A 57671-nucleotide genomic window follows, 5' to 3' on the forward strand; every position below is an offset into this window, starting at 1 on the left:
TACTCTCTTCCCCCTATAATTTGGTGATTACTGGTTAAGCTTTACGCGCATGGTTGTTTATCTATATAAGTATTTTAATTTTATTTTTTGCATGCACAGTCATAAAAGTTAATTTTACAGTTTATTTTATCAAGGTTTTTTTGCAATTCAGCTATTTGATTTATAACGTCTTCTTTATGTTTTATAAATATTTCTCTGCGAACATCAAGGGTATTATCACCTTTGAGGCATAGTTGAATATATTCTTTTATTTTTTTTATTGGCATGCCTGTATTTTTTAAACAACAAATAAGTTCAAGCCATTCTAAATCTTTTTCTTTAAAATCTCTATTTCCTGTATCACTACGGTCAACAAAAGGTAATAAACCCTCCTTTTCATAATACCTAAGAGTATGTGCAGTCAAATGAGTTTTTTCAGCAACTTCGGCAATACTGTATCCCATAATGTATATCCTCCCTCATTTTTATCATATATTTCTACGTTAGAGTATACTCTAAGAACTTTAATTTGTAAACTTGAATAAGGTGCAAACAAGAATTTAAATTTTTATTTTAGAAAAAATGGCGTAATACTAAGGTCGTAAACGATGAATTTACTATTGCAATCAAGAACTTACTTTTTCATTTTACAGCAGAATTTTTAAAAATATGTTGACTTAGAGCTAACTCTAAGATGTAGAATATATTTATAAAGCAATTTAATATAGAAAAATATCTATTTTAAGGAGGAGTTACTTTGTTATATAGAACACTTGGAAAGACAAATGAAAAGGTTTCAGCCTTAGGCTTTGGATGTATGAGATTACCTATTATTGATGGGGATACTACTAAGATTGATGAGGAAAAAGCAACGAAGATGATTCGTCATGCAATCGATGAAGGGGTTAATTATATAGATACTGCATACCCTTATCATGGAACAGGAATGGGGAATGGAGGCGAAAGTGAGCCATTTGTAGGTAGAGCTTTAAAGGATGGATATAGAGAAAAGGTTAATTTAGCTACAAAACTTCCAAGTTGGGCAATTAAGACTAGGGAAGATATGGACAAATACTTAAATGAACAATTGGAGCGTCTTCAAACTGATAGAATAGATTTCTATTTAGTACATGCATTAAATAAAGGAACTTGGGAAAATCTTAAGAAATTAGGAATAGATGAGTTTTTAAATTCAGCAATTAAAGATGGTAGAATAAGATATGCAGGATTTTCTTTCCATGATAAATTAGAAGTTTTTAAAGAAATAGTAGATTATTATGATTGGTCATTTTGCCAAATTCAATATAACTATTTAGATGAAAATTTCCAAGCTGGAACAGAAGGATTAAAGTATGCGGCAGATAGAGGTTTGGGAGTTGTTATAATGGAGCCACTTAGAGGTGGAAAAATAGTTAGAAATCTTCCAGAAGTAGTTGTAAACACTTTTGATGAAGCAGAAATTAAAAGAACTCCAGCTGAGTGGGCGTTAAGATGGGTATGGAATCATCCAGAAGTATCTGTAGTATTAAGTGGTATGAATGTAATGGAGAATGTTACAGAAAACTTAAGGGTTGCAAGTGAAGCTTTACCAAATTCATTAACTGAAAAAGAATTAGAAATAATGGATAATGTTAAAAATGCATTTAAAGAAAGAATAAAAGTGAATTGTACAGCTTGTGAGTATTGTATGCCATGTCCAGCGGGCGTAAATATTCCTAAGAATTTTGCGTGTTATAATGAATATAACATATTTGTTACTCCAGCAACGGAAAAAGAACTTAAGGAAAGATATAATGGAGTAGCACCATCAGAAAGAGCAGATAAGTGCGTTGAGTGTGGTAAATGTGAAAGCCATTGCCCACAAGCAATTAAAATCCGTCAAGAATTAAAAAATGTTACTGAATTATTTGCATAGAAATAATTTTCATATTCTAATATGGTAAGATTCTTTTGAATTTTACCATATTAGAATATTACAATGAAATTCTTACTTTAATATAATCTGCTTATATGCTATAAGGAGGAGTAAACATATGCATATACCTGATAATTATTTAAGCCCTTCGACTTGTGCTGCCTTTGGAGCTGCTATGCTGCCAGTATGGAAAAGAGCTAGTGCAAAGGTAAAGGCTGAAGTAACAAGGCAGAAAATGCCTCTACTTGGCGTAGCAGCAGCTTTTTCATTTTTAATTATGATGTTTAATGTACCTCTTCCTGGAGGAACTACAGGACACGCTATTGGAGGAGCTCTGGTAGCTATCTTACTTGGACCTTACAGTGCTGTTTTTGCGACTACTGTGGCATTAGCAATACAAGCATTATTTTTTGGGGATGGAGGAATTTTAGCTCTAGGAGTAAACTGTTTTAATATGGCTTTTATTATGCCATTTACAGCGTTTTATTTATTTAAACTTGTGACAAAACTTTTTAGAAATCCAAAAGGGGAGTATATTGGAGCTTTTTTAGCGGGATATATTTCTGTTAATATGGCTGCTTTATTTGCAGCAATTGAATTTGGCATTCAGCCCATTCTATTTAAGGATGTTTCCGGCTTACCGCTATATAGTCCTTATGGATTAGCCATATCAATCCCTGCTATGATGATACCTCATCTACTAGTGGTTGGTTTACTAGAAGGAATAATAACTGTAGGAGCATATAGTTATATAAAACAAGCATCTTCTGAGATAATATATAGAGGAAAGATAAACAAAATAAAATCACTATATTTTGTAATGGGAATACTTATTTTAGCAACTCCATTAGGACTTTTAGCTAAAGGGACTGCATGGGGAGAATGGGGAGCTGAAGAATTTAAAAGCCTTATAGGCTTTATACCTAAGGGAATGGAAGATGGAGTGAAATTTAATTCTCCAATGCCAGGTTATAGTTTTGAATTTTTGCAAGGTTATCTTGGGTATATTTTATCAGCATTAGCTGGAGTAAGTATAATATTTATTATTTTTAAAATATTAGGGAAAATAAATTTAAAGAAAAAATTAAAAGGAGATTAAATGGTTCCAGAGTGGCTTTTAGTAAAAGATAATTATGTCCCAAAGGAAGAAAAAAATTTATATATAGAGAAAAGTATTTTTTCTTTAATTAAGATAGTTTCAATTATTAGACAAGATAAAAATCAAGGTAAATTAGTGTATTCAATAAATCCAACTTTAAAAGTTATATGTACGCTAGTAATGGTGATATTAACATCTGTTTCAAGAAATATCATTTATTTATTGATAATGGATATATATAGTTTAATTAACCTTTTTCTTATGGAAAAGAGGTCAAGAAAAAGAATATTGCTTAGAAGTATTATATTCCCATTTATAACACTGATAGTATTGATACCTTCTATGTTTTATGGAAATATTCATAACAGTTTATTGATTTTTCAAAAACTGCTTATAACCATTTTACTCATGAACCTGCTTCCACATAATACTAAATGGAATGAAATTAGCAAGTCACTAAAGCTTCTATTCATACCAGATATATTTATATGGATTATGGATATAACAATAAAATATATTGTTTTATTAGGCGAACATTCCATTAACTTGCTATATGCTTTAAGACTTAGAGCAATTGGTATAACTTCAAATAAATATAGTTCTCTAACAGGGATCATGGGAAGCTTATTTATAAAATCCTATAAAATGAGCGAAGAAATGTTTTATGCCATGGAATGCAGAGGTTTTGTAGGAGAATATTCAACAAAAGTGAATTTAAAATTTAAAAAGATTGATTATGTTTATTTAATAGTAAATGTACTGTTGGTTAGTTTGTTTATATACTTATATTACTAAACAAATTAAGGAGAATATTAATGATAGAATTAGAAAATATTTCATTTACATATAAGAACAAAATAGCTCTTAATAATGTAGATGTCCATATAAAAGAAGGAGAATCTATAGCTGTAATAGGTCCAAATGGAAGTGGGAAATCAACTTTTCTAAAACTATTAAATGCTATTATTTTCTCAAGTGAAGGAAGATATATTTTTGATAAAGTACAAATAAATGAAAATGCTTTAAAGGATACAAAATATTTAAAATTATTCCACAAGAGAATTGGTTTTGTATTTCAAAATTCTGATGCTCAGCTTTTTTGTTCAACTGTTTTTGAAGAAATAGCATTTGGACTTATGCAAATGGAAATATCAGAGGATGAAGTAAATAAAAGAGTAAATGATTGTCTTAATCTCCTCAATATAGATAAATTAAGAGATGAGCATCCTTATAATTTAAGTGGCGGAGAAAAGAAAAGAGTTGCAATTGCTAGTGTGCTAGCAATGAATCCAGAAATAATAACTTTAGATGAGCCAATGAATGGAATAGATCCAAAAGGTAAGAGATTTCTAAGGGATTTGCTAATTGCACTAAATGAAAGTGGCAAAACTATAATTTGTGCAACTCATGATTTTGAATATATAGATGGAGTTTTTAACAGAGCTATTGTTTTTTCAGAGGAGCATAAAATTATTAGGGATGACAAATATGAGGATGTTATAAAAGACGAAGAGTTTTTAAGAAAAAATAACATCATATAATTTGATAACAAGAATGTATTTAGATGTCTCTTTAGGAAATACAAAGGAATTTAAGGAGTGATTTATTATGAAAATATTATATTATGATTGTTTTTGCGGTATAAGTGGAGATATGAACTTAGCAGCATTATTAGATTTAGGAGTTCCTAGGGATTATTTAATAAAAGAACTTTCAAAACTTAACTTGGGTTCAGAATATGAGATAAAAATTGAAAGTGCTGCAAAATTAGGAATTACGGGAACTAGAGTAGATGTTATATTAAAAAATCATAAACATGATAGTAAAATTGAGGCTGAGGAAGCTTTAAATCATGATCATCACGACCATAAACATGAACATACCCATAATGATGATAGTAGTTCACATAATAATCATCATAGCCATGATCACTCTCATAATCATGATGATAGCCACCAACATAATCATGAATTTAAGCATTCCCATGAGGATAAAGTGCACAATCATAGTCATGCAGATGGCCATGAACATCATCATAGAAATTTAAATGATATAGAGAATATTATAAATTCTAGTGATTTAAGTGATAAAGTTAAAAAATTAAGTATGAATATGTTCATGAAGGTAGCAGAAGCTGAAGCCAAGGTTCATGGAAAGACTTTATATGAAGTGCATTTTCATGAAGTCGGAGCTATAGATTCTATTGTAGATATGGTAGGTGCAGCTATTTGTTTAGATTATTTGAATATTGATAAAATCATAGCATCTCCTGTTCAAGTTGGAGGCGGCTTTGTTAAATGTGCTCACGGGCTTATGCCAGTTCCAGCACCAGCGACTGTAGAGATATTAAAAGATATTCCTATTAATACTGGAATAGTGCAATTTGAAACTACTACTCCTACAGGTGCAGCAATACTGGCAGCTAATGTGAAGGAATTTACTTCTAAAATAGATTTTTCCATAAAGAAAATTGCATATGGAATTGGACATAGAGATTTAAGTATTCCAAATGTTTTAAGAGTTTATTTAGGAGAAAAGGAAAAATTAGAAGAAATAGAAGAGCAATATATATTAGAAACAAACATAGATGATATGAATCCAGAATTGTATGGATATGTTGAAGAAAAACTTTTTGAAGCAGGAGCATTAGACGTCTTTAAAACACCTATATTTATGAAAAAAGGAAGACCGGGAATAAAATTAAGTGTATTAATCAGTGAGCAGATAGAGAACGATATTCTAGATATAATTTTTGAAGAAACTACTTCCCTTGGTGTAAGAAAATATAAAGTTGAGAAGATAATGCTTAATAGAGAATTTTCAAAGGTTCAAACTGAGTATGGGGAAATTACTATTAAAAAATCTTATTATAAAGGCAAATTAGTTAAATATAAACCAGAGTATGAAGAATGTAAAAGTATAGCTAAAGAAAAAAATGTAGCCATAGGTAAGGTTTATAACGAAGTTTATAAGCAAACTTCAAATATATATGACAAATAGTTAGAATGTTACATGTGAGAGGCGGGAGAAGTAAATGATAAATAATAATAAATATAATGAATTAATTGAATATTTAAAAAGCTTAGGAAAAGTTGTTTTAGCATTTTCAGGAGGAGTTGATAGTACTTTTTTACTTAAAGTCGCTAAAGAAGCCCTTGGGGAAAATGTAAAGGCAGTAACAATTTTATCACCATACATTCCTAAATGGGAAATAGCGGAAGCTAAGGAGTTAGTTGAAGAGCTAGGAGTACAACACGAAATCATAGAAGCTCCAATTATTGAATCAATTAAGTTTAATCCTGAGGATAGATGTTATCTTTGTAAAACAGCAGTATTTAGCATGATATTATCTGTAGCTAAAGAACAAGGTTACAATTGTGTTATTGATGGAACAAACTTTGATGATATAAGTGATTATAGACCAGGTCTTAAAGCATTAAAAGAATTAGAAGTAAAAAGTCCGCTTTTAGAATGTAAACTAACTAAAGCTGAGATAAGAGCTTTTTCAAAAGAATTAGGGCTTAATACTTGGGATAAACCGCCATATGCATGCCTTTTAACAAGAATACCATATGGAAATGAATTAAAAGTAGAAGACTTTGAAAAAATTGAAAATGCCGAAAAATATATGATGAGCATAGGCTTTAGAGCTGTTAGAGTAAGGTGTCATGGAGATCTTGCAAGAGTTGAAGTAAATAGGAGCGATAGAAGTAAATTATTTGATGAAGAACTTCTAGATACTATTGCTGAGAAGATTAAAGAATGTGGATTTAAGTATGTTACTTTAGACTTACAAGGATATCGAGTAGGAAGCTTTAACGAATCTATTTTGAAGAATACAAACTTATAACTTGATACGGGGGTGGCAAAGCTAATGGATAAAGAAGAAATCAAAAATTTATTAGAGGGTGTAAAAGACAATAAAGTAAATGTAGAAGAAGCTCTTAAACAACTAGAGGATTTGCCTTTTAAGGACTTAGGTTTTGCTAAAATTGATAATCATAGAGAAATTAGAGTAGGTTATCCAGAAGTTATATATTGCGAAGGAAAAACAGTAGAGCAGGTTAAAGAGATTATTGAATTTATGCTTACAAAAAATAATAATATATTAGGAACTAGAGCAAATGAAGAAATGTATAATGCAGTAAAAGAAATATGTGAAGAAGCAGAATATAATAAGTTAGGTAGAACAATAACAATAAATAAAAAGGAACAAAATCCTACTGATAGTTATATTGCTATTGTTGCTGCAGGTACATCAGATTTACCAGTTGTTGAGGAAGCTTATGAAACTGCAAGGATATTAGGTAACAGGGTTGAGAAAATAACAGATGTTGGAGTTGCAGGGATACATAGACTTTTTTCGAGATTAGATGTTATCAGAGGTGCCAAAGTCGTTATAGTTGTTGCTGGAATGGAAGGGGCATTAGCTAGCGTTATTGGAGGCCTAATAGATAAACCTTTAATAGCAGTTCCAACTAGTGTAGGGTATGGAGCAAACTTTGGGGGGATTTCAGCATTATTGACAATGCTGAATAGCTGTGCCAGTGGTATTAGTGTAGTAAATATAGATAATGGATTTGGAGCAGCATACAGTGCTAGCATAATAAATAAGTTATAGGATAAATGCCTATGACCTAAACATATGGAAAATGTTTAGGTCATAGGTATTTATTGTTTAATGTTTTTAGTATGTTAGTTTCCAGTAAAGATTGAATCAATAAGTAATTGATTTGAAGTATTATAAATATTTTGGAAAGTCAGATTTATAGCAATTAAATGTTATAGTATAATCATAGTATAGTATTTTTAAAATAATCGGAGGAAAAAATGAGTAGAATTGAAGCGGTGTTATTTGATATGGATGGAGTAATATTTGATACAGAAAGAGTTTACTTAGAGCATTGGGTGCAGATTTTTAAAAAGTATGGATATGAAATGAAAAAAGAGATTTATACATCTGTAATGGGAACAGGACGAGAAAATGTCATGAGAGTTTTTAAAGAAATATATGGAGATGACTTACCTATAGTACAAATGTATAAAGAAAAAGATGAATTATTAGTACAAGCTGTGGAAGAAGGGCAAGTGCCTATGAAACCTGGAGCAAAAGAAATTTTAAATTTCCTTAGGGAAAATAATTTTAAAACAGCTCTTGCAACTTCAGCTAAAAGAGATAGGACAAATATGCAGTTAAAAATGGGTAAAATTGAAAGTGAATTTGATGCAGTTGTTTGTGGAGATGACATAACAAATTCTAAACCAGATCCAGAAATATTTTTAAAGGCAGCACAAAGGTTGTCAATAAGTTCTAGAAATTGTATTGTTGTAGAAGATTCATCTGCAGGCATTAAAGCAGCCTATAGTGCAAAAATGATGGGACTACATGTTGAGGATTTAAAAAAGGCTGATGAGGAAATACTTGAATATTGTCATAAGAGCTTTAAAAATTTATTTGAAATTAAAGAATACTTAATACAGTTAAAAGTTAACAATTAACAGTTAACAGTTATGTATAATTAATTAATCATATTCTGAAGAGTATAAAATTTAATTGAAATGTATACCCTAATCATGAGGTGATATAGATGGATAATAATAAAAATAGAATAAAAGATAGACCTAAATCTAATGCAGAACGTAGAAAAATAGATCCAAAAGGAAATGCAGATTTAGGGATTATTGATGGTAAAAAAATAGGTGCACCTCCACATAAAGAAAAGGATCACCTGTAAGTATAGTTAGGATATATCAAAATTTAATAATATATTTGATATATCCTTTTATTATGATGTAAGGAGAAAATTAAAATGAAATTAGAGTTAACGGTATATGAATTAGGAAAAGCTTTAAAAAAATTAGAAGAAAAATATAAATTAGATGTCTTAATTAGATTGACCCTAAGTGGCGGATGGATGACAGTTACAGGTGAGGCCAATATATTGAAATTTCCAAATGAAGTGAAAGAAGGATGCAGTGGAAAGGGAAATAATATTATAGATATATTTGTTAAAAATGAAAATGATTCAGAAGGAATTACAGTAAAAATTACAGGAGCTAAAAATAAAAAGTTTAATATTGATATATCGAGTACTAGATATAAGGAGCTAAATACTAATAATTTAACTATTAATCAAATAAAAATAAATGAAAATCAAAGCAAATTAAGGATTGATGAAGATATCATTTTTACCATAGATGCACCTGCTGATGATATATTAAAGTTTATTGAAAGCTAAAACTGCTAATGAATAAAATATAACCAAGTACGCATACTATTATAGAGTGTTAAAGGAATAGGAGTGTGATAATATGGATAATAGTATGAAAAGAAAGCATACCAATAAACATAAAACCTTAAATCATAATCCGCAAGCAGAAAGTGTGAAAGCAGTTTTTGGGGAACCAAAGGCTAAAGATTCTGAATTTATTCCAAGAACTTTTGATTAAATTAAAAATAATTTAAATTAATAAAATAATGTAATAAAGGCTATGGAGATTAAAATTCCATAGCCTTTATTTATCTTTTTATTAAATGCACATTAAAGAATAACTATTTTGAAAAAAGTAGTCATAATGTCTTTGTTTATCTGAATATATTTTAGGTATAAAGGAGGAGGAGTGTTTATGAGTATGAACTTTAAAGAATTTATAGAAATAGATAGAGAAAGATATAACACCCAAAAATTCGAAGGAAATTTTTTAGACTACTTAGAAATTGTTAGAGAGAATCCAGAAATAGTTAAACTTGCTCATAAGAGACTATATGAAATGATTATGAGTAAGGGAGTAGAAGAGTTAAAGGCAGAAGAGAACCCTAGAGTAAGAAAAATTTATGGAAATGATTTAATAAGAAGGTATGGTTTTTTTAGAGATGATTTTTTTGGAATTGATAAAGTTATAATGAAACTTGCTAGTTATTTTAAATCTGCAGCCATGAAAGGTGAAGAAGCAAGACAGGTTTTATATCTTGTCGGTCCAGTAGGAGCTGGTAAATCCTCAATAGTAGAGAGTTTAAAATCTGCTTTAGAAAGCTGTGAACCAGTCTTTTCGTTAAAGGGATGTCCTATGCATGAAGAACCGCTTCATTTGATTCCAAAGCATTTAAGACCTAAATTTGAGGAAATGCTTGGAGTGCAAATTGAGGGAGATTTATGCCCAGTATGCAGATATAGACTTATTCATGAACTTAAAGGAGTTTACGAAGACTTTCCAGTTGAAAGAACAGGATTTTCTATTAGATCAAGAAAAGGAATTGGCGTAGTGCCTCCAGTTGATCCAAATAACCAAGATACTTCAATTTTAACAGGATCAATTGATATTTCTAAAATGGACCTATATTCCGAAGATGATCCAAGAATTTTCTCTCTAAATGGAGCATTTGATGTTGGTAACCGTGGACTTGTAGAATTTATAGAGGTATTTAAAAATGATGTTGAATATCTTCATACAATAATTACTGCAACTCAAGAAAAATCAATACCATCACCAGGTAAAGGTTCAATGATTTATTTTGACGGAGTTATAGTTGCCCATTCAAATGAAGCAGAATGGAATAAGTTTAAATCAGATCATACGAATGAAGCAATCTTAGACAGAATAGTAAAAGTTGAAGTTCCATATTGCTTAGAACTTGATGAAGAAGTAAAGATTTATGAAAAAATATTAAGAAAGAGTAATTTTAAAGCTCATATAGCACCACACACTATTAAGATAGCAGCAATGTTTGCAATACTTTCAAGATTAGCACCTTCTGCCAAAGTGGATGCTATGACAAAACTTAAAATTTATAATGGAGAAGAAATTGTTGAAAAGGGAACAACTAAGAAAATTGACATTGGAGAACTTAGAGAAGAAGCAGGTCAATATGAAGGTATGAAAGGAATAAGTACAAGATTTATAATAAAGGCTATTGATAATGCTCTTTCTGAATCAGGCCAAGATTGCATAAATCCACTTAGTATAATGGAGAGCATAATTAAATCTGTAAAAGAACTTGATATTGCAGCTGATGATAAGAAGAAGTATTTAGGATTTATTCAAGACAACATTAGGAAAGAATATAATAAAATCCTTGAAAGAGAAATTACAAAAGCATTTATTCATTCTTTCAGAGAGCAAGCTGAGAGTTTATTTAACAATTATATAGATAATGCTGAGGCATATGTAAATAAGACAAAGATAAAAGATGTTTCAACTGGAGAAGAACTAAATCCAGATGAAGAATTTATGAGAAGTATAGAAGAACAAATAGGAGTATATGCTGCGTCAGCTAAAGGCTTCAGATCTGATGTAACTTCATACATGTTCTATATAGTTAGAAATGGTGGAAAATTAGATTATACTTCTTACGAACCATTAAAAGAAGCTATAGAAAAGAAATTAACAGTATCGGTTAAAGATTTATCTAGAATTATAACTAAATCAAAGGTTAGAGATAAAGAACAAGCTGAAAAATATGACTCTATGGTAGAAGAAATGAAAAGGAATGGATATTGTCTTCATTGTTGTGATGTAATTCTAAAATATGCTGCTAATAACTTATGGAGGGATTAGGCTAAATTATGGCAATATTTAGAGATTACACTAATAATCAAATTGATCACGACAGGTCCATAGAAGATAGGAGAAGACATAGGCAACTTGTTGAAAAATCCATTAAAGAGAATTTAGGAGATATATTATCAGAAGAAAGCATTGTTGGAGAAAGTAAAAATAAAAAATTCAAAATACCTATTAAGGGTATTAAAGAATATCAATTTGTTTATGGGAAAAATTCTAGGGGTGTAGCCAGTGGCGTTGGAAATGAAAAAAGAGGAGAGAAATTAGGATCTGGAAGTAAAAAAATAGCTAAAGGAAATCAAGGGGCAGGAAATGAAGAAGGTGATGATGTTTATGAAACTGAAATCACTTTAGAAGAGTTAATGGATTATATTTCAGAAGATTTAAATTTACCTAATTTGGATCAAAAGAAATATTCAGAAATAGTTACTGAAACTACTGGCAAGAAACGAGGGTATCAAACTCATGGAATAAATCCGCGGCTTGCAAAAAAGAAAACCGTTATGTCAAAGCTTGCAAGAAAGCAGGCTAAGAAAAGAGCATTAAGGGAATTAGAATGTGAAGATGATTTAGAGAGATTTCCATTTAGGGAAGAGGACTTAAGGTACTATAGAGTTAAGTTAAAACCTAGAAAAGATAGTAATGCAGTAATGCTGTTTATTATGGATGCTTCTGGTTCAATGGATATTACTAAGAAATACTTGGCAAGATCATATTTTTTTGTGCTGGCAACTTTCTTAAAGAGAAAGTATAACAATATAGCATTTGAATTTATTTATCATACAACTGTTGCAAGACGTGTAGATGAATATGAATTTTTCCATAAATCTGAATCAGGCGGTACGTATATATCTAGTGGTATTAATGAAGCGCTAAAAGTAATCGAAGAAAAATATCCACCAGCAGCCTGGAATATATATAGCATTTATGCTAGTGATGGAGATAATTGGTCCGAAGATAATGAAAGAGCAGTAATAGCAGTTAAAAATATATGTGAAATTAGTAATATGTTTGGATATGCAGAACTTTTACCATCCACATATACAACTACAATGTATCATAAATTTAAGAAGGAAATTACAAATGATAAATTTGTTCCTGTAATTATAAAAGAGAAAAAAGATTTATGGGAGGCACTTAAGATTATGCTTAGGAAGGAGTTAAAGGAGGAATAAGAAATTGGAATATAGTTTTAGCGATGTTGAAGTTTGGAATGAGAAAATAGAGAAGAAGGTAAAAGAATATGGATTAAATTGTTACCCTCAAGAATTTGAAATGATAAATTTTAATGAAATGATAGGGTATGAGGCTTACGTTGGAATGCCTTCAAGATACCCTCATTGGAGCTTTGGAAAATCATATGAAAAAAATAAAACTCTTTATTCTTTTAATCTTACAGGTCTTCCTTACGAAATGGTAATAAATTCAGATCCTTGTTTAGCATACTTAATGAAGGATAATACATTATTATTGCAAATTTTAACAATGGCACACGTATATGGTCATAATGATTTTTTCAAAAATAATAGGTTATTTAAACAAGGAACTAATGCAAGATATACTTTAGAAATGTTCAATTTAGATGCAAAAATAATAAGAGGGTATATTGATGATCCAAGCATAGGATATTCAGAAGTAGAAAGAATATTAGATGCTGCTCATGCTATAAGATATCAAGCTAATAGGAATATTGGAGTACGAGAATTATCTAATAGTGAAATTAGAGAAAATATATTAAAGGAATACGAAAACAAAAAAGAAAATAGAAGTATTTTAGACTCTTATGAAGAAATACAATTACCTGATTTAGAGAAAATTCCTTTAGAGCCTGTTGATGATATTATGGGATTTATAATTGAGTATGGTCAATTAGAAGAATGGCAAAAGACTATTTTAAGAATAGTTAAAAGAGAAACAGAATATTTTATTCCACAAATTGAAACTAAAATTATGAATGAAGGATGGGCAAGCTATACTCATTACAATATATTAAAGCAATTAGAACTTCCTCAAGAATTGCATCTCGAATTTTTAAAGAGGCATAATGATGTAATAGCTCCTGCTATAGGTGGATTAAATCCTTATTATATCGGATTTAAAGTATTTGAAGATATAGAAAAAAGATATGGCAGAGAGAAAATATTTGAAGTTAGGGAGGTTGAAAGAGATTCTTCTTTCTTAAGACGTTATTTAACTAGAGAATTGTGTGAAGAATTAAACTTATTCCAATATAATGAAAGGACATTCGATATTATTATTGAGGAAATATCAGATGAATCTGGTTGGAAAACCATAAGAGACACTTTAAGTTATACTGCAGGCATGGGAAATATACCATATATAAGGGTTGTAGACTTAAATAAAAAGAATTACACATTGACTCTAGAGAATGTTTTTGATGGAAGAGCTTTAGAGCTTTCTTATGCAAAGGAAACACTAAAATATGTACAAGAATTGTGGGGGCATGATGTTAAGTTAATTACTAAATCAACAGATAAACAAGAAGTAACTTTAACTTGTACTCAGGATAAGAGAATAATTGTATCATAATAACCTTTAAAATTAATCTTTTCACTTACTTTAAAGAACTATATCATAGTGTATAGTTCTTATGTTATCTTTGTATACGTAATAGTAACAAAATAAGCAGGAATGAATATTTTGTTAATGTAAGAAAGTATTGTTTTTAGGAGACAAAGATGAACTTAAAAGGTAGTGAAACCGAGAAAAATTTATTTAAAACATTTGCTGGAGAATCTAGGGCTAGAAATAAATATACATTTTATGCTGAAAAGGCAAGAGAAGAAGGATTTATGTATGTTGCAAATGTATTTGAGGAAACAGCAGGAAATGAAATGGCTCATGCTAGGGAGGTATACAGAAGATACTTAGGCAGAGTCTGCAGTACAAAGAATAATTTAATAGAATCTGCTCTTGGAGAATCAGAAGAAAATAGAGTTATTTATAAGGAGTTTGAAGAAACAGCAAGAGATGAAGGATTTGATGATATTGCTGATTTCTATAAGGAGCTTCAAGAAGTAGAAGGGCATCATAAGGAGAGATATTTAGATTTAGCTAAAAGATTAAAAGAAGGAAAAATGTTTAAAGCAGATAGAGAAGCAGAGTGGTTATGTTTAAATTGTGGATATATTTATGAAGGTAAAGAAGCTCCTATGAGATGTCCATTATGCAGATATCCAAGATCATATTTTAGAAAATTATGCAATGAGGGTTGCAGGTAGGGGGCTGACGCATGATTTATGAATATCCAGAAAACTTTGTAGTTCCTGTTGTTTATGATAAGAATTTAAATCAAATGAATAGAGACTGGGAATTTAAGTATATGAAAGTTGATGAGTTATCGATTCCTCCTCAAGAAGTTGATGATATTAAGTTGTTTCATATGAATGAACCTTTACAAGATAAAGGTGAAAATTTTCTTGGTATGAAAGAAAATAAAATGAAAAAAACTTGTAAAGAAAGTATGTATAATGACTGCAGCATACTTTATAAAGAGATAAATGATGAAGAAATAAAATGTATATTAAAGGATATAGATAACGAGTATGCTAATAGTGAAACCATGAGAATCTGATTTTAATTTGTAGATAAGGTTAGCTGGAAATATTTCACGGTGAATATATAAGATTAGTAGAGGAATGATTTATGAAATTTGAAGATTTAGCCAAAAATCATTATCAAGATATAGATAATTTAAGTGCATTACTAAAAAATTATGTTGATGTTTATAGATTATTAATTGCAGGAGCATCAGAAATGTATTCTGTAAATTTAGCAAAAAAAAGTGAAGTTAGAAAAGCTTTAGAGAGAGCTGAGAATGTAGGAGAACTTATTGATAAACTCGTTTCCACATTAGATAGATGTGAGAGTGCATATTTGAAATATTGTAGGATTAAGAATGAGTATGTTAATGCAACTACAGAGAAAGACAAGATATTCACTGAAATAGATAATGAGCTAAGCTTTCAAAATTCAGAAAGAGAAGACTAGAAATAAAATATTAAAAAACTCTGTCCCTCAAATATAAGACAGAGTTTTTTTGCGAAAAAATTCATAATCATTTCGCTTTAAAATTTCTTTAATTGAAGCTTACTTACCATCAAATATGAGCCAATTATCATTAATATAACAACTGGGTAAATTAATGTTGACATTGGTAAATCAAGTCTAAGTATTATTAAAGAAAAAAGAGCCATAAAGCAGCCGACGATAGTTATTGGCACACCAGTAAAGACACCATCAAACTGAGCAGTATTGAATCTAGCCAACCTATATGCACCGCATATTGGGAATAATAATAACACTACAAATCCTAGCAATCCATTTGGACCAAAGGATTCAAGGTTAAATAATATATATACTAATATTGATGGAGCTACTCCAAATGAAACTAAATCAGCTAAGGAGTCTAACTCTTTGCCTAACTCACTGGATACATTTAAAAAACGAGCTATTCTACCATCATACCTATCTACCAAACCAGCCAATAAAATGAATGCACCCGATATTGCATATTTTTCATTCATTACAGATAATATAGATATAATTCCACAAGACAAATTAATAAAGGTAAATACATTAGGAATACAGCTTTTCCTCATAAAATCACTCCTAAAATTATAAAAAATACTTACAAAAAGTTATTATAACACATAATTCAAAATAATATAAGGTGTAAATAAACTTTAAGATTATATTAGGTTATCTAGTATCGACATTAAATTATTATAATGATATAATAAAATTCGTTAAATAGCCAGTATATGTAATAAATTTTAAGAAATTTAATGTTTTTTTCAGCTTTAACAAGACAATTTAATTAATATTTATAAAAACTTTTGTAAGTTTATAATAATATGATAAAATTATGAATTTTTAATTAGTAAATTTATTGGAGGTAGGTTTATTTATGAAAAAAGTAAGATTCATATACAACCCATACTCAGGAGAAAATAGTATAATAAATGAATTAGATAATGTTATAAGATTACACCAAGAAATGGACTTAATAGTTGTTCCGTATAGAATACAAAAAGGAAAAGATTTAGCTGAATCATTAGATATAATTGATGAGACATATAGCTACATTTTAATTGCTGGCGGAGATGGTACTGTAGATTCTGTTGTAAATGCTATGAAAAGTAAGAATATAAATATTCCTATTGGAATATTACCAGTTGGAACCGCAAATGACTTTGGTAAGTTTATAAACATGCCTAATGATATACAAGAGGCATGTAGGCAAATACTAGATTCCAAACCAGTAGCTGTTGATGTTGGTAAAATTAACGATAAATATTTTGTGAATGTAGCCAGCTCAGGGCTTTTTACAGATGTATCACAAAAAACTGATGTAAACTTAAAAAACACAATAGGAAAATTGGCTTATTATTTAAAGGGACTTGAGGAATTGCCTAACTTTAGAAAACTAAAAATAAAATTACTATCTAAAAAGTGTAACTATGATGGAGAGATGTACTTACTTTTAGTATTCAATGGCCAAACAGCAGGTAATTTTAATTTAGCTACAGAAGCAGAAATTACAGATGGTAAATTAGACGTAATAATATTTAAGGCTATACAGATAATAGAATTAATACCGCTATTTATAAAACTTCTAAAAGGTGAACACTTAGATTCAGATAAAGTGGTTTACTTTAAAACAGATGATTTATATATTGAATCATCAGAAGATATAGTTACGGATATTGATGGTGAAAGAGGTCCTGATTTTCCACTAAGAATTCAATGTATTAAAGGTGGAATTAAACTTTTAGGAATAAAATAAGATATATAATAATAAATATAAGTAACAGGAATGTGGATTGGAGCGTAGTTTGTGAACTTTGCATATTATTTACTTTTGTTACTTATAATTTTTTTTGCTATTTCGATTATAAAAAAGAATTTAGAAGTTTCACCAAAGAAAATAAAAATTTATTTAACTTTAGTTATTACATTATTTTTATTAAGGCATATTGCCCTATTTCTTTTGTGCATACTTAAGAATAGTACTGTAATATATTATTTAAAACCAATGATATTTTTAAATCATTTAGCTATTCCGCTAATTGTACTAGCTATAACCTTCGTGTATTTACGCTCAGAAAAATTAAACTTTGGAGGAAGCTACGTTATTGCAGCAATAGTATGTGCAATATATGCTGCTATAATACAAAATTCTAAGATAACTGTTGAAGTGAATTACTTGTATGGGTTTATATTAGAAATAGATAAGGGAACAATTCTGTTTTTATTTTCATTAATATTACTTGGCGCATTGTTAATATTAAATGTGCTGCTATTAGATAAACCATTTGTTAATAAAAAAGGAATATGGTTTATAATTATTGCAATTTCAATAGTGATGCTAGAAGATATTATAATTTTAGGCGGAATAAAATTATTCCCTTATTCAGTAATAGGAGAAATGCTATTTTTAATTATTTTGGATTTTGTATTAAATGGGTTTAAGATATCTGCAAGAAAGTAAATATATAATACAAAAAAAGAATCTTCATAGCTATAAATATTAGCCTGTTGAAGATTCTTTTATTATTTATAATTATAATCAATAATTACATTCTCTTTATTATTGAACTCTTCTTTTATTATTTCCATTTTTATTAGAGGAATTTTTATTCTTTATATGTTTAGGACCATTATTTTCTCTTAATGATGATTTTTTATTTGAAGTTTCACTGACATTTTTGTTTGTATTATTAGATGTTTTACTGCTGTTTTTATTTTTTCCTTGATACCCAGATTTACCTGGAGTAAAGCCGATTAAACAATTCTTACCATTACCAATTAAGTCTTCTCTATGAGCTTTAATTAAAGCTTTTTTTACTTTTTGATAATTTTTAGGTACTGCAAATTGTATAAGTGCTCGTTGCATTTCTTTTTCTTCTGGTGTTCTTGGAATATAAACTTCTTCACCAGTTAACGGATTAAAACCAGTATAGTACATTGTTGTTGACAAACTACCTGGTGTTGGATAAAAGTCCTGTACTTGTTCTGGAGTGTACCCCATCTCTTTGATGTACAATGCAAGATCTATAGCAGCATTTAAGTCAGAACCAGGGTGAGAAGACATTAAATAAGGAACTAAAAATTGTTTCTTATCTAATTTATTGTTTATTTGGAAGTATTTATTGACAAACTTATCATAAACTTCTCTAGTTGGTTTACCCATTTGATTTAATACTCTTGGAACTACGTGCTCAGGAGCAACCTTTAATTGACCGCTTATATGATGTTCACATAGTTCTTTCATAAATGCATCATTTTTATCGTGAATTAAATAATCATATCTCAGTCCAGAACGAATGAATACTTTTTTTATACCAGGAAGTTTTCTCACTTTTTTTAATAATGAAAGATATTCAGTATGATCTATTATTAAATTTTTACAAGGTGCTGGGAACATGCATTGCTTATTTTTACATGTACCATGTTCAATTTGCTTTTTACAAGCTCTATGTCTAAAGTTTGCAGTAGGGCCTCCAATGTCATGAATATATCCCTTGAAGTCAGGTAAAGTAGTTAAAAGCTTTGCCTCGCCAATTATTGATTCTTGACCTCTATTTTGAATTACTCTTCCTTGATGAAAAGTTAAAGCACAAAATGAGCAGGAACCATAGCAGCCTCTATGACTTGTAATTGAAAATTTAACTTCCTGAATTGCAGGAATACCCCCCTTTTCTTCATATATAGGATGATATGTTCTTGTATAAGGTAAGTCATATGTTCCATCCATTTCTTCTTGAGTTAAATTTTCTTGAGGCGGATTTTGAACTAGATATCTATCTCCATATTTTTGAATGACAGTTCTGCCGTTTATAGAGTCTTGTTCATAATATTCCAATTTATAAGCTTCTCCATAAGCTTTTTTATCTGTAGATACTTCTTCAAAGGTTGGGACTATAACTGCATTTTTAATATTTGATATATCTTTAGTCATATAACAAGTTCCACGTACAGATGTAATATTTTTGATATCTGCTCCATATCTTAATAAGTCTGCAATTTGAATTACGGTTTTTTCACCCATTCCGTACATTAACAAATCAGCTTTGGAATCTATAAGAATGCTTCTTCTAACCTTATTATCCCAATAATCATAGTGAGCAAAGCGTCTTAGACTAGCTTCTATTCCGCCGATTGCTATAGCTACATCTTTATAAGCTTCACGTATTCTGTTGCAATAAACAATGACAGCTCTATCTGGTCTATGTCCTGCCTCTCCGCCAGGAGAATATAAGTCTTCGCGTCTTGTCTTTTTCGCAGCAGTATAATGATTAACCATTGAATCAATGTTGCCTGAATTAACTAAAAATGCATATTTAGGTCTGCCTAATTTTTTAAAGTCTTCAGAATTATGCCAGTCTGGCTGGGCTATGACACCAACATTAAAACCCTGTGCTTCAAGAGTTCTTCCTATAATAGCTGTACCAAATGAAGGATGGTCGACATAAGCATCACCAGAAACTATAATAAAATCTAATTGTTCAATATTCCTTTTTTTTAAGTCCTCTTTACTAATAGGTAAAAATTCCTTGCAAAGTTTCATATATTATTAACTCCAATTCTCAATTTATTTTTTGTTATATATTTATAAAATTATGCCGTTCTAAAATAATATATACAAATCTATATAGTAAAATCACAACAAATAATTGTCATAACATGAATATATTATCAAATGAAAGAATGAGCTTTTAAAGCTTATTCTTACAGTATATTAACATAACCATAATTAGTTTACAAACAAAAAACGTATGTTAAAAATTGATTATGGAAGTGATTAAAAAGTAAAAATTTATTGCCTTTTTACTCCTTTGTAATATAATAATTAGAGACGATGGTTATCTAAGGAAAAGTTAAAAATTAATAACTGTTAACTGTAAACTGTTAACTGTTAACTGAACCAAGGGTGGTGTAAAAGATGGAGGATGGACCTCAGAATATGGAATGTAATATGACAAAAATTAAATATATTTCAGAAGGAAAGTCTTTTGTCTTAAGTAAATTCCTATAGTAAGCGTAATTGATTAAAGTTACCTATATATGAATAAATTCTGCTTGAAAACTTTCTTTCTGCATAAACAGGGAGGAGACTATTTATGATGGAATTATCTACATTACTATATTCAAATATTTTAGAAAAAAAAGTCTATGATGAATTTGGAGATGTATTAGGGACTTTAAGGGATGTTTATGTAACTACTGAAGATGGATACCCAAGAGTAATTGGCTATAAGCTTAAAAAAGATGGAAATACCTTTCACTATGAATTTAGATATATAGAGTTTACCCATAAAGAGGGAAAATTTAAGATAAAAACAAGAGGCAGTAAAGAAATTCTTCCAATGAGATATAGCTACCTTCTTTCTGAAAATCTGCTAGATAAAAAAATAGTTGATATTAATGGAAAGCAGGTAGTTAGAGTTAATGATTTAAGAATCGCTAAGATTGCTGGAGAATATCGGGTAATAGGAGTTGAAACTGGCCCTTTAGCTAGATATAGAAGATTAAAAATATCAGGTATTATGAAATTCTTTTATAAAATAATGAGAAAAAGTTTAGAGGATAAAGTATTAAGATGGGATGATGTTGAATCCTTGGAAATGGTTGATAATAATTTAAAGTTAGCTGTCCCATATAAAAAATTATCGACACTACATCCAGCCGATTTAGCTGATATATTAGAAAACTTAGATACTAATTCAAGAAAGCAAGTATTAGAATCTTTAGATGAAGATTTAGCAGCGGATACATTAGAAGAAATAGATTCCGAATATAAAGGTACTATAATCAAGGAATTATCAGACAGCAAGGCTGTTGAAGTATTAGAAAATATGCCTAATGATGAGATAGCAGATTTACTTGATGATTTGGATGAAGAAGAAAGAGAAAAAATATTAATCAATTTGGAAAAAGAAGATGCCGATGAAGTTAAACAGTTATTGCAATACGAAGATGAGACTGTTGGTAGTATAATGAATAAAGAATTTATTTCTGTAAATTTAGACATCACTGTCGGGGATATTATTGATATATTGAAGGAAATGAAGCCTGATGAAGAGGTTATTTATTATATATATATAACAGATGAAGAAGATCATATTCAAGGATTGGTTCCCTTAAAGGATTTAATTATATATGATATGAATGTAAAAATAAAAGAAATTATGGATGAAGTGGTATCGCATGTAAGGCATGATAATAATATAAGTGAAGCCATAGAAATTGCAGCAAAATATGATTTAAATGCAGTACCTGTAGTTGATGAATATGAAAAACTAGTAGGAATAGTAATAATACATGATTTAATAGACGAATTTTTATATCCACTATGGAAAAAGAAAAATTAATGTAATAAACACTTTTTGGGAAATTTCTTAAAAAGTGTTGACTTTTTTTATATAAATAATATAATAATAATATAAAACCTATCAAAACACTAAGAATTAAAAACTATGAAAAAGGAAAGTAGCGCAAAGAAAGTTTACAGAGAGAAAAGGAAGCTGAGAACTTTTCATCAAGAATTTGTGTGAAGTGCCCTTTGGAGTTGAAGTCTGAATATAGGCGAGTTTTCCTATATAATTTAAAATGTGTATAAAACATTTTAAATTATATTTTTGTATACCTTAGTAAGATTCTCCGGGTTCACCCGTTATAGTGATATGGCATTTTATAGTGCTAAGTTGAGGGGAATTAACTGTGTTTAATTCAATTAGAGTGGGACCGCGAATTTTGCTTCGTCTCTATAGTTTTATAGAAGATGAAGTTTTTTTGTTATATAAATTAAAGAATTAGGTGGAAATTTAAGGAGGAGAATAATAGTATGATTTATAATGGAGGACTTGAATTAATTGGAAACACACCAATTATAAAAGTGAATAATTTAATTAAAGAGGATAATATTGCAGAAATATATGTTAAACTTGAAAAATTTAATCCAGGTGGAAGTGTTAAAGATAGAGCAGCCATTGGAATGATTGAAAAAGCTGAAAAAGAAGGAATATTAAAGCCAGGTGCAACAATAGTAGAGCCAACAAGCGGAAATACAGGTATAGGGCTTGCACTTGTTGGAAAGCTTAAAGGTTATAAAGTTACAATAGTGATGCCAGAAACAATGAGTAAGGAAAGAAGAGACTTAATTAAGGCTTATGGAGCAGAACTAGTATTGACAGAAGGCGCTAAAGGCATGAAAGGCGCTATAGAAAAAGCAATAGAAATAGGAAGTGGTGAAGGATATTTTATTCCACAACAGTTTGAAAACATTGCTAACCCAGAAAAGCACTATGAAACAACAGCAGAAGAAATATATAAAGATATTCCAGATTTAGATGCTTTCATAGCAGGTGTTGGAAGTGGTGGAACTGTAGTAGGAGTATCTAAAAATTTAAAAAAGAAGATTACAAACCTTACAACTTTTGCAGTTGAACCAGCAAACTCGCCAGTATTAAGTGGTGGAAATCCAGGAGGGCATAAGATTCAAGGAATCGGAGCAGGATTTGTTCCGGGAATTTATGAAAAAGAATATGTAGATGAAATATTACAAGTAAAAGATGAAGATGCATTCAAGACAGCAAAATTATTTGCTCAAGTAGAAGGCGTGTTAGTTGGTATTTCTTCAGGCGCAGCAATATATGCAGCTATACAAGTTGCTAAAAAACTTGGAAAAGGTAAAAAAGTATTAGCTGTTGCACCAGATGGTGGAGAAAAGTATATATCAATGGGATTATATGATTAATTTATTTACAAGGCACGTTTGATAAATTATTTTATGTTTTTTGGGGAAGTTTATTTATTAGAAATTTTAACAAAACATCTAGAGATAATTATGTGATTTATTAGGAAAGATTCTACTGAAAACTAGAAAAGGAGAATAAGCTGTGTTTAAAAAACTGAATTATGATATAGAACGAGTTTTAAACGAAGATCCAGCAGCTAAAAGTAAAATAGAAGTATTATTACTGTATCCATGTATTCACGCATTAATATCATATAGAATAGCACATTTCCTTTATTTGAAAAAAAGATTTTTTTTAGCTAGGTTAATTTCACAGTTGTCTAGATTCTTTACAGGAATTGAAATTCATCCAGGGGCTAAAATAGGAAAAGGATTATTTATAGATCATGGAATGGGTGTAGTAATAGGAGAGACTGCTGAGATTGGAGATAATGTTACTATTTATCATGGAGTGACGTTAGGTGGAACTGGAAAAGATAAAGGAAAAAGACACCCAACTGTTGAAGATGATGTATTAATAGGAACAGGAGCTAAGGTACTTGGACCTATAACTATAGGCAAGGGCGCCAAAATAGGAGCAAATGCTGTAGTTGTAAAGAATGTCCCTGCAAAGGCTACAGCAGTAGGTAGTCAGGCTAAAAATATTGTAAGAACAGCATCCACTGCAACTATAATAGAAATAAGTGATGTAAAAGGTCACAAGAAGAAAATATTTAATGATATGGTTATTTAGTGTTACGTGTGTGGGAGTATTTGGATTTAAGGAGTTAGTTATTTAAATTCAATATAGATTTAGTAGAATTTATTTTTAGAAGTTTTTGTGAGTTAAAAGATTTTATCTAAATTTAACAATGCAGAGTGAAGATATGAAAAACTTAGATTATATGTTAAGTTTTCATATCTTTATTTACTTTTGTTGGAATATATGGAACATAAAGAGTGATATACAAGCTCTATAGCACAACTATTAAAATTATAGGATTTGCATAGACATTTGAAAAAATATATAATGTATATGGATATTCACCAATGATATATTATATTTTTTACTCTATTCAATAAAATAAAAAAATAGTATTTTAATTATTGGAAAAATATGAGAAAATAATATAATAATATATATGTATTCGTTAAGAAAGGTTGGAATGGAATGTTATCACCGATTGCAATAAATATTATAAAAATGATGCCAGAGTCATTAGTTATAAAAATAGGTAAAATTATAGCAAATAATTATATTAGAAAGTATGCAAATATAAAAATTAATGGAATAGATAATATAGATAAGGTTAAAAAGCCAAGAATATTTGTATGTAACCATTTGAGTAATTCTGATGGTTTAGTCTTGTCAAAAATATTAAAAGAAAAAAGTGATCCATATTTTGTAGCAGGAGTAAAATTATCGGATGATCCAATAACTCAATTAGGAACAAAAATAGTTAAGAATATACCAATTAAGCCTAATTCAGCTGATAAAGAGGCTATTACAAAGGTAGTTAAGGCTCTTAAAGAAGGAAATGATGTTCTAATATTTCCAGAAGGCACTAGAAGTAGAACAGGTGCTATGATAGAAGGGAGAAAAGGGATTCTATTATTTGCTAGAATGGCGAAAGCAGAAATAATACCTATTGGTATGTCAGGAACTGATATATTATTACCAATAAGCAAAGATGGGGATATGGGATCAGAAAAATGGAAACATTCAGATGTTACTGTAAATATAGGGGAAAAAATTGTATTTCCGAATAAAGAGCAAGATGAAGATAAACATGAATATGATGACAAATGTATGGACATCCTAATGAGAGGTATAGCAAATCTCTTACCTGAAAAGTATAGGGGAATATATAAATAAGGAGATTACAAAAGATATGAAAGCAAGGACAAAGAAGATTGTAGATATTTTGAAGGAAGCATACCCTGATGCAAAATGTGAATTGAATTATGAAACACCACTTCAATTACTTATAGCTACAATATTGTCTGCTCAAACAACGGATAAAAAAGTAAATGAAGTTACAAAAGATCTATTTAGAGATTATCCAGACTTAGATTCACTTTTAACTCTAACAAATGATGAGCTTGAAGAAAGAATAAAGCAGATAGGATTATATAGAAATAAATCTAAAAATTTAATTCTGATGTTTAATCAACTAAAAGAACGATTTAATGGAGAAGTTCCAAGGACAATGGAAGAGCTAACCTCTCTTGCAGGAGCAGGGAGAAAAACAGCTAATGTGGTATTGTCTAATGCTTTTAATGTACCATCCATTGCAGTAGACACCCATGTATTTAGAGTCTCAAACAGATTAAACCTTGCAGATTCAGAGAATGTTTTAGAAGTAGAAAAGCAGCTTCAAGAGGAATTACCTAAAAAGGAATGGACACTTATGCATCATCTATTAATATTTCATGGTAGAAGATGCTGCAGTTCAAGGAATCCAAACTGTGGGGAATGTCCTTTGGATAGTTTGTGTAAATATGAAAATAAAGTATATAGGAATAAAACACAATCAAAAAAATAAAAGATAATAATTTTTGATTATTAACATGAACCACAGTTGAGATATTTTATCTACCTAGTGGTTCTTTTATATTTGTAATTATTTTATTAAGATTAATATAGACTAATATTTAATGTATATTCGGAGGGAATCAATGAAAGTTGGAATTATAATGGGTGGTATATCATCTGAAAGAGAAATATCATTAAAAAGTGGAAATTCTATAATAGAAAATATAAATAAAGAAAAATATGAAGTAATACAAATAGTTATAGATAAGAAAGAAGATATAGTAACTAAAACTGCAGGAATAGATTTTGCACTCTTAGCATTACATGGTCAATTCGGAGAAGATGGAACAGTACAAGCAGTTTTGCAAACTTTAGGAATTCCATACTCAGGCTGTGGTCCTTTAAGCAGCGCAATGTGTATGGACAAAGATGTAACAAAGTCTATTCTAGAGGCGGCTGGAATTAGGACTGCTCCTTGGGTAAATTTAAGAAAAGGCGATAGCATAGATTTAAGTAAAATAAATAATTTAGGATATCCTGTTGTAGTTAAACCAACCCATGGTGGATCAAGTGTAGCTACATTTATTGTAAAGGAAGAAAAAGATATTGAGAGCTGTGTTACTGAAGCATTTAAGTGGGATAGCGAGGTTATGATAGAAAAATTTATAAAAGGTGATGAAATAACTTGTCCTGTTTATGGTGAAAAAATGCTGCCTGTAATTGCAATAAAACCAAAAGCAGAATTTTTTGATTTTGCATCAAAGTATCAAGATGGTGGGGCTGAAGAAGTTGTTGTTGAGCTAGAAGAAAACTTGCATGAAGAAGTTGAAAAAATGGCATTGGCCACTTATAAAGCACTTAAATGTGAAGTATATTCCAGAGTTGATATGATTGTTACTGAAGACGGAACACCATATATCTTAGAAGTAAACACTCTTCCAGGAATGACAAAAAATAGCTTGATTCCTAAAAGCGCAGCAGCACTAAATATAGGATTTGCGCAGTTAATAGATATGATAATAGAAGACTCAATGAAGATTAGTAGATAATATATTTTTTTTAAAATATACATTTGAGATACTTATGTGCTTGAATGTATATCTTTATTTATACATGCTTACAAAATAGTATTTTTGTTTATATTTTTATATATAATAAATAAAGTAGATGCAAGCATAAAAATGAAGGGAGAAAAATGCATTATTTTATCGGAGAAAACCATAATAATCATGCGCCTATATCAAATGGTAATGTATTAGCCTGGATAACTCAATATGATGAAAATAATATTCCAGTTGATTTGCTTAACCAAATTTTTTTTCCGAATTTTGATTTGATGAGTGAACTTCTAGATAAACGAGGTTCCTATGTTTTAGTAAAGGATGAAAATGAGAAGGTTTGGTATGATCCGTACGGCATTGTAAAACAGGAATTAGGGCAAGTAGGACAAATTATTTCACTAGATAACTCTGAATATATTGATGGATTTGGAATTTATGAAATGGTTTCTCATAAGGGAAATACTGCAGTGAAGACTAAAACTTGGTCGCCTTGGAACAGTAATATTATTGTAAGGTCGATACAGGTGAGTACAGTGAAAGACAATGATACAAATGTAGAGATTTTTCCAGTAGTGTATCTAAAAAATATATCAGAGCGCATAGATAATATTTTTATTTCGAGGATATCCTGCTGTCAGTGGTTAGCAGTAACTACAATGCCATCAATAGAAGGCAAGGTAGGGGATGTTGGACAAGTAGTTACAGGTGGAAGCGTTACAATTTTCGAGCATAGTTCTATTCCAACTGCTTTAACATTTCGAGAAAAAGTATTTGTTCCATATAATGGATGTAGTTCGCCGATATACCAATTATTTGCTGTTGGTAAGACAAAGGAAGAGGCATTATCTCAATTACATTTTGCAATAAATAATATAGAAAAACTTTATGAAGATGCTTTGGATGAATGGAAAAGATGGCATAATATATCGGATAAGTTTCTTTGTAAACTTTCTCTGCAGCTAAAATATTATTGGCGTGTAAGTAATAGTTTATTACGAATGAGTTTACAGAAAAATGGTGCGCCGATTTTAATTGGATTTCAACCATATCAAGGCAATGTATGGATAAGAGATGGAATTTGGATTGTTACCACGTTAGCATTATCAGGGCATTTTGAAGAGGCTACGAAAGGATTGTATAGTCTCATTGGTTATTTAAAAGAACGTCCAGATGGAAATTATTATTTTGCTTATAATGTAGTAACTGATATCCCAAATGAACATGCTTATGAAAATGATACGACCGGTCTTATACTTTATGGAATATGGAGTATTTGGAATCTAACAAAGAATGATGAGATAATAAATGATTTATGGTCAATAGTTGAACATTCTGCAAATTGGATAATAAGAAATAGGGATGCGACTGGATTAATAAAGAAAGATACTGGTATTTGGGAGACTTTTGGACCACATCTTGGTGAAGCACTTGAACACATGACGTGGACGTCTGCAATTTCAGCGTATGGTTTAGTAAAAGCATCAATGATAGCTAATTACAGAGGTAGAAAATTTCAGGCAGAAAGCTATAAAAAAGGGGCAATTGATATTTTAAAAAGCATTAGAGTAAATAATGTAAGAAATAATATAGTTTTTCGTTCTAAAGAAACATTTTTATTAGATTCTTCAGTATTATTATTTTTTACTGAATTTCCTATGTTTCCAGAGGAATGGCTAAATCCTACTATTGAAGAAATTAATAAACGTTTAAAAGATCCGTTTCAAGGTGGAATATGGAGACACGAAAGTTTAACAACTGAAGAAGGAGACCTACTTCCATGGACAGGATCTACATTTTGGATGGGAGAAGCATTATTTACGGCAGGTAAAATGGAACTTGCCCTAGAATATTTTAATCATAATTATAGAAATAGCTCCTTCTGTGGTTTGCTTCCGGAACTAATGTATAGCAAAGGCAAACCAAGAGGAATCGCTATGCCAAGTTATTCTCAATCTGGTGTAATTCGTTCTATTTTATATGAATTAGGCTTATTTCATAGAACTTAGAGAGTATTGAAATATTAAAAGAAATTTAAACAAACAAAAAACACAAATAAGGGAAGTTTCAAAGTTATAAAGAGCTTTTCTATTTGTGTCTTTTTATGATACTTCTATATTTTGTGTTAAATTAGTTACTGTTTCTTTTTACAGTCCTTACATACGCCTTTCATTACTAAGTCATGATCTGTTAAAGTAAAGCCCGTTGCATTTTGAACTAGCTCCTGAATTTGGGACATGGGACATGGAATTTCAACTTCTTTATGACAAATATCACATTCCAAATGATGCCTATGTGTTTTTCCTTTTATTTTATATGAAAATACTCCATCATTAAGAGTTATCTTTTCAGTAATTTCCATTTCCTCAAATAATTCTAAAGTTCTATAAACTGTACTTAAGTTAATATTTATGTTGTTACTTTTATAAATTTGATATATTTTTTCAGCAGATAAACTATTTTGTGAGTTTTTTAATATATTTAGTATTTCTATTCTTCCTTTAGTAATTTTAATTCCTTTTTCTTTTAAAATTTCTATTGGTTCCATTTCTATATCCCCTAACAGCTAAATATTAAATATATTATAGCATATATGAACAAGTATTAAAAAAATAGTAAGTTAAATATTTATGTAAATTTTAACTTACTATTTAATATGTTTATTTTCTTAAAAAAATATCATTTTAAATCCAAAAAATATGAGAGCTATGCCTGCAAAAAAATTTGCATACGTTGTTATAAATTTAATTTTCTTTATATAGCGGCAAATAAAAAAGCCTAATGTACAAATAAATAACGTAATTAACCCGATAAGAATTGAATTGACGCAAAGTAATAAATTTCTTTGAATTTCATGGAATGCTGTGAAACCTATAACTAAAGCGTCTATGCTAACTGATATTCCAAGTATTATGCATGTGGTATTTTTAATTAAAATTTCATTTTCCTTTTCTTTAATGCCATCAACAATGATGAGTATGCCTACAATTCCCATAATTATTCCACCTGCAATGGAAGGGATATCTGTAATATAAGTATCAAATAAATACCCTAAACTTCCTCCTACATATGTAAATAAAAATTGAAAAAATGCAAAAGATAATAAAAACTTGATTTTATGGTGTCTGTTGATTATTGGATTTAAACCAATGCCTAATGTTATTCCAAAGGCATCCATAGCTAAAGCTATACCTATTATTATAACATAATATAAATTCATATTCTCATCCCCTTTAAATATTAAACCTACTTTATAATAATTCGTAATTTTATAATATATGCAAAATTTTAAAAAAAAGTCTTTATTAAATACATTTTTTATTGTATATTATTAAATAGTGTATTACTATGAGTTCAATAGTATATCATATTTGGATTGTTTAGTATAACAGACAAGGAGGAAATTTCATGTCAAATTGTATAATCGCCCAATCAGGGGGACCAACAGCGGTAATTAATTCAAGTGTAGTAGGCCTTTTAAGTGCAAATAAAGAGTTAAAAACTTTTGATAAAGTATATGCTGGTTTAAATGGAATTGAGGGAATATTAAATAAAAATATAATTGATTTATCATCAGTATCTGATGAAGAAATAAGCAATTTTAGATTTACTCCATCATCGGGATTAGGATCTTGCAGGTATAAATTAAAAGACTTTGCTTCATGTAGTGAAGAATATGAGGCATTAATAGAAATTCTTAAAGAATATGATATAACAGCGTTTTTCTATGTAGGCGGAAATGATTCCATGGATACTATTTCTAAGCTTTCAAAATATGCAAAGTTGAATAACATTGATATTAAGTTTATGGGAATACCTAAAACTATCGATAATGATTTAAAATTTACAGATCATACTCCTGGCTTTGGAAGCGCTGCAAAATTCATCGGAACTACAGCGCTTGAGACATATTTAGACGCTTCAGTTTATACTAATAATGGTATTTTTATATTGGAAACTATGGGGAGAGATACGGGATGGCTTGCTGCTTCTTCATGTCTTGCAAAAGTTGATGGAAAGCCAGTTGCAGATTTTATTTATCTTCCAGAGGCAGCTTTTGATAGATTTAAATTTTTAGCTGATGTCAAACAAAAATTTGAAGAACAAAATAAAGTTTATATAGTGGTATCAGAAGGAATAAGAGATGAAAACGGTGATTTTATTTCAGAATTAGATTGTGCATCTCAAGATAATTTTGGACACGCTCAACTGGGTGGAGTTTCAAACTATTTAAGAAAATTAATTCTTGAGGCTGGTTTCACTACAAGGGTGAAAGCACTTGAACTAGGTGTTCTTCAACGTTGTGCAATGCATTGTGCATCCGATACAGATTTGACAGAGGCTTACAATGTTGGGAGAATGGCATTAAAATATGCAGCTCAAGGTGAAACAGGTAAGATGGTTTGCATTAATAGAGAAAGCAATGAACATTATACAGTTAAATATTCTTTAATTGAGGCTGAGAATGTTGCAAATAATGTTAGATACTTTCCAGAAGAGTGGATAAATGATGAAGGGAATTTTATAACTAGTGAAGCATATTCATACTTTGAACCTTTAATAAAGGATCTCCCTGAATTAGAATTCGAAGGAAATCTACCAAAGTATAAGGTATTTAATCAATAATTTTTAATTTATAATAAATAGTGATTGGATGTAATTATAATTTAATTTTAATTACATCCATAAAATAATATTTATTAAATTTAACTAGAGCAATCTATATATTTTTATTTAATTTTCTCTAAACAAATATCCTCTAGCACATTTAAAAAAATATCAATCTCATTAATTGTATTATATAGAGCAAAACTAACTCTTACCATTCCTAACATTTTCTTTTCAGGATTTTTTAGGAATTCTTTAGCTTCATCTTCGCTTGCTCTCATAAGCCTCCTGCAATAAGGATGTGCACAGAACCATCCATGTCTAACAGAAATTCCTTTTCTTTTAGCTAAAATATTTGCTAAATCATGATGGTACATACATTCTAAGTTAAAAGTGGTAATCCCAAGTCTATCATTTAAGTTGTCAGTATCTCCATAATTTATTACTTTAGGAATTCTCTTTAACCCGTCTACAGTGCGCTTTAAAAGAACTTGTTCATGTTCTTCTATATAATCATACCCGATTGTATTTATTATTCTTAATGAGTTTACTAATCCCATTATTCCTAGAAAATTTGGTGTTCCTGCCTCGTTTCTTTCTGGTGGTGGAAGAAATGTGACTTCATTGTCAAGAACTAAATCAACAGTTCCTCCTCCCAGATAGTCTGGAGGTGTATTTAAAAAATCTTCTTTTAAACCAATTATCACTCCAACTCCGAAAGGAGAATAAATTTTGTGGGAAGAGAACACTAAAAAGTCGATTTGTTCATCATCAGTATCGCCACTAATATTAACTCTTGTGTGTGGTACAAGTTGTGCACCATCTACAATTAATTTAGCATTATACTTATGAACTATTTTGGCTATATAATGAATATCATTCTTATAACCTGTTACATTAGAAGCTCCAGTGATAGAAACATATTTTATCCTACCGTGATTTGTCCTAAGTTTATCTTCTAATTCTTCAATTTTTAGTCTACCTTGTTCATCTACTTCAACATAATCTACTTCTCCTCGTCTTCTCCATGGTAAGTCGTTTGAGTGATGCTCCATTCTTGAAGTTAGTATTAATTCATCGGGATGTTTTGAAAGAGTATTTGCTAACTTATTTATGCCTTCAGTTGTATTGCTAACATAAATAACAACATATTTCTCTTTATCTTTTATATTAAAAAATTCCATCAAGAAATTTTTAGATTCCCTATACAAGTTAGTAGTTATTTCAGCATTTTGCCCAGTTCCTCTTCCTATAGAAGCATAAGTATTGCTCAACTGTTTTATATACTCAATACTTGACTTAATAGGCGGAGTTGTGGCTGCATTATCAAAGTTTATTGCATCTATACAATGGCCATTAGAGTCACAAACTTTTTCATTTAATCCAATAAATAAGTCCCTGATGTCTTGCTTATTATCTATCTTCATATGCATCTCCTCCAATATATATTATTCCTATAATATATTTATTGTTCACTTAATAAAGGAGTAAAATTCATGTCTTTTATTCTAAATTATGTACTATATATATTTATGATGCATATTATTTAGAGTAATAAATAATATTTATTTAAGGAGGTAATTAAAAATGAATCCAGATGAGAAATATATGTCTCAATCTAGTAGTTGGAGTCGGGATAAAAATGATATTAAATTTGTTCCACCGGCATTTATGAATAGAAATTTTAATGAAAATGTTGATTCAAGTGGTAACAACTATAATTTAGATTTATTTCCCTCAGAAACAGGACTTCCTGAATTATGCTATTATTCCGACGAACTTGATGATAAATTTAGCAGAAGTTCTAATTATAATATAGCTAATCATACTATACCAAGTACTTTTGACGTTTTGAGAAATTTAGATCTTGATTTAGATGAAACAAGTGACCTGGAAAGAGGAAATTCTGATAACGATGTGAACAAAATTTATGCTAAAATTGAACGGAGACATCCAGGTATATTTGCTACACTTTATTCATATAGAATTCCACGTCCAATAGTAAGAGTAATAATTAAAAGATTAATTAGATTAACATTGTTATACAGCGATAAGGATTACAAGAAATAAAATATATTAACATAGAATCCTCTGAAAATTTGGATAGTCTAAATTTTTAGAGGATTTAATTATAAAGTGAAAATTTATAACTAAACTGTTATCATAGCCAAAATTTTTTTGAATAAAATTGGTTTTATAGTTTCAATGTCTGTAGGTTCCTTTAAGATAATTGTTGTAAAGCATACGCTGCCTACTAGTTCTATAATCATAAATAATGTCATTTCAGCTTCTTCTTTACTTATTCCTTCATTAGTTAAATTTTTAATGAAAATATCTAGCACCTTTTTTACATTATCGTAAGTTTCAGGTTTCATTATTGCTTTTCTATATAATCCCCAAGAAATATTTTTATTTATAAGCTTTAACAAAGAAACATTATTCTTTAAGTAATTAATTATATAATCTATAAAGAAAAGAGTACGAGCTTTAAAATCTTCGATTCCTGAACTATTTGTTTTTGCTAATCCTTCTCTTATAATTTCATTGCTTTTTTGCAATATTAATTTATTTAAAATATCGTACTTATCACTAAAATATAAATAGAAAGTTCCTTTTGCGACTCCGGCATTTTTAGCAATATCATCTATAGACGTTTTCTCTATGCCATTTTTAAGAAATAAATTATAGGCAGCTGAAAGCAGCTCTTTTTCTTTCAATTGTTTCTTCTTTTTAGTGAAATCATTTTTATCATTTCCTAAAGTCATGTATTGCCTCCAAATTAGGCACATGAAAAATAACAAGCCGAAAATACCTTAGTTATTTTTTGAAATTGTGCCCTATACTTTTATTTCATTATAAAACAAATTGAATAATAATCCAAATTTCATTGACTTTTCTTAATGTAAGCTAAATTTTATTTTGGAAAATGCTCAAATTGCTATAACCATTAGAAAATAGTATAATAATTAAAGCTAAACTAGTGGAGGATAAATAATGATTGTATTAAGTTGTAAAAATATATGTAAAAGTTATGGTATTAATACTATATTAAAAGATATAACATTTTCAATTAATGAAGGCGATAAAGTTGGTATAATTGGATCTAATGGTGAAGGAAAAACAACTTTATTTAAAATACTTTCTAAGGAAATTGGTCAAGATGATGGGGAAGTTTTTATAGATAAGAATAAGTCTTTGGGTTATCTTGCTCAGCACTTGGCATTAGATTCAAGCAATACAATTTATGATGAAATGTTACTTGTTTTTGAAGACCTTCAAAAGTTGGAGAAGAAGATTTCCGATTTAGAATTAAAAATGAATGAGCCGTATAATGAAGAAAATGCCTCATATCATGAAAAAATTATTAAAGATTATGGAACTGCTCAGGATCTTTACGAAAATCGAGGTGGGTATACATATAAGGGGGAAATATCTCGTGTTATTAAAGGTTTAGGATTTACAGAAGACGATTTTAGTAAAGTTATATCAACTTTAAGTGGAGGACAGAAAACTAGAGTTGCACTTTGTAAGCTTCTTCTATTAAACCCTGATATACTATTACTTGACGAGCCAACGAATCATCTAGATTTAGAAGCAATCGAGTGGCTTGAAGAATATTTGAAGACATATAAAGGAACTGTAATAGTAATTTCCCATGATAGATTTTTCTTAGATGCTGTAACAACAGCAACTTTTCAAGTAATAAATGGTCACGTGAATTGTTACAACGCACCATATACTAAATCATTAGAACTGATGAAAAAAGATTATGATGCAAAGTTAAAAGCTTATAATCTGCAGCAGGCAGAAATTAAAAGACAGGAAGCCATAATAGAAAAATTTAGATCGTTTAATAGAGAGAAAAGTATTAAAGCAGCAGAAAGCAGGGAAAAGGCACTTGATAAAATGGAACTAGTGGATGCTCCTGATAAAGAAAAGTCTGCATCCAAAATTAAGTTTGAAGCCTCAGTTAAGAGCGGGTACGATGTACTGCATGTTGAAAAATTGGCAAAAAGCTATGGCGAAAAGAAGCTGTTTTCCAATTTGTCCTTTGATTTAAAGAGAGGAGAAAAAATTGCATTAATTGGAGAAAATGGACGAGGTAAAACTACACTTTTTAATATAATAATGGATAAGGTTAAGAGTGACTCAGGAGTTAAGGTTTTAGGTGTTAATGTTAATGTGGGATATTATGACCAAGAACAGACTAATCTCAATCCAGACAAAACTATTTTAAATGAAGTTTGGGATGACTTTCCAGAATTGACAACAAGTGAGCTTAGGGGATTTCTTGGTTCATTCCTCTTTAGAGGTGATGATGTATTTAAAGAAATAAATAAACTAAGCGGTGGAGAAAGATGCAGAGTAAATCTTTTAAAATTAATGTTGTCTAAATCAAACTTACTTCTTTTAGATGAGCCCACAAACCATTTAGATATTCCTTCGAGAGAGGCACTTGAGGATGCAATTTTAAGTTATGATGGTACATTAATCGTAATTTCCCATGATAGATATTTCTTAAATAAAGTAATTAATAGAATATTGGAATTAGAAGAAAACGGAGTAAATGAATATCTAGGAAATTACAGCTATTATACTGAAAAGAAAAAAAATCCCCAAAGATTTGAAACCTATGAAGGTTTGGCTTCAGGAAAAACGAAAACTCAATTAAATGAAGAAAGGAAAAAGAAAAAAGCTTTAGAAAAAGAAGCTAAAGCTAAGCAAAACGAAATAAAGGAAATAGAAAATAATATAACTGCAAATGAAGAAGCTCTTGAAAAATTACAAGAAGAACTTTGTAAAGAAGAAGTTTATTCTAATCCAACTGAAAGCGAAAGAGTTAATAAAGAGATTAAAGTTCTTGAGGAAAAGATTGAAAATCTTTATGAAAAGTGGGAAGAACTATCAAGTGAGGATTAATATTAAAGAGCATAATATAAAAATGCTTAAAAAAGATTATGAGGTTTTACTTAATTCATAATCTTTTTTCTTTAATAGCATCATTTGCTATAGAATTTAGAAAATATTAAGAACTAAGTGTGATTTTTATTAAGGTGTTTAAGTTAAAATGAATTTATAATAGAATTTAATTATAGAAGTTTTTGTATGGGAGATGGTCTTTTTGGATAAAGGAACTATTTTAATTGTTGATGACGAAAAAGAAATAAGGGACTTAGTTGATATATATCTCAAAAGCGATGGATATAACACTATTACAGCATGTGATGGATTAGAAGCGCTTAATTTAATAAAAGAAAATGAAATTGACTTAATAATATTAGATGTTATGATGCCAAATTTAAATGGAATAGAGGCGTGTTTAAAAATAAGAGAGATGAAAGAAATGCCTATTATTATGTTATCGGCTAAAAGTGAAGATATTGATAAGATCTTAGGGCTTAATATGGGAGCTGATGATTATTTAACTAAACCTTTTAATCCATTAGAGCTTGTTGCAAGAGTAAAATCCCAGCTTAGAAGATTTCATAAATTTAGTAAAAAGGCAGATAGTTCTGATACTAATGATGAAAATATAATACAAATAGAAGATTTAGTTATAAATTTAGAGACTCACGAAGTTTCATTAGGAGATAACTTACTAAAGCTTACGCCAACAGAATTTGATATATTATCATTATTAGCTCAAAGTCGAGGAAAGGTTTTTTCAATAGAAAATATTTATGAAAGTGTTTGGAATCAAGAATTTATGACCTCAGATAATACAGTCATGGTTCATATAAGAAAGATTAGAGAAAAAATTGAAGAGAATCCAAGAAACCCAAGATTTATAAAAACTGTTTGGGGGGTAGGATACAAAATTGAAAAATAGACATTTTAAGGAATATAAAAATTTCAAAAATAATATGTCAAATTCAAAGATGCTGCAATATATTGAAAAAGTAGTTAATATTACAAAAGAAAGAATTGAAAAGAGCATCAGATTTGAATTAATGATGGTTATTGGAATATGTTTCTTAATCTCATTCATATTTTATAGTTTTACCAATAGCTTTTTAAAAAGAGAATATAATGAGCCTAAGATAACATATGATTATGATTCTATTGAAAGGACTGCCAGCGAATTAGCAAAACAAATAGAATCAGCAAATGATAATAGTAAAATAAATGGTATTTTAGAAAATGTATCAGGTGGAGAAAAAAGTTTTATAACAGATTTAGATGGGAAGGTATTGTATAAAACTAAAAATGTAGTTGAAGAAAATATAGATATTTATAGTGCTTTAAAAAGCGCAATGACGAATGTGGATTATGAAAGAATTGGAGAGGTAAAGGAAAAGAATTACATAATGCCGGTAAAGATAGCAGGAGAAAGGCGTTATCTTATATACTCAAAAATCCCTGAAGCTAATATAACATACAACACGATTAATACTTCAAATTCATCTTTAGCATTGGTTTTAACATTTATTGTATTTATTGTTTCGTTTGTAGTAATTACAAATAATAAAATGAAGTATTTAGATGAAATTGCAATTGGTCTTAAAATCATAGCAAGTGGTAACTTAAATTATAGAATTCAAGAACGAGGCACAGATGAAATTAAAAATATAGCTTTCAATATAAATCACATGGCGAAAGAGATAGGAGACAAAATAGATGCAGAAAGAGATGCAGAAAAAACTAAGACGGATTTAATAACTAATGTATCTCATGATTTAAGAACACCTTTAACTTCTGTAATGGGGTATATAGGGCTTGTACTTCAGAATAGATATAAAGATGAAGAAGAAATGAAGGAATACTTAAATATAGCATTTAGTAAGGCAGAAAGGCTAAAGCTGTTAATTGAAGATTTATTTGAATACACAAAATTGAACAATAACGGAATAACATTGACAAAGACTAAAATTAATTTAGCGGAGTTTCTATCCCAACTAATAGAGGAATTAACACCTTTACTGGATGAAAATAATTTAACAGTTTACAAGAAGTTTGAATCAGAAAAGATATCTGTTTTAATAGATACAGTAAAGATGCTTCGAGTGTTTGAAAATTTAATTACTAATGCAATAAAATATTCATACAAGCCAGGGGAAATATTAATAGGCCTATATCAAAAAGATAATACTGCCATTGTGCTATTTAGAAATAAGGGTGATCATCTTACTAAGGAAAAAACGGAAAAATTATTTGATAGGTTTTATAGGGTAGATGAATCTAGAAATACTAATACAGGAGGGTCTGGTTTAGGTTTAGCAATTTCTAAAAATATAGTGGAATTACATGAAGGTAAGATATGGGCTGAATCAATTGGAGATAATATAAGTTTTTATGTACAGTTAAACCTATAATTAATAATTAATTATAGGTACTTTTTTATGTGTAAAGTAATATTAATATTATAGAAGTATTTTTTATTTTGGAGGAAAAATGCAAGATAAAAATCCTAACAGTCGTTTTGGAATAGATATCAACGAATATACACAAAATGTTCAATTTAATGTACTAGCGACAAAAATAGATTTTTTATATCTAAGAGCTTCAGGGTCAGCTACTGGAAGCTTCAGGGTTGACAGGAGGTTTGTTGAGTATGCAGCTGCCAGTAGGAATTATGGGATTCCAGTTGGGGGATACCATTATAGCATACCATCTTATGATTTGACAGATGCAGATAGGCAATGTGATGATTTTATAAATACCCTTCAACAAGGTTTTGGAAATAAAGATTATGGAGATTTATTTCCAGTAATAGATGTTGAAGCACCGTTAGATAAATCAATATCTACAACAACGCTAATTAATTGGATTGATAGATTTAGAAAAAGATTTGAGAGGAAAACTAGAAGAAGGCTTATGATTTACACAGGGACAAACTTTATAGAGCTTTATAATAATTTTAATGTTCCAGGACGCGGATTTCCTTTAAAGAATATGCCATTATGGATTGCTATGTATACTGATATACCAATTAACCCTAAATTTCCACCTGACGTTGGAGGATGGACAAGATGGAGGATATGGCAGTACAGTGAAAGTGCAAATGTTCAAGGTGTTGGAAATCCTGTTGATGCGAACTGGGGACCTAACAGTGTTGATTTGTTAACTCAGCCTCGTAATGTTACTGGATTACAAGCAAGATTTCAAAATGGAAACATAAATGTTTCTTGGAATAGAAATACTGACGTAGATCTTTTAGGATATAACTTATTTGTAGATTCAGAGTGGGTAGGAACAGTAGATGAAAATGCTACTAGTTTTGTTATAACTAGCAACAAAATAAAAGTTAAAAAGAATACACCTGTAGAAGTTTCAATTGAAGCTTTTGATTACGATGGAGAAACATCAAAAGTACGTACAAAGGTAAATTTATAATACAAGTTTTACATCATATTTCAACTGCGTATATAGTAAATAATACTACTATCATATATAAGTTGAAATATGATATAATGGAAATATTGATAACAATTTTGCAAAAATGTAAATTATAATCAATATTATATTAAAGTAATATATAATTCCAAATTCTTAGAAAGGAGAATAATGAGTGGAAAAACGGACTGTCAGAAAAAGACAAGCTTCTAAAAAAGCACCTAATAAGCAAAAGAAGCTTATTTTTGGATTTGCGGCACTGGTAGTAATAGGAGCAGTTGTGCTTGCAGCATATTCATTATCAATAAATAAAGTTGTTAAAAGTTGGGAAGACAAAATATATCCAGGAGTAACTGTGCAAGGAGTGGACCTTGGAGGTATGACCAAGGAAGAGGCTAAAAATAAGCTTGCAGAGTCATTTAATTCCGCCATAGAAAATAAGAAGTTATCTATAGTAATAGGAAATAAAACATATGAACTTATTTATTCAAATATTAATCCTCAATACGATATCAATGGCACAGTAGAACATGCCTATGATTTTGGAAAAGAAAACGGTCTTTTAAAAAAGTATATGAATATAAAAAGTGACGGGAGTAAAAAGAATGATATACCATTAGGTTTTTCTTATAATGAAGAAAAATTAAAAGCATATGAAGAAAAGATAAAAAGCGATGCTACCCAGTCAGCTGCTAATGCAACTATTACTATAAAGGGAAATAACTTCTCAATTACGCCAGAGATAGAAGGACAAACTGTCAATCTAGAAACTTTAGATAAACAATTGAAAGAAAGCATAAATGGTGCCCTTAATTCTGAGGATAAAGTAGAAATTGAAGTTGAAACAACAAAACCTAAGATAACCAAAGAAGATTTATCAAAAATAAAGGGATTGATGGGAACATTTTCAACAAATTACAGTACATCTGCACCAGGAAGATGCAATAATATTGAAATAGCGACCTCAGTAGTAAATGGAACTATTGTAATGCCAGGTGAAGTATTTAGCTTCAATGATGTTGTTGGACCAAGAACCGTTGAAAGAGGATATCAAGAAGCAGGAACTTACGTAGGAAATAAGGTTGAACCGGGAATTGGCGGAGGTATATGCCAAGTATCCACAACTCTTTATAGAGCAGCAATGAAAGCAAATTTGAGATCATTAGAAAGAACAAACCATTCCATGGCAGTAGGATATGCACAGCCGGGGCTTGATGCAACAGTTTCATATGGATATCTAGACTACAAATTTAAAAATACATATGATTTTCCAATTTATATTCAAGGGATTACAGCGGGAAAGGTATTAAGTTACAATATTTATGGAGATCCTAGTGCATTAAATGGAAGGACTTATGATATGGTAAGTGAAATAATAGAAACTATACCACCTGAAACCAAAGTTGTTCCTGATAGCAGTTTACCTGTTGGAAAAGAGGAAAAGGATGGTACAGGGGTAACAGGGTATAAGGCAAGGTCATATCAAATTACCTATGAGAAGGGTGTGGAGATAAATCGTGAACTTATATCAAATGATACATATGCAAGTGTTGGAATTGTAATTAGAAAAGGAACACAAGAAGTTAATGCATCGCAATCAACACAATCTTCACCTGCAACGCCTCAACTACCTCCACCAGTAGCACAACCAGCACGATAAAATAGAGCGAAAGCAGTTTTCTTTTAAGATAGGTCTTATTTTAAAAGAAAATATGCTTTCGATTTTTTGAGTATAAAATGTTAAGATAATGAATAAGCTTTATTTAAAAGTACGGCACAACCAAAAAAATAATTGGGACATTTTGTACCTGTAATTTCCTTTTATGTGTTTAAGGAAATATAGATTCAGAGTTATTATAAGCATAAAATGAATATTTTTGACTTGTTATGAACCATATAGTATAATTTTAAAATAAAAGTAGACTAATCTTTTTGTACCAAAATAGGAGAAGGTGGAATTTTGAATTTAAATATAGTATTATATGAGCCTGAAATACCGCAAAATACTGGAAATATTGCAAGAACTTGTGTTCTTACAAATAGTAAATTGCATTTAATAAAACCTTTAGGCTTTGAAATAAACGAAAAACAAGTAAGAAGAGCGGGATTAGATTATTGGAAGGATTTAGAGTTAGAAATACATGAGAGTTACGAAGATTTCATGAATAAGTATGGACATAATACAATATACTTATCTACTACTCATGCAGATAAACATTTTGATGAAGTTTCCTTTAAAGAAGGGGATTTTATAATGTTTGGAAGAGAGTCAAGTGGAGTTCCACAAGAAGTTCATCATAGGCATAGTGGATTTAGAGTTCCTATGATAAAGTCAAGTGCTAGAAGTTTAAATTTATCTAATACAGTAGCTATAGTTGCTTATGAGGCTTTAAGGCAGATAGGATTTCCTAATATGAAATAAATGTAGAGGAATGAAGATATATGGAAAAGATAAAAATCATTACTGATAGTACTGCTGATTTATGTAAAGAGATATATGAGAAGTACGATATTGAAGTATTACCATTATTAATTAATTTTGGCGAAGACAGTTACCTAGATGGAGTTGAAATAAGCACCAGTGAAGTTTTTGAAAGAATAAAAAGTGAAAATATACTTCCAACTACGGCTCAGGTCACGCCTAATAGATTTATTGAAGTGTATAAGAAATACTTAAATGAAGGATACAAAATTATATCAATTCATATGTCTTCAGTTATGAGTGGAACATATCAATCTGCATTTATTGCCAAAGAAATGATAGAAAGTGAAGATATTATTGTAGTAGATTCACAAAATGTTACAGCAGCACTTGGAATTTTAGTTTTAAAAGCAGCTAAACTTAGAGAAAAAGGATATAATCTGCTAGAAATACAGGAAGAATTAAATAGAAGTAGAAATAATGTAAAGCTATCAGTCTATTTTGATTCGTTGGAGTATCTTGTAAGAGGTGGAAGAATTTCTAAAACTGCTGGTGCAGTTGGTAATATGCTGGGAATTAAGTTGATACTTGAGATAAAAGATGGGATTATGTCTGTTAAAGATAAAATAAGAGGTAATAAAAAAGCAATTAAAAAAATTATTAGTGACTTGGAAAATTCAAATTTAGATGATGAAATGCCGGTGTTATTAATTGATGTAGATAATGCTGAATTGACGGAATTACTTAGAGAATATTTGAAAAATAATAATTTTAATTATCTTGAGTGTCCTGTTGGATCAACAGTATGTATACATTCTGGACCTGGTTGCTGTGGATTGGTATTTTTAACAAAATAGAATAAAATAAAGACATGCTTTTATGCGTATACTTATACTATAAAGCATGTTTTTAAATTTAGTAATTAAATATAAAAATCAACACATAATTATAATACAGAAGAATTTAAGTAGTGTTAAAATGCTATATATATCAAGGAAAAACTTGGAACTGTTTATTGTAGAATTATAGTGGACTTGCAATATTATGAGTAGACGGAGTATACTATAAAAAAGATTTATTCTTAGGCACAAGCAACCACAATGAATACGTTTAATTAGAATGAAGTACATAAATTTATGAGGAGGAAAATTATGAATTTGGATTATAACATGAAGATGACCCAGGAACAGAGAATGATATTAACACAAAGTATGCAGCAATCTATAAAACTTTTACAAATGTCTCTTCATGATCTGAGAGAATATATTGATAATGAGTATTCAGAAAATCCAGTTTTAGAAGTTAATGAAGAAATGAGTTCATATGATGATATGCATATGAATGGAGAAATGAGTACAGAAGATAGATATGATCATAAAAAAATAATTGAAGAGTTATACTCCGAGAATTATAGGGATAAATCAGAAATAAATTATTCTAATGAGGACGTTTCACCATTAAATTTTATTGAAAAAAAAGTATCATTAAAGGATTACTTACAAGAGCAGTTAGTAGAGACAAATGAAGATCAGTTTATGCTAAGTATATGTAGATATATTGTTGAGTCATTAGATTACAGAGGATATTTGGAAATTCCAATAGAGGAGCTTTCAGAAGAATTGAGGATACCAGAGGAAGTAGTTGAAAAGGCATTGAAAATAGTCCAGACATTGGAACCATATGGTATAGGAGCCAGAAATATTAAAGAATGCCTGCTTATTCAGAGTTTAAAATTAAATATTTTAGATAACATAATAGAGAAAATAATTTTAAATCATTTAGAAAATGTTGCGGAAAACAAGTATGAGATAGTTGCCAAAGATTTAAATATTACACCAAGAGAAGCTCAAAGATATGGAGATTTAATAAAGAAATTAGAACCTAAGCCTTCAAGAGGATTTTATACAGGGGAAGAGGTTAACTATATAATACCGGATGCTGAAATTAAAAATGTAGATGGTGAATTTTTTATATTAATGAATGAAAATGTTTTGCCAAGGCTTATGATTAATAAAACTTATAGAGATGTTTTGCAAAATAATCAGGATAGTGAAACAAATGCTTATGTGAAAGATAAAATTAATCAAGCATTATTTTTAATTAAATCCATTGAGCAAAGAAAAAATACATTATTTAGAGTTTTAGAATGTCTGGTTGATAAACAAAGGGATTTTTTTAAGTTTGGTAAACAACATATAAAACCGCTAACATTAAAAGAAGTTGCGGAAATAATTAATCTTCATGAGTCAACTGTAAGTCGAGCAATTAAAGATAAATATGTATTAACTAGTTTTGGTACAATAAAAATAAAAGATTTGTTTGCAAGTGGCTTATCTTCGAACAATGACGATGATATGGCAACTGTAAAAATAAAAAATGAAATAAAAAAGATAATAGATGAAGAGAATAAAAATAAGCCACTTTCCGATCAAATAATAAGTTCCATGTTAGCTGAGAAAAAAATGAGTATTTCACGTAGAACAGTTGCTAAGTATAGAGAGGAGTTAGGAATAAAATCTTCTTCAATGAGAAAAAGATTGTAGTAATATATTAAGCTAAATATTTTCTAATGAAAGATTATAAAGTTTTTATAATTAAATTTCAATTGTCATTATTTAATTACCATTTCATTTAATAGAATTAATCAGTTTTATGGAAAATGTATGGGTGAGCAAATTATGACAATTGAAATTAATAATTTAAGGTATTAGTATTATTATGGAAGCCAAGGTTAAAATTTTTAGATTAAATTTATGATATAAACTGGATTATGCAATAATGTATAGTATTACAAAAAAGTTTACTAATAATTAATTCTGTTAGTGTTTTTTTGTTTTTTTTGAAATATTATAAAAAAAGTTTCGATAAAGACTTTAAAATTTTAAAAAGGTGTTTTATAATAATAAATGTGGGACATAAAGAAATAGTATGGGACACGTAGTGACCAAGGGAGTGTTTGAGTTGCAGGAAATATTAGAATTACAAAAGAAGATAGTTCCTGAGCTTGTAAATACATTAGAGAAAAGGTATAACGTACTCAGAACAATCTTTCATAATCAACCTATTGGGAGAAGAGTCCTAGCCGATATGCTAAATGTTGGTGAAAGAACAGTGAGAACAGAGATAGGTTTTTTAAAGGAGCAAGGTTTAATTGAGATAAATACTTCTGGAATGACAGTTACAAGTGAAGGCGTGGAAATTATACACAAATTAAACGATTTTATTCATGAAATAAAAGGTCTATCAGAAGTAGAAAAGAAAATAGAATCTTTTCTTAATCTAAAAAAAGTAATAATAGTCCCAGGAGACGTAGAAGAAAATCCTCTAGTCCTAAAGGATTTGGGAAAGGCTTGTGCTAATTATGTTAAAGATGTTTTAGAAGATAATTCTATTATAGCTTTAACAGGAGGAAGTACATTAAAAGAAGTTGTAGAAGCATTTCCTAAAATAACAAGTTTATCTCATATACAAGTAGTACCAGCAAGAGGCGGAATGGGTAAAAAAGTTGAAACCCAGGCAAATACGTTAGCTGCCACTTTAGCAAAAAAGTTAAATGGTACTTATAAAATGCTTCACATCTCGGAAAATTTAAGCTTGGATATAATAGATACCTTGCTTAAAGAAGAAGCTGTAAAAGTTGTAATAGATACTATTCATAAAGCAGATGTTCTAATTTATGGTATAGGTAACGCTGTACAAATGGCTAGAAAAAGAGGTGTTCCTCAGCAAGAAATAGATAACTTAATAAATAATGGAGCTGTTGGAGAAGCATTTGGATGTTATTTCAATAAAGACTCTAAAATAATCTCAGAAACTACCGCAATTGGAATAAAAATTAATGAAGCAAGAAAAATAAAAACACATATTGCAGTAGCAGGTGGGAAGAATAAAGTTGAGTCTATTATAGCAACTGAATATAATGATTTTGGCGGTGTATTAGTTACAGATGAGGCTGCGGCTGAAGGTATAATTAATATATTAAAGAATCAATTCGGTTATTAAATTTGTTTGTAAAATTTATTTTTATAAAAAAAGAAAAGCATTATTAGGAGGTAATTGTAATGGTAAACGTAGCAATTAATGGTTTTGGAAGAATAGGAAGATTAGCTTTAAGATTAATGATTAACAACCCTGAATTTAATGTGGTTGCAATCAACGATTTAACAGATGCTAAAATGTTAGCTCACCTATTCAAATATGATTCAGCTCAAGGAAAATTCGATGGAGAAATCGAAGTTAAAGAAGGAGCTTTCGTAGTAAACGGAAAGGAAATCAAAGTAACTGCTGATTCTAACCCAGCAAACTTACCTTGGGGAGCATTAAATGTAGACATCGTTTTAGAATGTACTGGATTCTTTGCATCAAAAGCAAAAGCTTCAGCTCATATCGAAGCAGGTGCTAAGAAAGTTGTTATTTCAGCTCCAGCTGGAAATGACCTACCAACAGTAGTTTACAACGTAAACCACAATATATTAAAAGCAGATGATACAGTTATTTCAGGTGCTTCATGTACTACTAACTGTTTAGCTCCATTCGCTAAAGTATTAAGCGATAAATTTGGATTAACAAAAGGTTTCATGACTACAATCCACTCTTACACTAACGATCAAAATACTTTAGATGCTCCACACAGAAATGGTGATTTAAGAAGAGCTAGAGCTGCTGCAGCTTCTATCATTCCTAACTCAACTGGTGCTGCTAAAGCTATCGGTTTAGTTATTCCAGAATTATCTGGTAAATTAGATGGAGGAGCTCAAAGAGTTCCAACAATCACTGGTTCATTAACTGAATTAGTTTGTACTTTAGAAAAGAAAGTAACTGCAGACGAAATCAACGCAGCTATGAAAGAAGCTGCAACTGAATCTTTCGGATATACTGAAGATCCAATAGTTTCTTGTGATATTATAGGAAGCAGCTTCGGATCATTATTCGATGCTACACAAACTAAAGTTATGGAAGTTAACGGAGAACAATTAGTTAAAGTTGCTTCTTGGTATGATAACGAAATGTCATACACTAACCAATTAATCAGAACTTTAGGATACTTCGCTAACTTAAAGTAATTTAAACCATATTTAAAGCATAAAAGCGCAAATTTATGTTATTAAAGTAAATAAGTCTGGTTTTGTAGTATAAGGCTATAAAGCCAGACTATTTTAAATAAGGAATAAAAATAAGTTTTAGAGGTGAAAATAAATGAATTTCAATAAAAAAACAATTGAAGATATTGAAGTAAGCGGAAAAAAAGTATTAGTAAGATGTGACTTTAACGTTCCATTAAAAGATGGAGTTATAACTGATGAAAACAGATTAGTAGGAGCTCTTCCAACTATCAAATATTTAGTTGAAAAAGGTGCAAAGGTTATCCTTTGTTCACATTTAGGAAAAGATGCTTCAAAATCATTAGCACCAGTTGCTACAAGATTAAGCGAAATGCTTGGAAAAGAAGTAGTTTTTGCTAGAGATGAAGAAGTTGTCGGCGAAAACGCTAAAAAAGCTGTTGCTGATATGAAAGATGGAGATGTTGTATTATTAGAAAATACAAGATGCAGAAAAGAAGAATCTAAAAACATCCCAGAATTCTCAAAAGAATTAGCTTCATTAGCTGATGTATTTGTTAATGATGCATTTGGTACAGCTCACAGAGCCCACTGTTCAACAGTTGGTGTAACTGATTATCTTGATACTGCAGTATGTGGATACTTAATTCAAAAAGAATTAAAATTCTTAGGAGATGCAGTTGAAAATCCTGTAAGACCTTTCGTTGCTATCTTAGGTGGTGCAAAAGTTTCTGATAAGATTGCTGTTATTAACAATCTTTTAGATAAAGTTAACACTATCATAATTGGTGGTGGAATGGCTTATACATTCTTAAAAGCTCAAGGGTATGAAATCGGAACTTCTTTAGTTGAAGAAGATAGACTTGATTATGCTAAAGAAATGATAGCTAAAGCTGAAGAAAAAGGCGTTAAGTTCTTATTACCAGTAGATCACAGAGTTGCTGCAGAATTTAAAGATGTTGAAGCTACAGTAACTGAAGATCAAAATATTCCTGCTGGAAACATGGGATTAGATATTGGACCAAAGACAGAAGCTATATATGCTGAAGCTATTAAAGATGCTAAGACTGTTATCTGGAACGGACCTATGGGAGTATTTGAATTTGAAAACTACAATAAAGGAACAATTGCGGTAGCTAAGGCTATGGCTGATGCTGATGCAACAACTATAATTGGTGGTGGAGATTCAGCTGCTGCTGTTAACATTTTAGGATTCGGAGATAAGATGACTCACATTTCAACTGGTGGTGGAGCATCATTAGAATTCTTAGAAGGTAAAGTATTACCAGGAATCGCTGCATTAAATGACTAATTTCAAAATAATTAGCCTTAAGTAAGCAATATTTTAAAAAGAAATTTATAAATTTTATTAAATTATAAATTCTTTGAAGAATGAATACCTATATACTGAGAGAAGAGTAAATTGATTTCTAGGAGACAAATTCGACGGGATTTGATGAATCTAAGGCCAAGGATTCAGCTTTTAAGAATAAATTTATGAATTCTAGCGGATATATACTAAGCTTAAGGGAACTTGATCACTTTCCTTAAGCTTATATTTTGTAGAAGAATTTTTTGTTTAATAAATTTAAATAAAATTATGAGGTGAATAAGATGAGAAAAGCAATTATCGCAGGAAACTGGAAAATGAATAAAACTGTTGAAGAAGCAGTTAAAATGGTGGAAGAATTAAAACCATTAGTTAAGGATGCAACATGTGATGTTGTTGTATGCCCTACTTTTGTATGTTTAGATGCTGTAAAGAAAGCAGCAGCTGGATCAAACATTAAGGTTGCAGCACAAAATATGCACTTTGAAGAAAGTGGAGCTTTTACAGGAGAAGTTTCTCCAGGAATGCTAGAAGCTTTAGGAGTTGAATATGTTGTTTTAGGACATAGTGAAAGAAGAGAATACTTCAATGAAACTGATGAAGCATTAAATAAAAAAGTTAAAAAAGCTTTCGAGCATAATATTACTCCAATCCTTTGCTGTGGAGAATCATTAGAACAAAGAGAAAACGGAACTACTAATGTAGTTATAGAAGCACAAATAAAGGCTGATATAGCTGGATTAACTAATGAACAAGTTGAAAAACTTGTTATTGCTTATGAACCAATCTGGGCAATTGGAACAGGTAAAACAGCTACAGATGAACAAGCAAATGATACAATTAAAGCAATAAGAGCTATGGTTGCTGAAATGTACGGATCAGAATCTGCTGAAAAGACTAGAATTCAATATGGCGGATCAGTTAAACCAAACACAATAAAAGCTCAAATGGAAATGTCAGATATAGATGGAGCTTTAGTTGGTGGAGCTAGTTTAGTTCCAGCAGATTTTGCTGCAATAGTTAACTATTAATAAGATTAATTATAGCAAAGGAGACTATAAACACTATGTTTATAGTCTTTTTGTAATAAAGCAGCTTCAAGACTTTAGGCGTATTCAAAAAATAACAAGGCCACTTTGAACTTGTTATTTATTTTCATGTGCCTTATAAGTTGCAATAAGTATAAAAAAATAATATAATTTATATGATTAATAGTATGTAAAATACATTAAATGATAATATTTAATATAGAGAATTCTATTAAAATCCTATATATTAATAATGATTTAAAACTAGAATAATTAGAATAAATATTATGATTTTTAACAAAAGTATATGGAGGGATAGGACGATGTCAAAAAAACCTGTTATGTTAATGATATTAGATGGTTTTGGAATTGCACCAAAATCAGAAGGAAATGCTGTAGGTCTAGCAAAAAAACCTAATTTAGATAAATTATTTGAAAAATACCCTACTTCAGAGTTACAAGCAAGTGGTTTAGCTGTAGGATTACCAGAAGGTCAAATGGGGAACTCAGAAGTTGGTCACTTGAATATTGGTTCTGGTAGAATTGTATATCAAGAATTAACAAGAATTACTAAAGCAATTTCTGATGGAGACTTTTTTGAAAATGAAGCCCTTAAAAAAGCTATGGATAATGCTAAAAAGAGTGGAGCATCTTTACACTTAATGGGATTATTATCAGATGGGGGAGTTCATTCACATATTGAACATTTAAGAGGACTTTTGGAATTTGCTAAAAAAGAAGGTGTTCAAAATGTTTATATTCATTCATTTATGGATGGAAGAGATGTACCACCTTCATCGGGAAAAGAATTTATAGAAAAAACTGAAAAAATGTTAGCTGAAATAGGCGTAGGAAAAATTGCTACTGTAAGTGGTAGATACTATGCTATGGATAGAGATAACAGATGGGAAAGAGTAGAACTTGCTTATAATGCATTAGTTTTAGGAAAAGGTGAAACTGCAAGTAGTGCAGTAGAAGCTATAGAAAAATCATACCACGATAATAAAACTGATGAATTTGTATTACCTACAGTAGTGACTGAAAATGGTAATCCAATTACAAATATAAAAAATGGAGATTCAGTAGTATTCTTTAATTTTAGACCAGATAGAGCAAGAGAAATAACAAGAGCTATTAACGATAAAGTATTTGATGGATTTAAAAGAGAAACATTAGATCTTACATTTGTAACTATGACTCAATATGATAAAACATTAGAGGGAGTAAATGTTGCATATAGTCCTCAAACTTTAAATAATACTCTTGGAGAATATGTAAGCAATAAAGGATTGAATCAATTAAGAATTGCTGAAACTGAAAAATATGCTCATGTTACTTTCTTCTTTAATGGAGGAGTAGAAAAAGAAAATCCAAATGAAGATAGAAAAGTAATTCCTTCACCAAAAGTTGCAACTTATGACTTAAAACCTGAAATGAGTGCTTACGAAGTAACAGAAGAGTTATTGAGCAGATTAGACAGCGATAAATATGATATGATAATCTTAAACTTTGCTAATCCAGATATGGTAGGTCATACAGGAATTGTTGAAGCTGCTGTAAAAGCAATTGAAGCAGTTGATGAATGTGTAGGAAATATTGTAGATAAGGTTTTAGAAAAGGATGGTTGTGTATTCATTACTGCGGACCATGGTAACGCTGAAACTATGATAGATTTCTCTACAGGAAACCCATTTACTGCCCACACTACTCATCCAGTGCCATTTATTTGGGTAGCAAATGATACAGCAGGCAAGAAATTAAATGATGGAAAGCTTGCAGATATTGCACCAACAATGTTAACTCAACTAGGTCTTGAAATTCCTACTGAGATGACTGGCGAAAACTTAATAGTGAATGAATAATTTATCCAATTAACATAAAAACTGCTTAAAACAATTTTATGAATTGCTTTAGGCGGTTTTTTTACTATATTTACAGATAATTAAGATTTACAACATAATATTTTCAAAAGTATATTATTATCTTCTACTTTAAGACAAATTAACTAGAATAAAATTTTTGAGAATTTAGGCTTATATAGAGATATAGAGTATTATTTGAAGAAAATTGCATAAAATAAATCCTAAATTAATATATTAATAAAAAAGATTTAGGATTGATATTATGAAAAAAAGCTTTGCATATTCTGCTGACTTTGATGAAACTACAGAAAAATTATTCAGAGAAGCTAATTATTTAGGTCAAGGACATAATGGTATAGTATATGAACTGCCAAATAAGAAAGCTATTAAAATTTTTTTAAAGAAAAAGGTTTGTATTGATGAAGGAAGTATTCTTGCTAGAACTAATGGTTCCAAATATTTTCCTAAGCTATACAAGAGAGGCAAGTTTTATGTAGTTAGAGATTTGGTAGAAGGTAAAAGACTTGATAAACATATAAAACAAAGTGGATTAAGTGATAAACTAATAAAAAATATATTTGAATTACTTCAGGAACTAAAAAAACTTAAATTCAAAAAGTTAGATATTAGATGTAAGGATATCTATGTATCGCGTAATGAAAAGTTAATGATAATAGATCCTAAAAAAGCATATAGCAGAAAAGTTGATTACCCAAGACATTTAATGAAAGGATTAAAAAAAATCGGAGTATTAGAAGAATTTTTTGAGGGAATAAAGAAAATAGATCCTAAGACGGCAGTAACATGGGAATTAAAGTTTAAAAGATATTGTGAATCCGGGCGTTTTTCATTATTTGAATAATAAAGCAAGGTTTAAGTTATAAATTAAGATAGTTCTGATTAATAATATATTCTAATATAGTAAATATTAATAATCTTCATTAATAGATGGCTCTTCTAATTTAAATTATATAAATAAAGAAGAGCCATTTGTAAATGATGATTATTGCAGAGAACCATCTCCAGATAGGTAATAGCCATCAACTTTAATGTTAACAGCCATTACTCCAGTCTTTGGATTGAAGTAATACCATCTTTGATTAATTTGCTGCCAGCCAGTTAACATAGCTCCTGTATTATCCATGTAATACCACAAACCATCGCTTTGTAACCAGCCCTTGTTCGCTTTACCATCTGATTGAAAATAGTACCATTTATTATCTATAGAATTTTTGAACCAGCCTTTGACCATTTTTCCATCGCTGCCAATTCCATAATCACCATCAGCTTCATTTATCCAAACATTTTTTACCAATTTACCATAATCAATATAGTAACCCCATCCTCCATCAGGAAATTTGTACCAACCGTGTTCCTTGCCAGTTGAAGGTATAGTTTGTCCCAAAAATTTAGAATTATCATTTACATAGTAATCACGATTGTCTGCATAAGCAGCTACATTAGGAACGAATGTTTGAATAGTTACCCCTAATATCATCAGTAAAGGTATAATTTTTTTTGACATTATATAAGCCTCCCTTATTAAAAAAAGTGTAATTTACTTACAAAGAATATTATTACATTATTTGGAAATAAAATCAATAATACCTTTAAAGTGGATTAAGCTAATAACTTATAACAAATTTCTAATCGTAGTTTAATCAGCATAAAAATATAATAAGTCCGTAATTAGAAAAATAGTATGAATATTCATAAAAAAATTTACTAATAATATTGTGGTAAGATAAAAAAATGCTTTTAAATTAGTAAATTTTGTATTATAATTATATTGATAATAATTCTCAATATAATTTTAAAATATGAGGAGGTAAGATATAATGAAAGATTATTTAGAAATTGTAGACGTAGTTGCAAGACAAATTATAGACTCAAGATGTTTTCCAACTGTAGAGGTAGAAATATATTTAGAAGATGGAACAATAGGAAGAGCTGCAGTACCATCAGGAGCATCAACAGGTATGTATGAAGCTGTAGAGCTAAGAGATGGAGATAAAAGCAAATTTTTAGGAAAAGGTGTTTTAAATGCAGTAAAAAATGTTAATGAAACTATTGCGGAAGAATTAATTGGTTGTAATGTATTTGAACAAACATATATTGATAAAATGCTTATTGAATTAGACGGAACAAATAATAAGAGCAAATTAGGTGCAAATGCTATTTTAGGTGTATCACTAGCGGTAGCAAATGCAGCTGCAAATGCGTTAGATATGCCTTTATATAGATATATAGGAGGAGTAAATGCAAAAGTTTTACCAGTGCCTATGATGAATATATTAAACGGTGGTTCACATGCAGATAATTCAGTAGACTTACAAGAGTTCATGATTATGCCAGCTGGAGCTCCTACCTTTAGTGAAGCATTAAGAATGTGTGCTGAAGTATATCATACTCTAAAGAAAATTTTAAATGATAAAGGTTATGCAACAGGTATTGGCGATGAAGGTGGATTTGCTCCAAACTTAAAATCAAATGCAGAAGCTCTTGATGTTATAATTGAAGCAATAGATAAAGCAGGATACAAAGCAGGTGAAGAAATATTTATTGCAATTGACGCTGCTTCATCAGAATATTATAAAGATGGTAAGTATGTGTTAGAACATGAAGGAAGAACATTAACATCAGCAGAAATGGTTGATTTCTTTGAAGATTGGGTTAATAAATATCCAATTATTTCAATCGAAGATGGTATGGCAGAAGAGGATTGGGATGGTTGGAAGCTTATAACTGAAAGATTAGGAAAGAGAGTACAATTGGTTGGTGATGACCTATTTGTTACTAATACTGAAAGACTTGAAAAAGGAATAGATCTTGGAGTAGCTAATTCAATATTAATTAAATTAAATCAAATAGGAACATTAACAGAAACTCTAAATGCGATAGAAATGGCTAATAGAGCTGGATATACAGCAGTTGTTTCTCATAGATCAGGGGAAACAGAAGATACTACAATAGCTGACTTAGTAGTAGCTGTAAATGCAGGTCAAATAAAAACTGGGGCACCAGCTAGATCTGAAAGAGTTGCGAAATATAATCAACTTTTAAGAATTGAAGAAGAATTAGATGACGTTGCTGAATACAGAGGTAAAAAAGCATTTTTCAATATCAAGCAATCTAAATAATTATTTAATAAAATAAATTCAAAAAGATAGTCAATAACATAAGTGAAATATTTGATGTTATTGACTATTTTACTTATTTTTTCAGTTACATAAAGTTGTAATAAGTTAATTAATATGTTATTATTAAAGATAGATGTCATTGATTAGTAATGGAGGTGTTACCTATGCAAAATATATTATTGGGTTTTGAAGTATTCTTAGGAATATGTACTGTTATAGCTATTTATATGCAACCAAGTAAAGCAGATGCCCTAAGTGGATTAATACAAGGTGGTGCAAAAGATACATTCTTTTCAAAAAACAAGTCTAGAACTAAAGAAGTAGTTCTTGTAAGATTAACAGTTTTGTTTATGGCACTTTTTGCAATAAATACAATTGTTTTAAATTTAATTAAATAATCAATTTTAGCTGCTTATTGTTTAAGCAGCTTTTATTGTATATTGAATATTTACTCATTTACAGATAATTTTGATTATGCTTAACTAATATAATTAGAAAAACAAAATTCAATATTATATATTGACAAATTATACGCAGTGATATATATTTAAAATACTTACTAAATGTATAGGAATTATAAGAAATAAATATTATCTGACTGGAAAACCAGAGGACATGTTTCTACTATAGAAATATGTCCTTTTTGTTTTCTTACGTACATCAAATTAATATTCATACTAATAGTCATAATATATTTTAGTCTAATTATATGGCCCATATAAAATAATACATAAAGGAGTGGTATAATGCCTAGATATTCAATAAAAATTCTATGCATTGAAGCATAACTTAAATTTATTTAAGGCTTACATGGAAAACAAATTTAAATCTTATTAAGCCCAAAATTTATAGATAAAGAATAAATAATTATTTTAATTAAGGGGAGAAAAGAAAATGAATAAATTGAAAAGGTTAATATCATTATCGTTAATGCTGGCAGTTAGTGCTTTTATTGTGGGGTGTCAAAAAAGCTCTGAGCAAGCAGTTAACGCAGAATATAAGTATGGAAAATTAAAAATACAGGCCCTAAGTGGAGCAGTTTGTGGAGCACCAGCTTATATAGCTTATGAAAAAGGATTCTTTAAAGAAGAAGGTTTAGATGCAGAACTAGTTAGCGGAACATTAGATGATAATAAAACTGGTCTTGCAACTGGTGAATTCGTAGTAACTACTGGGGATTTTCAGTGGTTTCCGTCAATACAGCAGGGAATGGATTTAAAAGTTATTGGAGGATTGCATAAAGGATGTATAAAAATAGTACTTCCACCAAATTCACCAATTAAGACAGCGGCAGATCTTAAAGGAAAAAATATTGGTGTTGATCAAATAGGAGGAACTCCAATGTCAGTTGCTACAATTGTATTGGCTAATGCAGGAATAAATCCTCAAACAGAAGTTACCTGGAAGCCTTATCCTTTAGATCAATTAAATGAAGCTGTTAGTAAAGGTGAAGTTGATGCATTTGCTGCTTGGGATCCATTTGGTACTCTTGCTGTTAATAACAATGGTTATACAGTACTAACTGATATTTCTACTGATCCGTTATTTGCTGGAAAGAGCTGCTGTTTCTTATATGCAAGTGAAAAACAAATAAAAGAAAACCCTGAAAAAGTTAAGGCAATTGCAAGAGCATATCAAAAGGCTGATACTTGGATAAAAGAGCATCCAGAAGAAGCAGCTCAAATAGAAATTGATAAGAAATATATAGCATCAAATGATGTTAAACTCGTAACAGAACTAATTAAATCTTATGACTATGAATATACTGCAGATGCTGCAAAAGATGATATCAGCTACTTTGTTAAAAAATTAGATAAAACAGGATTTTTGAAGGAAAACACAGATCCAACACAATTTGCAAATGATACTTATTATGATATTTTTAAGAATTAAAGTAGATAGGAGTTGTGTATATGAATTTACAGGAAGCAAATATCAGCAAGCAAAAAAATTTATCGAATGTAATTTATTTTAAAAAAGATAAAGAAAAAAGCTATGCGAAGTCAAAGCTATTGGATGCTATCTATTGGAAGCCAAATTCAATATTATGGAGAATTATTAATGTTTTAATATTTGTTTTAGTGCTTCTTGTTAGTTTTTTAATCCCATCTAAACAAAATGTGATTTTATTGCCATATAGGTTATTTTTAACTACATCGATAGTTTTTCTTATTTTGGTAAATGTAATATCGTTATTTAATTCTAAAGTTAAAGCTAAAGTCAATCATAGTGCACAACTGTATTCAGGAGTTGGGATAATACTAATAGTATGGGACTTGTTAACTACAAAAAGTAATACACTTCCCTTACCATTTTTCCCAAGTTTTGCTCAAATACTTCAAGTTATTGTAGAGGATTATGGAACTTTGATAATAAGTACTGGACATTCTATGAGGTTACTGGTTATTGGCTTTACAATTGGAACAATTTTAGGAATATCAACAGGAGTATTAATAGGATGGTACAGGCAGTGGAATTATTGGTTATTTCCTGTAATGAAAATAGTAGGTGTTGTTCCAGCTACAGCATGGATTCCAATAGTAATGTTTATCTTTCCTTCAAGTTTTTACGCACAAATATTTTTAATAGTACTTTGCGTATGGTTTCCGGTTTCATTTATGACATCTTCGGGAATTGGAAATCTTCCGAAATCTTATTTCGAAGCAGCAAGAACATTAGGAGCCAAGGAAGAATTTTTAGTATTTAAGGTAGCAATTCCTGGTGCTATGCCTTCAATATTTACTGGTATATACACAGCTACAGGTATTTCATTCGCGACACTAGTAGTATCAGAAATGATTGGTGCAAAAGCAGGTCTTGGCTGGTATATTAACTGGGCAAAGGGCTGGTCTAATTATGCCAAAGTATATGCGTCAATAGTTATAATGGCAATTGTTTTTTCAATAGTTATGGCAATTATATTTAAAATTAGAGACAAAGTGTTAATATGGCAAAAGGGGTTGTTAAAATGATAGAA

55 protein-coding genes and 1 other annotated feature (1 of these 56 running past the window's edge) are annotated in these 57671 nt (G+C 29.8%); of the genes, 47 read left to right on the plus strand and 8 right to left on the minus strand.

The genetic code is table 11. The features are described from left to right. Positions 1 to 80: 80 nt before the first annotated feature. The gene (locus COL3_RS03935; RefSeq protein ID WP_008418283.1) at positions 81 to 443 is read right to left on the minus strand and encodes a MerR family transcriptional regulator; all 363 of its coding nucleotides are present in this window, start codon (positions 441 to 443) and stop codon (positions 81 to 83) included. Positions 444 to 736: 293 nt separating this feature from the next. Between COL3_RS03935 and COL3_RS03940 the strand changes: the two genes are divergently transcribed. The 17 genes from COL3_RS03940 (at position 737) to COL3_RS04010 (ending at position 15566) form a co-directional block, all read left to right on the plus strand. Further along, positions 737 to 1894: an aldo/keto reductase gene (locus tag COL3_RS03940; protein WP_008418281.1), complete on the plus strand. Its 1158-nt coding sequence runs from the start codon at positions 737 to 739 to the stop codon at positions 1892 to 1894. A gap of 118 nt (positions 1895 to 2012) precedes the next feature. Next, positions 2013 to 2993: a cobalt transporter CbiM gene (gene cbiM, locus COL3_RS03945; protein WP_008418278.1), complete on the plus strand. Its 981-nt coding sequence runs from the start codon at positions 2013 to 2015 to the stop codon at positions 2991 to 2993. After that, positions 2994 to 3788, plus strand: a complete 795-nt coding sequence (locus tag COL3_RS03950) for an energy-coupling factor transporter transmembrane component T (protein ID WP_008418276.1) — start codon at positions 2994 to 2996, stop codon at positions 3786 to 3788. A gap of 20 nt (positions 3789 to 3808) precedes the next feature. Next, the gene (locus COL3_RS03955; protein WP_008418275.1) at positions 3809 to 4534 is read left to right on the plus strand and encodes an ABC transporter ATP-binding protein; all 726 of its coding nucleotides are present in this window, start codon (positions 3809 to 3811) and stop codon (positions 4532 to 4534) included. Between the two features lie 67 nt (positions 4535 to 4601). Then, complete coding sequence (larC, locus tag COL3_RS03960) at positions 4602 to 5993, plus strand: nickel pincer cofactor biosynthesis protein LarC (RefSeq protein ID WP_008418273.1); 1392 nt, start codon at positions 4602 to 4604, stop codon at positions 5991 to 5993. A gap of 34 nt (positions 5994 to 6027) precedes the next feature. Next, positions 6028 to 6843 carry an ATP-dependent sacrificial sulfur transferase LarE gene (larE, locus tag COL3_RS03965; protein ID WP_008418271.1) on the plus strand — a complete coding sequence of 272 codons (816 nt, stop codon included), beginning with the start codon at positions 6028 to 6030 and terminating at the stop codon, positions 6841 to 6843. Positions 6844 to 6867: 24 nt separating this feature from the next. Beyond that, positions 6868 to 7614 carry a nickel pincer cofactor biosynthesis protein LarB gene (larB, locus tag COL3_RS03970; RefSeq protein WP_008418268.1) on the plus strand — a complete coding sequence of 249 codons (747 nt, stop codon included), beginning with the start codon at positions 6868 to 6870 and terminating at the stop codon, positions 7612 to 7614. Between the two features lie 209 nt (positions 7615 to 7823). Further along, positions 7824 to 8492: an HAD family phosphatase gene (locus tag COL3_RS03975; RefSeq protein WP_008418266.1), complete on the plus strand. Its 669-nt coding sequence runs from the start codon at positions 7824 to 7826 to the stop codon at positions 8490 to 8492. An 89-nt stretch (positions 8493 to 8581) separates the two neighbouring features. Then, positions 8582 to 8728, plus strand: coding sequence for a hypothetical protein (locus tag COL3_RS28565; protein WP_008418263.1), 147 nt, complete (start codon positions 8582 to 8584; stop codon positions 8726 to 8728). Between the two features lie 75 nt (positions 8729 to 8803). Next, complete coding sequence (locus tag COL3_RS03980) at positions 8804 to 9232, plus strand: hypothetical protein (RefSeq protein WP_008418261.1); 429 nt, start codon at positions 8804 to 8806, stop codon at positions 9230 to 9232. A gap of 73 nt (positions 9233 to 9305) precedes the next feature. Beyond that, positions 9306 to 9443, plus strand: a complete 138-nt coding sequence (locus COL3_RS28570; RefSeq protein WP_008418260.1) for a CPC_1213 family protein — start codon at positions 9306 to 9308, stop codon at positions 9441 to 9443. 183 nt (positions 9444 to 9626) lie between these two features. After that, complete coding sequence (locus COL3_RS03985; RefSeq protein ID WP_035282156.1) at positions 9627 to 11549, plus strand: PrkA family serine protein kinase; 1923 nt, start codon at positions 9627 to 9629, stop codon at positions 11547 to 11549. An 8-nt stretch (positions 11550 to 11557) separates the two neighbouring features. Then, a complete protein-coding gene (gene yhbH, locus COL3_RS03990; protein WP_008418256.1) occupies positions 11558 to 12730 on the plus strand; it encodes a sporulation protein YhbH in 1173 nt (390 codons plus the stop codon). 4 nt (positions 12731 to 12734) lie between these two features. Then, complete coding sequence (locus tag COL3_RS03995; protein ID WP_008418254.1) at positions 12735 to 14105, plus strand: SpoVR family protein; 1371 nt, start codon at positions 12735 to 12737, stop codon at positions 14103 to 14105. Between the two features lie 149 nt (positions 14106 to 14254). After that, positions 14255 to 14797: a rubrerythrin family protein gene (locus tag COL3_RS04000; RefSeq protein WP_008418252.1), complete on the plus strand. Its 543-nt coding sequence runs from the start codon at positions 14255 to 14257 to the stop codon at positions 14795 to 14797. 11 nt (positions 14798 to 14808) lie between these two features. Further along, positions 14809 to 15150: a hypothetical protein gene (locus tag COL3_RS04005; protein WP_008418250.1), complete on the plus strand. Its 342-nt coding sequence runs from the start codon at positions 14809 to 14811 to the stop codon at positions 15148 to 15150. Positions 15151 to 15221: 71 nt separating this feature from the next. After that, a complete protein-coding gene (locus tag COL3_RS04010; RefSeq protein WP_008418247.1) occupies positions 15222 to 15566 on the plus strand; it encodes a hypothetical protein in 345 nt (114 codons plus the stop codon). Between the two features lie 77 nt (positions 15567 to 15643). Here COL3_RS04010 and pssA read toward each other — a convergent pair whose 3' ends face one another. Next, positions 15644 to 16177: a CDP-diacylglycerol--serine O-phosphatidyltransferase gene (gene pssA, locus COL3_RS04015; protein ID WP_008418245.1), complete on the minus strand. Its 534-nt coding sequence runs from the start codon at positions 16175 to 16177 to the stop codon at positions 15644 to 15646. A gap of 308 nt (positions 16178 to 16485) precedes the next feature. Between pssA and COL3_RS04020 the strand changes: the two genes are divergently transcribed. Both COL3_RS04020 and COL3_RS04025 read left to right on the plus strand, forming a co-directional pair. Beyond that, a complete protein-coding gene (locus COL3_RS04020; protein WP_008418243.1) occupies positions 16486 to 17364 on the plus strand; it encodes a YegS/Rv2252/BmrU family lipid kinase in 879 nt (292 codons plus the stop codon). 51 nt (positions 17365 to 17415) lie between these two features. Further along, positions 17416 to 18069 carry a hypothetical protein gene (locus tag COL3_RS04025; RefSeq protein WP_008418241.1) on the plus strand — a complete coding sequence of 218 codons (654 nt, stop codon included), beginning with the start codon at positions 17416 to 17418 and terminating at the stop codon, positions 18067 to 18069. A 99-nt stretch (positions 18070 to 18168) separates the two neighbouring features. Here COL3_RS04025 and COL3_RS04030 read toward each other — a convergent pair whose 3' ends face one another. Beyond that, the gene (locus tag COL3_RS04030; RefSeq protein ID WP_008418239.1) at positions 18169 to 20148 is read right to left on the minus strand and encodes a YgiQ family radical SAM protein; all 1980 of its coding nucleotides are present in this window, start codon (positions 20146 to 20148) and stop codon (positions 18169 to 18171) included. Between the two features lie 553 nt (positions 20149 to 20701). Here COL3_RS04030 and COL3_RS04035 point away from each other — a divergent pair. The 7 genes from COL3_RS04035 (at position 20702) to COL3_RS04065 (ending at position 28919) form a co-directional block, all read left to right on the plus strand. Further along, complete coding sequence (locus tag COL3_RS04035) at positions 20702 to 21952, plus strand: CBS domain-containing protein (protein WP_008418237.1); 1251 nt, start codon at positions 20702 to 20704, stop codon at positions 21950 to 21952. 96 nt (positions 21953 to 22048) lie between these two features. Continuing rightward, positions 22049 to 22350 (plus strand) — a binding site (T-box leader). Positions 22351 to 22425: 75 nt separating this feature from the next. Further along, positions 22426 to 23337: a cysteine synthase A gene (gene cysK, locus COL3_RS04040; protein WP_008418234.1), complete on the plus strand. Its 912-nt coding sequence runs from the start codon at positions 22426 to 22428 to the stop codon at positions 23335 to 23337. 142 nt (positions 23338 to 23479) lie between these two features. Beyond that, positions 23480 to 24070, plus strand: coding sequence for a serine O-acetyltransferase EpsC (epsC, locus tag COL3_RS04045; protein WP_008418232.1), 591 nt, complete (start codon positions 23480 to 23482; stop codon positions 24068 to 24070). Positions 24071 to 24487: 417 nt separating this feature from the next. After that, positions 24488 to 25192: a lysophospholipid acyltransferase family protein gene (locus COL3_RS04050; RefSeq protein WP_008418229.1), complete on the plus strand. Its 705-nt coding sequence runs from the start codon at positions 24488 to 24490 to the stop codon at positions 25190 to 25192. A 16-nt stretch (positions 25193 to 25208) separates the two neighbouring features. Beyond that, entirely contained in the window at positions 25209 to 25862 is a 654-nt protein-coding gene (nth, locus tag COL3_RS04055; protein WP_008418228.1) for an endonuclease III, read from the plus strand. A 133-nt stretch (positions 25863 to 25995) separates the two neighbouring features. Continuing rightward, positions 25996 to 26901 carry a D-alanine--D-alanine ligase gene (locus COL3_RS04060; RefSeq protein WP_008418226.1) on the plus strand — a complete coding sequence of 302 codons (906 nt, stop codon included), beginning with the start codon at positions 25996 to 25998 and terminating at the stop codon, positions 26899 to 26901. 146 nt (positions 26902 to 27047) lie between these two features. Beyond that, positions 27048 to 28919: a glycoside hydrolase family 15 protein gene (locus COL3_RS04065; RefSeq protein ID WP_008418223.1), complete on the plus strand. Its 1872-nt coding sequence runs from the start codon at positions 27048 to 27050 to the stop codon at positions 28917 to 28919. A gap of 125 nt (positions 28920 to 29044) precedes the next feature. On the opposite strand, the gene COL3_RS04070 is transcribed toward COL3_RS04065, so the two are convergent. Continuing rightward, positions 29045 to 29458: a Fur family transcriptional regulator gene (locus COL3_RS04070; protein WP_008418222.1), complete on the minus strand. Its 414-nt coding sequence runs from the start codon at positions 29456 to 29458 to the stop codon at positions 29045 to 29047. 120 nt (positions 29459 to 29578) lie between these two features. Next, entirely contained in the window at positions 29579 to 30130 is a 552-nt protein-coding gene (locus tag COL3_RS04075; protein WP_008418220.1) for a manganese efflux pump, read from the minus strand. Positions 30131 to 30318: 188 nt separating this feature from the next. Between COL3_RS04075 and COL3_RS04080 the strand changes: the two genes are divergently transcribed. Then, positions 30319 to 31536 carry a 6-phosphofructokinase gene (locus COL3_RS04080; RefSeq protein ID WP_008418218.1) on the plus strand — a complete coding sequence of 406 codons (1218 nt, stop codon included), beginning with the start codon at positions 30319 to 30321 and terminating at the stop codon, positions 31534 to 31536. A gap of 104 nt (positions 31537 to 31640) precedes the next feature. Here COL3_RS04080 and COL3_RS04085 read toward each other — a convergent pair whose 3' ends face one another. Beyond that, positions 31641 to 32945 carry an aminotransferase class V-fold PLP-dependent enzyme gene (locus tag COL3_RS04085; RefSeq protein WP_008418217.1) on the minus strand — a complete coding sequence of 435 codons (1305 nt, stop codon included), beginning with the start codon at positions 32943 to 32945 and terminating at the stop codon, positions 31641 to 31643. A gap of 160 nt (positions 32946 to 33105) precedes the next feature. Here COL3_RS04085 and COL3_RS04090 point away from each other — a divergent pair, with 160 nt between their 5' ends. Continuing rightward, complete coding sequence (locus COL3_RS04090; protein WP_008418215.1) at positions 33106 to 33588, plus strand: hypothetical protein; 483 nt, start codon at positions 33106 to 33108, stop codon at positions 33586 to 33588. Between the two features lie 80 nt (positions 33589 to 33668). Here COL3_RS04090 and COL3_RS04095 read toward each other — a convergent pair whose 3' ends face one another. Continuing rightward, complete coding sequence (locus COL3_RS04095) at positions 33669 to 34283, minus strand: TetR/AcrR family transcriptional regulator (protein ID WP_008418213.1); 615 nt, start codon at positions 34281 to 34283, stop codon at positions 33669 to 33671. A 229-nt stretch (positions 34284 to 34512) separates the two neighbouring features. On the opposite strand from COL3_RS04095, the gene abc-f reads away from it, so the two are divergent. From abc-f to COL3_RS04165, 14 genes are all read left to right on the plus strand, one after another. Then, positions 34513 to 36438 carry a ribosomal protection-like ABC-F family protein gene (abc-f, locus tag COL3_RS04100; protein ID WP_008418211.1) on the plus strand — a complete coding sequence of 642 codons (1926 nt, stop codon included), beginning with the start codon at positions 34513 to 34515 and terminating at the stop codon, positions 36436 to 36438. A 193-nt stretch (positions 36439 to 36631) separates the two neighbouring features. Then, a complete protein-coding gene (locus COL3_RS04105; protein WP_180277916.1) occupies positions 36632 to 37348 on the plus strand; it encodes a response regulator transcription factor in 717 nt (238 codons plus the stop codon). Between the two features lie 34 nt (positions 37349 to 37382). Beyond that, a complete protein-coding gene (locus COL3_RS04110; RefSeq protein WP_180277917.1) occupies positions 37383 to 38831 on the plus strand; it encodes a HAMP domain-containing sensor histidine kinase in 1449 nt (482 codons plus the stop codon). Positions 38832 to 38910: 79 nt separating this feature from the next. Beyond that, complete coding sequence (locus tag COL3_RS04115; protein ID WP_008418204.1) at positions 38911 to 39852, plus strand: glycoside hydrolase family 25 protein; 942 nt, start codon at positions 38911 to 38913, stop codon at positions 39850 to 39852. Positions 39853 to 40027: 175 nt separating this feature from the next. After that, entirely contained in the window at positions 40028 to 41512 is a 1485-nt protein-coding gene (locus COL3_RS04120; protein ID WP_008418202.1) for a VanW family protein, read from the plus strand. A gap of 300 nt (positions 41513 to 41812) precedes the next feature. Beyond that, positions 41813 to 42274, plus strand: a complete 462-nt coding sequence (locus COL3_RS04125; RefSeq protein ID WP_008418200.1) for a tRNA (cytidine(34)-2'-O)-methyltransferase — start codon at positions 41813 to 41815, stop codon at positions 42272 to 42274. A 20-nt stretch (positions 42275 to 42294) separates the two neighbouring features. Further along, the gene (locus COL3_RS04130) at positions 42295 to 43131 is read left to right on the plus strand and encodes a DegV family protein (RefSeq protein WP_008418198.1); all 837 of its coding nucleotides are present in this window, start codon (positions 42295 to 42297) and stop codon (positions 43129 to 43131) included. Positions 43132 to 43425: 294 nt separating this feature from the next. After that, positions 43426 to 44817: an RNA polymerase factor sigma-54 gene (gene rpoN / locus COL3_RS04135; RefSeq protein ID WP_008418197.1), complete on the plus strand. Its 1392-nt coding sequence runs from the start codon at positions 43426 to 43428 to the stop codon at positions 44815 to 44817. Positions 44818 to 45202: 385 nt separating this feature from the next. Continuing rightward, positions 45203 to 46276 carry a sugar-binding domain-containing protein gene (locus COL3_RS04140; protein WP_099716559.1) on the plus strand — a complete coding sequence of 358 codons (1074 nt, stop codon included), beginning with the start codon at positions 45203 to 45205 and terminating at the stop codon, positions 46274 to 46276. Between the two features lie 59 nt (positions 46277 to 46335). Then, positions 46336 to 47337, plus strand: a complete 1002-nt coding sequence (gene gap, locus COL3_RS04145; protein WP_008418194.1) for a type I glyceraldehyde-3-phosphate dehydrogenase — start codon at positions 46336 to 46338, stop codon at positions 47335 to 47337. Positions 47338 to 47470: 133 nt separating this feature from the next. Continuing rightward, positions 47471 to 48646 carry a phosphoglycerate kinase gene (locus COL3_RS04150; RefSeq protein WP_008418192.1) on the plus strand — a complete coding sequence of 392 codons (1176 nt, stop codon included), beginning with the start codon at positions 47471 to 47473 and terminating at the stop codon, positions 48644 to 48646. A gap of 302 nt (positions 48647 to 48948) precedes the next feature. Next, entirely contained in the window at positions 48949 to 49695 is a 747-nt protein-coding gene (gene tpiA / locus COL3_RS04155; RefSeq protein WP_008418189.1) for a triose-phosphate isomerase, read from the plus strand. Positions 49696 to 50015: 320 nt separating this feature from the next. Next, positions 50016 to 51554, plus strand: coding sequence for a 2,3-bisphosphoglycerate-independent phosphoglycerate mutase (gene gpmI / locus COL3_RS04160; protein ID WP_008418187.1), 1539 nt, complete (start codon positions 50016 to 50018; stop codon positions 51552 to 51554). A gap of 262 nt (positions 51555 to 51816) precedes the next feature. Continuing rightward, positions 51817 to 52416 carry a hypothetical protein gene (locus COL3_RS04165; protein WP_008418184.1) on the plus strand — a complete coding sequence of 200 codons (600 nt, stop codon included), beginning with the start codon at positions 51817 to 51819 and terminating at the stop codon, positions 52414 to 52416. Positions 52417 to 52557: 141 nt separating this feature from the next. Here the strand turns inward: COL3_RS04165 and COL3_RS04170 are convergent, their stop codons facing one another. Then, a complete protein-coding gene (locus COL3_RS04170) occupies positions 52558 to 53079 on the minus strand; it encodes a cell wall-binding protein (RefSeq protein WP_008418182.1) in 522 nt (173 codons plus the stop codon). Between the two features lie 313 nt (positions 53080 to 53392). Here COL3_RS04170 and eno point away from each other — a divergent pair, with 313 nt between their 5' ends. The 5 genes from eno to COL3_RS04195 all read left to right on the plus strand — a co-directional run. Beyond that, positions 53393 to 54694, plus strand: coding sequence for a phosphopyruvate hydratase (gene eno, locus COL3_RS04175; protein WP_008418181.1), 1302 nt, complete (start codon positions 53393 to 53395; stop codon positions 54692 to 54694). A 164-nt stretch (positions 54695 to 54858) separates the two neighbouring features. Further along, entirely contained in the window at positions 54859 to 55092 is a 234-nt protein-coding gene (gene secG / locus COL3_RS04180) for a preprotein translocase subunit SecG (RefSeq protein WP_008418180.1), read from the plus strand. 496 nt (positions 55093 to 55588) lie between these two features. Next, positions 55589 to 56587 (plus strand): ABC transporter substrate-binding protein, encoded by a 999-nt coding sequence (locus COL3_RS04185; RefSeq protein ID WP_008418172.1) that lies wholly within the window; start codon positions 55589 to 55591, stop codon positions 56585 to 56587. Between the two features lie 20 nt (positions 56588 to 56607). Next, positions 56608 to 57666, plus strand: coding sequence for an ABC transporter permease (locus tag COL3_RS04190; protein ID WP_008418171.1), 1059 nt, complete (start codon positions 56608 to 56610; stop codon positions 57664 to 57666). Then, positions 57663 to 57671: the 5' portion of an ABC transporter ATP-binding protein gene (locus tag COL3_RS04195; RefSeq protein ID WP_099716560.1), read on the plus strand. The gene runs 789 nt beyond the window's last position; only the first 9 of its 798 coding nucleotides appear in the window; its start codon is at positions 57663 to 57665; the stop codon falls past the right edge of the window. Before COL3_RS04190 ends, COL3_RS04195 begins: the two co-directional genes overlap by 4 nt.

The organism is Clostridium sp. LS (assembly GCF_002760435.1).
GTDB lineage: Bacteria > Bacillota > Clostridia > Clostridiales > Clostridiaceae > Clostridium.

Bases quoted from the DNA above. Each gene is read 5' to 3' on its own strand.
- COL3_RS03935 (WP_008418283.1), bottom strand. From the start codon at position 443: ATGGGATACAGTATTGCCGAAGTTGCTGAAAAAACTCATTTGACTGCA.
- cbiM (WP_008418278.1), top strand. From the start codon at position 2,013: ATGCATATACCTGATAATTATTTAAGCCCTTCGACTTGTGCTGCCTTT.
- COL3_RS03950 (WP_008418276.1), top strand. From the start codon at position 2,994: ATGGTTCCAGAGTGGCTTTTAGTAAAAGATAATTATGTCCCAAAGGAA.
- COL3_RS03955 (WP_008418275.1), top strand. From the start codon at position 3,809: ATGATAGAATTAGAAAATATTTCATTTACATATAAGAACAAAATAGCT.
- larC (WP_008418273.1), top strand. From the start codon at position 4,602: ATGAAAATATTATATTATGATTGTTTTTGCGGTATAAGTGGAGATATG.
- larE (WP_008418271.1), top strand. From the start codon at position 6,028: ATGATAAATAATAATAAATATAATGAATTAATTGAATATTTAAAAAGC.
- larB (WP_008418268.1), top strand. From the start codon at position 6,868: ATGGATAAAGAAGAAATCAAAAATTTATTAGAGGGTGTAAAAGACAAT.
- COL3_RS03975 (WP_008418266.1), top strand. From the start codon at position 7,824: ATGAGTAGAATTGAAGCGGTGTTATTTGATATGGATGGAGTAATATTT.
- COL3_RS28565 (WP_008418263.1), top strand. From the start codon at position 8,582: ATGGATAATAATAAAAATAGAATAAAAGATAGACCTAAATCTAATGCA.
- COL3_RS03980 (WP_008418261.1), top strand. From the start codon at position 8,804: ATGAAATTAGAGTTAACGGTATATGAATTAGGAAAAGCTTTAAAAAAA.
- COL3_RS28570 (WP_008418260.1), top strand. From the start codon at position 9,306: ATGGATAATAGTATGAAAAGAAAGCATACCAATAAACATAAAACCTTA.
- COL3_RS03985 (WP_035282156.1), top strand. From the start codon at position 9,627: ATGAACTTTAAAGAATTTATAGAAATAGATAGAGAAAGATATAACACC.
- yhbH (WP_008418256.1), top strand. From the start codon at position 11,558: ATGGCAATATTTAGAGATTACACTAATAATCAAATTGATCACGACAGG.
- COL3_RS04000 (WP_008418252.1), top strand. From the start codon at position 14,255: ATGAACTTAAAAGGTAGTGAAACCGAGAAAAATTTATTTAAAACATTT.
- COL3_RS04005 (WP_008418250.1), top strand. From the start codon at position 14,809: ATGATTTATGAATATCCAGAAAACTTTGTAGTTCCTGTTGTTTATGAT.
- COL3_RS04010 (WP_008418247.1), top strand. From the start codon at position 15,222: ATGAAATTTGAAGATTTAGCCAAAAATCATTATCAAGATATAGATAAT.
- pssA (WP_008418245.1), bottom strand. From the start codon at position 16,177: ATGAGGAAAAGCTGTATTCCTAATGTATTTACCTTTATTAATTTGTCT.
- COL3_RS04020 (WP_008418243.1), top strand. From the start codon at position 16,486: ATGAAAAAAGTAAGATTCATATACAACCCATACTCAGGAGAAAATAGT.
- COL3_RS04030 (WP_008418239.1), bottom strand. From the start codon at position 20,148: ATGAAACTTTGCAAGGAATTTTTACCTATTAGTAAAGAGGACTTAAAA.
- COL3_RS04035 (WP_008418237.1), top strand. From the start codon at position 20,702: ATGATGGAATTATCTACATTACTATATTCAAATATTTTAGAAAAAAAA.
- cysK (WP_008418234.1), top strand. From the start codon at position 22,426: ATGATTTATAATGGAGGACTTGAATTAATTGGAAACACACCAATTATA.
- COL3_RS04050 (WP_008418229.1), top strand. From the start codon at position 24,488: ATGTTATCACCGATTGCAATAAATATTATAAAAATGATGCCAGAGTCA.
- nth (WP_008418228.1), top strand. From the start codon at position 25,209: ATGAAAGCAAGGACAAAGAAGATTGTAGATATTTTGAAGGAAGCATAC.
- COL3_RS04060 (WP_008418226.1), top strand. From the start codon at position 25,996: ATGAAAGTTGGAATTATAATGGGTGGTATATCATCTGAAAGAGAAATA.
- COL3_RS04065 (WP_008418223.1), top strand. From the start codon at position 27,048: ATGCATTATTTTATCGGAGAAAACCATAATAATCATGCGCCTATATCA.
- COL3_RS04070 (WP_008418222.1), bottom strand. From the start codon at position 29,458: ATGGAACCAATAGAAATTTTAAAAGAAAAAGGAATTAAAATTACTAAA.
- COL3_RS04075 (WP_008418220.1), bottom strand. From the start codon at position 30,130: ATGAATTTATATTATGTTATAATAATAGGTATAGCTTTAGCTATGGAT.
- COL3_RS04080 (WP_008418218.1), top strand. From the start codon at position 30,319: ATGTCAAATTGTATAATCGCCCAATCAGGGGGACCAACAGCGGTAATT.
- COL3_RS04085 (WP_008418217.1), bottom strand. From the start codon at position 32,945: ATGAAGATAGATAATAAGCAAGACATCAGGGACTTATTTATTGGATTA.
- COL3_RS04090 (WP_008418215.1), top strand. From the start codon at position 33,106: ATGAATCCAGATGAGAAATATATGTCTCAATCTAGTAGTTGGAGTCGG.
- COL3_RS04095 (WP_008418213.1), bottom strand. From the start codon at position 34,283: ATGACTTTAGGAAATGATAAAAATGATTTCACTAAAAAGAAGAAACAA.
- abc-f (WP_008418211.1), top strand. From the start codon at position 34,513: ATGATTGTATTAAGTTGTAAAAATATATGTAAAAGTTATGGTATTAAT.
- COL3_RS04105 (WP_180277916.1), top strand. From the start codon at position 36,632: ATGGTCTTTTTGGATAAAGGAACTATTTTAATTGTTGATGACGAAAAA.
- COL3_RS04110 (WP_180277917.1), top strand. From the start codon at position 37,383: ATGTCAAATTCAAAGATGCTGCAATATATTGAAAAAGTAGTTAATATT.
- COL3_RS04115 (WP_008418204.1), top strand. From the start codon at position 38,911: ATGCAAGATAAAAATCCTAACAGTCGTTTTGGAATAGATATCAACGAA.
- COL3_RS04130 (WP_008418198.1), top strand. From the start codon at position 42,295: ATGGAAAAGATAAAAATCATTACTGATAGTACTGCTGATTTATGTAAA.
- rpoN (WP_008418197.1), top strand. From the start codon at position 43,426: ATGAATTTGGATTATAACATGAAGATGACCCAGGAACAGAGAATGATA.
- COL3_RS04140 (WP_099716559.1), top strand. From the start codon at position 45,203: ATGGGACACGTAGTGACCAAGGGAGTGTTTGAGTTGCAGGAAATATTA.
- gap (WP_008418194.1), top strand. From the start codon at position 46,336: ATGGTAAACGTAGCAATTAATGGTTTTGGAAGAATAGGAAGATTAGCT.
- COL3_RS04150 (WP_008418192.1), top strand. From the start codon at position 47,471: ATGAATTTCAATAAAAAAACAATTGAAGATATTGAAGTAAGCGGAAAA.
- tpiA (WP_008418189.1), top strand. From the start codon at position 48,949: ATGAGAAAAGCAATTATCGCAGGAAACTGGAAAATGAATAAAACTGTT.
- gpmI (WP_008418187.1), top strand. From the start codon at position 50,016: ATGTCAAAAAAACCTGTTATGTTAATGATATTAGATGGTTTTGGAATT.
- COL3_RS04165 (WP_008418184.1), top strand. From the start codon at position 51,817: ATGAAAAAAAGCTTTGCATATTCTGCTGACTTTGATGAAACTACAGAA.
- COL3_RS04170 (WP_008418182.1), bottom strand. From the start codon at position 53,079: ATGTCAAAAAAAATTATACCTTTACTGATGATATTAGGGGTAACTATT.
- eno (WP_008418181.1), top strand. From the start codon at position 53,393: ATGAAAGATTATTTAGAAATTGTAGACGTAGTTGCAAGACAAATTATA.
- secG (WP_008418180.1), top strand. From the start codon at position 54,859: ATGCAAAATATATTATTGGGTTTTGAAGTATTCTTAGGAATATGTACT.
- COL3_RS04185 (WP_008418172.1), top strand. From the start codon at position 55,589: ATGAATAAATTGAAAAGGTTAATATCATTATCGTTAATGCTGGCAGTT.
- COL3_RS04190 (WP_008418171.1), top strand. From the start codon at position 56,608: ATGAATTTACAGGAAGCAAATATCAGCAAGCAAAAAAATTTATCGAAT.